This window comes from Rhodoferax koreense, from assembly GCF_001955695.1.
GTDB lineage: Bacteria > Pseudomonadota > Gammaproteobacteria > Burkholderiales > Burkholderiaceae_C > Rhodoferax_B > Rhodoferax_B koreensis.
In genome coordinates this window covers 5,312,364-5,366,890 of sequence record NZ_CP019236.1, presented here as the reverse complement: position 1 = coordinate 5,366,890, position 54,527 = coordinate 5,312,364, and the positions used below count along the sequence as shown (strand labels likewise).

Annotated in this window: 55 protein-coding genes (2 of these 55 cut by a window edge); 21 read left to right on the top strand and 34 right to left on the bottom strand. The window is 67.6% G+C overall.

The annotated features are described in order from the left end of the window. On the top strand, nucleotides 1-34 hold the end of the coding sequence (locus RD110_RS24850) for a YggS family pyridoxal phosphate-dependent enzyme (protein ID WP_076203178.1). The gene continues 686 nt to the left of window position 1, outside the view; the window shows 34 of its 720 coding nt (coding positions 687-720); the start codon falls outside the window, past its left edge; the stop codon is at nucleotides 32-34. A 1-nt stretch (nucleotide 35) separates the two neighbouring features. Here the strand turns inward: RD110_RS24850 and yfiB are convergent, their stop codons facing one another. The 8 genes from yfiB to RD110_RS24810 all read right to left on the bottom strand — a co-directional run bounded on the left by yfiB (nucleotide 36) and on the right by RD110_RS24810 (nucleotide 7,020). Beyond that, nucleotides 36-545, bottom strand: a complete 510-nt coding sequence (yfiB, locus tag RD110_RS24845; RefSeq protein ID WP_076203177.1) for an outer membrane lipoprotein YfiB — start codon at nucleotides 543-545, stop codon at nucleotides 36-38. Between the two features lie 56 nt (nucleotides 546-601). Further along, a complete protein-coding gene (gene dgcN / locus RD110_RS24840; protein WP_076203175.1) occupies nucleotides 602-1,891 on the bottom strand; it encodes a diguanylate cyclase DgcN/YfiN in 1,290 nt (429 codons plus the stop codon). Then, nucleotides 1,888-2,565, bottom strand: a complete 678-nt coding sequence (gene yfiR / locus RD110_RS28190) for a regulatory sequestration protein YfiR (protein WP_204250005.1) — start codon at nucleotides 2,563-2,565, stop codon at nucleotides 1,888-1,890. The genes dgcN and yfiR overlap by 4 nt, the downstream gene beginning before the upstream one ends. A 117-nt stretch (nucleotides 2,566-2,682) precedes the next feature. Beyond that, complete coding sequence (locus RD110_RS24830; RefSeq protein ID WP_076203172.1) at nucleotides 2,683-3,168, bottom strand: Lrp/AsnC ligand binding domain-containing protein; 486 nt, start codon at nucleotides 3,166-3,168, stop codon at nucleotides 2,683-2,685. A gap of 130 nt (nucleotides 3,169-3,298) precedes the next feature. Beyond that, nucleotides 3,299-4,195, bottom strand: a complete 897-nt coding sequence (locus tag RD110_RS24825) for an N-acetylneuraminate lyase (protein ID WP_076203171.1) — start codon at nucleotides 4,193-4,195, stop codon at nucleotides 3,299-3,301. 25 nt (nucleotides 4,196-4,220) lie between these two features. After that, nucleotides 4,221-5,507, bottom strand: coding sequence for a TRAP transporter large permease (locus RD110_RS24820; protein WP_076203169.1), 1,287 nt, complete (start codon nucleotides 5,505-5,507; stop codon nucleotides 4,221-4,223). Further along, the gene (locus RD110_RS24815; protein WP_157900320.1) at nucleotides 5,504-6,034 is read right to left on the bottom strand and encodes a TRAP transporter small permease; all 531 of its coding nucleotides are present in this window, start codon (nucleotides 6,032-6,034) and stop codon (nucleotides 5,504-5,506) included. Before RD110_RS24815 ends, RD110_RS24820 begins: the two co-directional genes overlap by 4 nt. After that, the gene (locus tag RD110_RS24810; protein ID WP_076203168.1) at nucleotides 6,031-7,020 is read right to left on the bottom strand and encodes a sialic acid TRAP transporter substrate-binding protein SiaP; all 990 of its coding nucleotides are present in this window, start codon (nucleotides 7,018-7,020) and stop codon (nucleotides 6,031-6,033) included. Before RD110_RS24810 ends, RD110_RS24815 begins: the two co-directional genes overlap by 4 nt. Nucleotides 7,021-7,271: 251 nt before the next feature. Between RD110_RS24810 and RD110_RS24805 the strand changes: the two genes are divergently transcribed. After that, a complete protein-coding gene (locus tag RD110_RS24805; protein ID WP_076205640.1) occupies nucleotides 7,272-7,832 on the top strand; it encodes a pseudouridine synthase in 561 nt (186 codons plus the stop codon). 27 nt (nucleotides 7,833-7,859) lie between these two features. Here the strand turns inward: RD110_RS24805 and RD110_RS24800 are convergent, their stop codons facing one another. The 8 genes from RD110_RS24800 to RD110_RS24765 form a co-directional block, all read right to left on the bottom strand. Further along, nucleotides 7,860-8,216 carry a RidA family protein gene (locus RD110_RS24800; RefSeq protein ID WP_076205637.1) on the bottom strand — a complete coding sequence of 119 codons (357 nt, stop codon included), beginning with the start codon at nucleotides 8,214-8,216 and terminating at the stop codon, nucleotides 7,860-7,862. A gap of 101 nt (nucleotides 8,217-8,317) precedes the next feature. After that, nucleotides 8,318-9,487 carry an HPP family protein gene (locus tag RD110_RS24795; protein WP_239467118.1) on the bottom strand — a complete coding sequence of 390 codons (1,170 nt, stop codon included), beginning with the start codon at nucleotides 9,485-9,487 and terminating at the stop codon, nucleotides 8,318-8,320. Then, nucleotides 9,484-10,491 (bottom strand): DMT family transporter, encoded by a 1,008-nt coding sequence (locus RD110_RS24790; RefSeq protein WP_076203166.1) that lies wholly within the window; start codon nucleotides 10,489-10,491, stop codon nucleotides 9,484-9,486. The genes RD110_RS24795 and RD110_RS24790 overlap by 4 nt, the downstream gene beginning before the upstream one ends. 106 nt (nucleotides 10,492-10,597) lie before the next feature. Then, complete coding sequence (locus RD110_RS28725) at nucleotides 10,598-11,218, bottom strand: hypothetical protein (RefSeq protein ID WP_239467117.1); 621 nt, start codon at nucleotides 11,216-11,218, stop codon at nucleotides 10,598-10,600. Between the two features lie 5 nt (nucleotides 11,219-11,223). After that, a complete protein-coding gene (locus RD110_RS24780) occupies nucleotides 11,224-11,739 on the bottom strand; it encodes a carboxymuconolactone decarboxylase family protein (protein ID WP_076203165.1) in 516 nt (171 codons plus the stop codon). 5 nt (nucleotides 11,740-11,744) lie between these two features. Continuing rightward, nucleotides 11,745-12,725, bottom strand: a complete 981-nt coding sequence (locus RD110_RS24775; protein WP_076203162.1) for a Bug family tripartite tricarboxylate transporter substrate binding protein — start codon at nucleotides 12,723-12,725, stop codon at nucleotides 11,745-11,747. Nucleotides 12,726-12,748: 23 nt separating this feature from the next. Continuing rightward, nucleotides 12,749-13,576 (bottom strand): SDR family NAD(P)-dependent oxidoreductase, encoded by an 828-nt coding sequence (locus tag RD110_RS24770; RefSeq protein WP_076203159.1) that lies wholly within the window; start codon nucleotides 13,574-13,576, stop codon nucleotides 12,749-12,751. Next, nucleotides 13,573-14,442, bottom strand: coding sequence for an amidohydrolase family protein (locus RD110_RS24765; protein WP_076203157.1), 870 nt, complete (start codon nucleotides 14,440-14,442; stop codon nucleotides 13,573-13,575). The genes RD110_RS24770 and RD110_RS24765 overlap by 4 nt, the downstream gene beginning before the upstream one ends. Before the next feature lie 114 nt (nucleotides 14,443-14,556). On the opposite strand from RD110_RS24765, the gene RD110_RS24760 reads away from it, so the two are divergent. Together RD110_RS24760 and RD110_RS24755 are read left to right on the top strand one after the other, a co-directional pair. Then, a complete protein-coding gene (locus RD110_RS24760) occupies nucleotides 14,557-15,471 on the top strand; it encodes a LysR family transcriptional regulator (protein WP_076203154.1) in 915 nt (304 codons plus the stop codon). Between the two features lie 77 nt (nucleotides 15,472-15,548). After that, nucleotides 15,549-16,637, top strand: coding sequence for a mandelate racemase/muconate lactonizing enzyme family protein (locus RD110_RS24755; protein ID WP_076203138.1), 1,089 nt, complete (start codon nucleotides 15,549-15,551; stop codon nucleotides 16,635-16,637). Nucleotides 16,638-16,678: 41 nt separating this feature from the next. On the opposite strand, the gene RD110_RS24750 is transcribed toward RD110_RS24755, so the two are convergent. The 4 genes from RD110_RS24750 to dbpA all read right to left on the bottom strand — a co-directional run bounded on the left by RD110_RS24750 (nucleotide 16,679) and on the right by dbpA (nucleotide 22,167). Next, nucleotides 16,679-17,725: a DUF3616 domain-containing protein gene (locus tag RD110_RS24750; RefSeq protein ID WP_157900319.1), complete on the bottom strand. Its 1,047-nt coding sequence runs from the start codon at nucleotides 17,723-17,725 to the stop codon at nucleotides 16,679-16,681. 3 nt (nucleotides 17,726-17,728) lie between these two features. Beyond that, entirely contained in the window at nucleotides 17,729-18,820 is a 1,092-nt protein-coding gene (locus RD110_RS24745) for an adenylate/guanylate cyclase domain-containing protein (protein WP_076203133.1), read from the bottom strand. Nucleotides 18,821-18,848: 28 nt separating this feature from the next. Next, nucleotides 18,849-20,666, bottom strand: coding sequence for a magnesium transporter CorA family protein (locus RD110_RS28720; RefSeq protein WP_239467116.1), 1,818 nt, complete (start codon nucleotides 20,664-20,666; stop codon nucleotides 18,849-18,851). Between the two features lie 94 nt (nucleotides 20,667-20,760). Further along, nucleotides 20,761-22,167 (bottom strand): ATP-dependent RNA helicase DbpA, encoded by a 1,407-nt coding sequence (gene dbpA / locus RD110_RS24730; protein WP_076203131.1) that lies wholly within the window; start codon nucleotides 22,165-22,167, stop codon nucleotides 20,761-20,763. A gap of 248 nt (nucleotides 22,168-22,415) precedes the next feature. Here dbpA and RD110_RS24725 point away from each other — a divergent pair, with 248 nt between their 5' ends. Further along, nucleotides 22,416-22,796, top strand: a complete 381-nt coding sequence (locus RD110_RS24725; RefSeq protein ID WP_076203129.1) for a hypothetical protein — start codon at nucleotides 22,416-22,418, stop codon at nucleotides 22,794-22,796. A gap of 79 nt (nucleotides 22,797-22,875) precedes the next feature. Here RD110_RS24725 and RD110_RS24720 read toward each other — a convergent pair whose 3' ends face one another. The 6 genes from RD110_RS24720 to RD110_RS24695 form a co-directional block, all read right to left on the bottom strand. Then, nucleotides 22,876-24,162: a phospholipase A gene (locus RD110_RS24720; RefSeq protein ID WP_083686559.1), complete on the bottom strand. Its 1,287-nt coding sequence runs from the start codon at nucleotides 24,160-24,162 to the stop codon at nucleotides 22,876-22,878. Beyond that, on the bottom strand, nucleotides 24,087-24,542 hold the full coding sequence (locus tag RD110_RS24715) for a hypothetical protein (protein WP_076203124.1): 456 nt from the start codon (nucleotides 24,540-24,542) through the stop codon (nucleotides 24,087-24,089). The genes RD110_RS24720 and RD110_RS24715 overlap by 76 nt, the downstream gene beginning before the upstream one ends. Next, nucleotides 24,539-26,620, bottom strand: a complete 2,082-nt coding sequence (locus RD110_RS24710; protein WP_076203121.1) for an ATP-dependent helicase — start codon at nucleotides 26,618-26,620, stop codon at nucleotides 24,539-24,541. Before RD110_RS24710 ends, RD110_RS24715 begins: the two co-directional genes overlap by 4 nt. Nucleotides 26,621-26,754: 134 nt before the next feature. Beyond that, the gene (locus RD110_RS24705) at nucleotides 26,755-27,246 is read right to left on the bottom strand and encodes a hypothetical protein (protein ID WP_076203105.1); all 492 of its coding nucleotides are present in this window, start codon (nucleotides 27,244-27,246) and stop codon (nucleotides 26,755-26,757) included. A gap of 8 nt (nucleotides 27,247-27,254) precedes the next feature. After that, entirely contained in the window at nucleotides 27,255-29,546 is a 2,292-nt protein-coding gene (locus tag RD110_RS24700) for an FUSC family protein (RefSeq protein WP_083686557.1), read from the bottom strand. A gap of 163 nt (nucleotides 29,547-29,709) precedes the next feature. Beyond that, a complete protein-coding gene (locus RD110_RS24695) occupies nucleotides 29,710-30,549 on the bottom strand; it encodes a hypothetical protein (protein ID WP_157900318.1) in 840 nt (279 codons plus the stop codon). Between the two features lie 48 nt (nucleotides 30,550-30,597). On the opposite strand from RD110_RS24695, the gene RD110_RS24690 reads away from it, so the two are divergent. From RD110_RS24690 to RD110_RS24680, 3 genes are all read left to right on the top strand, one after another. Then, on the top strand, nucleotides 30,598-31,302 hold the full coding sequence (locus RD110_RS24690; protein WP_076203100.1) for a glutathione binding-like protein: 705 nt from the start codon (nucleotides 30,598-30,600) through the stop codon (nucleotides 31,300-31,302). A gap of 48 nt (nucleotides 31,303-31,350) precedes the next feature. Continuing rightward, complete coding sequence (locus RD110_RS24685) at nucleotides 31,351-31,911, top strand: DUF1439 domain-containing protein (protein WP_076203097.1); 561 nt, start codon at nucleotides 31,351-31,353, stop codon at nucleotides 31,909-31,911. Between the two features lie 86 nt (nucleotides 31,912-31,997). Next, a complete protein-coding gene (locus RD110_RS24680) occupies nucleotides 31,998-32,984 on the top strand; it encodes a Bug family tripartite tricarboxylate transporter substrate binding protein (protein ID WP_083686556.1) in 987 nt (328 codons plus the stop codon). Between the two features lie 80 nt (nucleotides 32,985-33,064). Here the strand turns inward: RD110_RS24680 and RD110_RS24675 are convergent, their stop codons facing one another. After that, on the bottom strand, nucleotides 33,065-33,760 hold the full coding sequence (locus RD110_RS24675) for an aspartate/glutamate racemase family protein (protein WP_076203095.1): 696 nt from the start codon (nucleotides 33,758-33,760) through the stop codon (nucleotides 33,065-33,067). A 237-nt stretch (nucleotides 33,761-33,997) separates the two neighbouring features. Here RD110_RS24675 and RD110_RS24670 point away from each other — a divergent pair, with 237 nt between their 5' ends. Continuing rightward, nucleotides 33,998-35,155 (top strand): MFS transporter, encoded by a 1,158-nt coding sequence (locus RD110_RS24670; protein WP_239467115.1) that lies wholly within the window; start codon nucleotides 33,998-34,000, stop codon nucleotides 35,153-35,155. Between the two features lie 3 nt (nucleotides 35,156-35,158). Here the strand turns inward: RD110_RS24670 and RD110_RS24665 are convergent, their stop codons facing one another. Continuing rightward, complete coding sequence (locus tag RD110_RS24665) at nucleotides 35,159-36,043, bottom strand: aldo/keto reductase family oxidoreductase (protein WP_076203089.1); 885 nt, start codon at nucleotides 36,041-36,043, stop codon at nucleotides 35,159-35,161. 125 nt (nucleotides 36,044-36,168) lie between these two features. Between RD110_RS24665 and RD110_RS24660 the strand changes: the two genes are divergently transcribed. Beyond that, nucleotides 36,169-37,197 (top strand): LysR family transcriptional regulator, encoded by a 1,029-nt coding sequence (locus RD110_RS24660; RefSeq protein ID WP_083686554.1) that lies wholly within the window; start codon nucleotides 36,169-36,171, stop codon nucleotides 37,195-37,197. On the opposite strand, the gene RD110_RS24655 is transcribed toward RD110_RS24660, so the two are convergent. After that, nucleotides 37,098-38,069: a LysR family transcriptional regulator gene (locus RD110_RS24655; protein WP_076203087.1), complete on the bottom strand. Its 972-nt coding sequence runs from the start codon at nucleotides 38,067-38,069 to the stop codon at nucleotides 37,098-37,100. The two genes, RD110_RS24660 and RD110_RS24655, sit on opposite strands and share 100 nt — an antisense overlap. Nucleotides 38,070-38,164: 95 nt before the next feature. Between RD110_RS24655 and RD110_RS24650 the strand changes: the two genes are divergently transcribed. Then, nucleotides 38,165-39,364, top strand: a complete 1,200-nt coding sequence (locus tag RD110_RS24650) for an MFS transporter (RefSeq protein WP_076203084.1) — start codon at nucleotides 38,165-38,167, stop codon at nucleotides 39,362-39,364. Between the two features lie 17 nt (nucleotides 39,365-39,381). Here the strand turns inward: RD110_RS24650 and RD110_RS24645 are convergent, their stop codons facing one another. Continuing rightward, nucleotides 39,382-40,152, bottom strand: coding sequence for a 3-oxoacyl-ACP reductase family protein (locus tag RD110_RS24645; protein ID WP_076203081.1), 771 nt, complete (start codon nucleotides 40,150-40,152; stop codon nucleotides 39,382-39,384). Nucleotides 40,153-40,286: 134 nt separating this feature from the next. Here RD110_RS24645 and RD110_RS24640 point away from each other — a divergent pair, with 134 nt between their 5' ends. Continuing rightward, nucleotides 40,287-41,210 carry a LysR family transcriptional regulator gene (locus RD110_RS24640; protein ID WP_076203078.1) on the top strand — a complete coding sequence of 308 codons (924 nt, stop codon included), beginning with the start codon at nucleotides 40,287-40,289 and terminating at the stop codon, nucleotides 41,208-41,210. Between the two features lie 36 nt (nucleotides 41,211-41,246). On the opposite strand, the gene RD110_RS24635 is transcribed toward RD110_RS24640, so the two are convergent. From RD110_RS24635 to RD110_RS24620, 4 genes are all read right to left on the bottom strand, one after another. Then, nucleotides 41,247-43,148, bottom strand: a complete 1,902-nt coding sequence (locus RD110_RS24635; RefSeq protein WP_083686553.1) for a glycoside hydrolase family 15 protein — start codon at nucleotides 43,146-43,148, stop codon at nucleotides 41,247-41,249. Next, nucleotides 43,145-43,960, bottom strand: coding sequence for a Cof-type HAD-IIB family hydrolase (locus RD110_RS24630; protein WP_076203075.1), 816 nt, complete (start codon nucleotides 43,958-43,960; stop codon nucleotides 43,145-43,147). The genes RD110_RS24635 and RD110_RS24630 overlap by 4 nt, the downstream gene beginning before the upstream one ends. A 169-nt stretch (nucleotides 43,961-44,129) precedes the next feature. Continuing rightward, the gene (locus RD110_RS24625) at nucleotides 44,130-44,447 is read right to left on the bottom strand and encodes a plasmid stabilization protein (protein ID WP_076203072.1); all 318 of its coding nucleotides are present in this window, start codon (nucleotides 44,445-44,447) and stop codon (nucleotides 44,130-44,132) included. A gap of 118 nt (nucleotides 44,448-44,565) precedes the next feature. Continuing rightward, entirely contained in the window at nucleotides 44,566-45,873 is a 1,308-nt protein-coding gene (locus tag RD110_RS24620) for an MFS transporter (RefSeq protein ID WP_239467114.1), read from the bottom strand. A gap of 203 nt (nucleotides 45,874-46,076) precedes the next feature. Between RD110_RS24620 and cyoA the strand changes: the two genes are divergently transcribed. The 9 genes from cyoA to RD110_RS24575 form a co-directional block, all read left to right on the top strand. Continuing rightward, the gene (cyoA, locus tag RD110_RS24615) at nucleotides 46,077-47,129 is read left to right on the top strand and encodes a ubiquinol oxidase subunit II (RefSeq protein WP_076203067.1); all 1,053 of its coding nucleotides are present in this window, start codon (nucleotides 46,077-46,079) and stop codon (nucleotides 47,127-47,129) included. A 72-nt stretch (nucleotides 47,130-47,201) separates the two neighbouring features. Then, nucleotides 47,202-49,205 carry a cytochrome o ubiquinol oxidase subunit I gene (gene cyoB, locus RD110_RS24610; RefSeq protein WP_204250004.1) on the top strand — a complete coding sequence of 668 codons (2,004 nt, stop codon included), beginning with the start codon at nucleotides 47,202-47,204 and terminating at the stop codon, nucleotides 49,203-49,205. After that, complete coding sequence (cyoC, locus tag RD110_RS24605) at nucleotides 49,198-49,872, top strand: cytochrome o ubiquinol oxidase subunit III (RefSeq protein ID WP_076203061.1); 675 nt, start codon at nucleotides 49,198-49,200, stop codon at nucleotides 49,870-49,872. The genes cyoB and cyoC overlap by 8 nt, the downstream gene beginning before the upstream one ends. After that, nucleotides 49,869-50,270 (top strand): cytochrome o ubiquinol oxidase subunit IV, encoded by a 402-nt coding sequence (gene cyoD / locus RD110_RS24600; protein ID WP_076203059.1) that lies wholly within the window; start codon nucleotides 49,869-49,871, stop codon nucleotides 50,268-50,270. Before cyoC ends, cyoD begins: the two co-directional genes overlap by 4 nt. A gap of 2 nt (nucleotides 50,271-50,272) precedes the next feature. Beyond that, nucleotides 50,273-51,022, top strand: a complete 750-nt coding sequence (locus RD110_RS24595; protein WP_076203056.1) for an SURF1 family protein — start codon at nucleotides 50,273-50,275, stop codon at nucleotides 51,020-51,022. Nucleotides 51,023-51,118: 96 nt separating this feature from the next. Further along, nucleotides 51,119-52,495, top strand: coding sequence for an ATP-binding protein (locus RD110_RS24590; RefSeq protein WP_076205622.1), 1,377 nt, complete (start codon nucleotides 51,119-51,121; stop codon nucleotides 52,493-52,495). Next, nucleotides 52,473-53,027: a response regulator transcription factor gene (locus RD110_RS24585; protein WP_076203054.1), complete on the top strand. Its 555-nt coding sequence runs from the start codon at nucleotides 52,473-52,475 to the stop codon at nucleotides 53,025-53,027. The genes RD110_RS24590 and RD110_RS24585 overlap by 23 nt, the downstream gene beginning before the upstream one ends. A gap of 137 nt (nucleotides 53,028-53,164) precedes the next feature. Next, complete coding sequence (locus RD110_RS24580; RefSeq protein WP_076203052.1) at nucleotides 53,165-54,235, top strand: ROK family protein; 1,071 nt, start codon at nucleotides 53,165-53,167, stop codon at nucleotides 54,233-54,235. Between the two features lie 107 nt (nucleotides 54,236-54,342). Further along, on the top strand, nucleotides 54,343-54,527 hold the beginning of the coding sequence (locus tag RD110_RS24575) for a DUF4126 domain-containing protein (protein ID WP_076203049.1). It continues 283 nt past the right edge of the window; the window shows 185 of its 468 coding nt (coding positions 1-185); its start codon is at nucleotides 54,343-54,345; its stop codon lies beyond the right edge, outside the window.

Here is a 54,527-nt window from a genome sequence, read left to right as displayed (position 1 = left end):
CGGCGGGCGTCCGCCCGCGCGCCGGCCCGGGTGAATCACTGGTTCGGCACGATCACCGCCACGCGGCGGTTCTGCAGGCGGTTTTCGGGGGTGTTGTTGTCGACGATGGGCTTGTCCTTGCCCAGTCCACGCACTTCCATGAGGTTGAGCGGCAAGCCCTTGGCGGCGAGGGCCCTGGCCACGGCCTCGGCGCGTCGCAGCGACAAGGTCTGATTGAAGGCCGCGGAGCCGACATTGTCGGTATGGCCTTCGACGCGTAGATGGTCCACGCCGAGCTTCAGCAGCGCCTCGCCGATGCGGTCGGCTGCGGTCTGGCTGGCCGGATCGAGCGCATCGGATGCGGTGTCGAAAAGGATCTTGCCGGGAAACGAATATTCCCAGCCGTCGTCGGACTGCACGAAGCCGAGCCGCTTCAATTCGGCGACGCGGTGGGCTTTGGCATCGATGGGCACGGGCGCTGCAGCAGGGGGCGGTGTCTGACAGCCGGCCAGGCCCAGGACGGCAAGGCCCGCCAGCAAAGCGAACTGGCGTCGAGGAGCGGACATGGGTGAGTGGAGGGACATGCCGATGGGTTTCGCGGAGGTCGGTGGCGAGGAAGGCATCAATTATTTTCCTTCAGGAAATTGGCGTCATCGTCAAAACTGAAAATGTGCTTATGACCACGCTGTCCGGCCTTCACCTGGTACATCGCACGGTCCGCGGCGCGTAGCAATTGTTCGGAACTGCTGCCATGCAGCGGGTAGATGGCGATGCCGATGCTCACCGAAGGCACGATGCGTTCGTTGAAGCGGGTGGGCATGGGCGTGGCCATGCTGGCCAGGATCTTGTCGGCGATGCGCACCGCGTCGTCGGAGTTGTGCAGCGGCGCGAGCAGCACCGCGAATTCGTCGCCGCCGAGCCGGGCCACCACATCGCCTTCGCGCAACTGGGCGCGGATGCGCTGCGCCACCTCGATCAGCAGGGCGTCTCCGGTGGCGTGGCCATACTGGTCGTTGACGGATTTGAAATGGTCGTTGTCCAGGTACAACACGCCGATGCTGGAGCCCTGGGTCTGGGCGTCCTGCAGCACCCTGGAGAGCCGGCGGCGGAAATAGGCGCGGTTCGGCAGGCCCGTCAGGCTGTCGTGGTTGGCCAAGTGCGACAGCGATTTGTTCTCCTGGTGCAATTGGGCCTGCTGCGCTTCGATTTCGCCGAGCAGCGCGTTGAAATCTTCGCCCAACTTGTCGAATTCCGCGATGTGCGAACGCGGCGCGCGGCGCGAGGTGTTGGGTTCGGCCCGCGCGGCGTGCGTCATGGTGATCAATTCCTTGACGGGCTGCAGGATCTCGCGGTAGCTGCGGCGTGAAAGCTGCCACACGGCAACACTGCCCAGCGCCAGGCAACCGAGCAGGCCGAGCAATCCGGTGAAGATGAAGCGAACGAAGCCAGCACCATCGCCTTGCAACTGGACGTGGCCGATGGCGTGCCCCTGGTAGACAATGTCCGACGTGGTTGGCTGCGCAAGCAGGAGGTTGGCCAGGCGGTCGCCAAAACGGTCGAGGGTCGTGCTTCGAGGCCGCACGTACCGGCCGAGCACCGCGCCGGTGGCGTCGACGATGGCGGCGCTGGCCAGCGATTCCTGCCGGCCGATCAACTCGAGCGCTTCGGCAATCGCACCTTCGTCGCGAAACACCACGGCTGCCTCCGCCGTATAGGCAACGGAACGCGCCACCAGTTGCAGGTTGTGTTCGGCCGAGGTGCGCAGCGCCAGGAGTGCGGCAATCATCAGTGACGTGCCGACCGCAAAAAGCATGACGGCCGCCACGCGCACATGGGCCCGCCGCAGCGTCAGCAGCAGCGTTGTCGGCGGCCGGTCGACCAACGGAGGAAGAGGGTCTGCGCCGGTCTTCATGAGGAGTTCTTGACCGCGCGGCGGCCGAGACGCAGTACCTGCGGATTGACACGTACGCCGCTGCGGGCCACCGAATCCAGATTGACTTCGAAGGGCACGGTCGAGGCCGTGGTATTCACGTCCAGGCAGAACATGCCGCCGATCATGCAGATCGGCGACCGCTCACAGACGGTCAGTACGGGCTTGCCGGAGATATGGGCGAAAAGGTTGCGCCAGCTGCCCTCGTCGAGTTCACCGACGTAGAGGGCGTCGCACTGTGCGACGACGTCGGCATCCACCGGCACACGCAGCGTGGTCACGGCGCGTTGGTTCAGCGGCGCGATGCCCTGGGTCAGCAGGCTTTCGCCGTGCGCACCCTGGCCGGTGATGCACAGGCGCAAGACGTGCGATTCGTCCGGCCAGCGGGCATAACTCAGGATGCCGCGCACGGTGTCCGCCACGCTCAGCCTTTCCTGTCCCGAAAGTGCCATATCGACCGTGTCGCGATGGTCCCGGGCCGGCATGGACGCAGCGGCATCCGACGCTGACTGGGCGAGCGCGGGTGTGCACAAGCATGCGCACAGGATCAGGTGACCCGCGCAGCGTTGCGCGAGACGGCGGAAAAAGTCGAGAAAAATCAACGACATAGGAAGAAGCGCCAGGGATGGATGACGGTTTGCAAGGGTGCGCCGCATGGTATGGACCGCCGCTCGGAGCGCCAACCAAGTTTTTGGCAGATGTTCGGGACAATCCGGGTGCATTCTTCAACCGTTCCGCGCTTTCGGTGATAACGCACACCGCGCGGAATCATTTCAAAACAAGGACAAATGAGTGGAGTTCTTCACCTCCTCCATCACGGCATAGGTGCGGGTCTCGCGCACGCCGGGCAATTGCCACAGCACGGTGCCGGCGAAATGCCGGTAGGCCGGCATGTCGGCCATCCGGGTCTTGAGCAGGTAGTCGAAGCCGCCGGCCACCATGTGGCATTCCATGATTTCGGGATGCACCTGCACGGCGGCCTTGAAGGCTTCGAACACATTGGGGGTGGTGCGGTCCAGCAATACCTCCACGAAAACCATCATCGCCGCCCCGAGCTGCAGCGGATTGAGCCTTGCCTCGTAGCCGAGGATGTAGCCGTCGCGCGTGAGCCGCTGTACGCGCGCCAGCACAGCCGTGGGCGACAACGCCACGGCCTCGGCGAGCTTCAGGTTGGAAGTTCTGCCGTCCCGCTGCAACACATCGAGAATACGCCGGTCGAGCCGGTCAATCTCTGGTATGGGGGAGGGGCTGGCAATCATTGTCGTACACACGTTCTGTGGGTGAGACAAATTATGGCCAGAAATCGCCTGGGAATTGCTCAGTCAGACCCTTATTCCCGGTGAGTTACTTTTCCCCACACTTCATGCGGCCGGCCGCAGGCCGCCGGGTCTAACGCAGGTGCGTGGCCACCACGTGTTCCACTTTCGCCATCTGCGAGGCCGACAGCGTGGCGAATGGGCGCCGGCATGGGCCGCAGTCCTGGCCCAGCAGTTTCAGCATGGCCTTGGTGCCGGGGAAGACGCCAATGTCGATCAACACGTCGATCACCGCGTTGGCGCGCGTCTGCAGCCGCTGCGCGCGCGGCAGGTCCCCGCGGCGCAGGGCTTCGTACATCTCGACGAAGATGCGGCCCATCACGTTGAAGGTGGTGCCGATGCCGCCGTCCGCGCCCATGGCCATGCCGCCGGCGAACATTTCGTCGAAGCCGTTGTAGATCACCGCGTCCGGCGCGGCGGTCTTGAGCCGTTCGAGCTGGTACAGGTTCTGGGATGTGTGCTTGACGCCGATGATCTTCGGATGGGCGAGCAGGGTCAGCAGGTCCGCGGTGCTCAGCGGGCGGGCCGACTTGGCCGGAAAGTTGTAGACGACCAGTGGCAAGGGCGTGGCGTCGGCCAGCGCCTGGTAGTGCGCCAGCACTTCGGCCGCCGAGAAGTCGTAATAGAACGGCGGTATCGCGGAGATCGCGTCGTAGCCCGCATCGGCTGCGGCGTGGGCGAGATGGATCGCCTCGTCGGTGGCGATGGCGCCGACGTGGGCAATCAGCCTGGCACGACCTTGCACGGCACGCGCGAAGGCTTTCAGCACCGCCACGCGCTCGTCGGCGGTCTGCAGGAAGGCCTCGCCGGTGCTGCCGCCGACATAGAAACCATGCAGCCCCTGCGCGAGCTCGAATTCGGCCAACGGCGCGAGTTGGTCGAGGTTCAGCCGGCCGTCGGCGTGGAAAGGTGTGATCAGGGCGGAGTAAACGCCGCCCAGGGCGTGCGCGGGACGCTGGGTTTCAGACATGTCGGTGAGCGAGTAAAAGGTTGAATCACTGGCCGTGCATCAGGTGCGGCAGCCACATGGTCAGCGGCGACCAGAGCGAGATCGCGATCAGCACCACCAAGAGCGGGATCAGCCACGGCAGGATGGCGCGCGACATGGTCTCGAAACTGATGTTGGCGATGCGCGTGACGACGAACAGGACCACGCCGATGGGCGGATGGATGGTGCCCAGGATCAGGTTCAGCACCATGATCACGCCGAACTGCACCGGATCGATGCCGTATTGGATGGCCGCCGGGACGAGGATCGGAATCAGGATCAGCATGGCCGCCAGCGCCTCCATGAAGCAGCCGACCACCAGCATCAGCACGTTGGCCATCAGCAGGAAGGCGACGGGGCTCTGGATCGTGCCCACGATCAGCGGCGTGAGCGTCTGCGGCAGCCGCGAGATCGACACGCACCAGCCGAGCGCGCTGGCCGCCATCACCAGCACCAGCACAAGGCCGGTGGTCTCGGCGGTGTCGATCAGGATGGGGCCGAGTTGCTTCACTTCGAGCGTGCGGTACACCACGAAGCCCAGGAACAGCGCATACAGGCAGGCCACGGCGGCGGCCTCGGTGGGTGTGACCAGGCCGCTGAACATGCCGCCCAGGATCACCACCGGCGTCATCAGCGCGAAGAAGCCGTTGAGGAAGGCCCGGCCGATGGCGCGGAAGCCGGCGAACGGCTTCTTCGCCATGCCTTCGCGGCGCGCCACGAAGCCGACCATCACCATCAGCGACAGCCCCATCAGGATGCCCGGCACCACGCCGGCCATGAACAGCTTGCCAATCGACACGTCGGCGGTCACGCCGTAGATCACCATCGGCAGCGATGGCGGAATGATCGGGCCAATGGTGGCTGCGGCGGCGGTGATGGCGGCGGCCGTCTCGGGCTTGTAGCCCGCGTTCTTCATGGCGCGGATCTCGATCGCGCCTGAACCGGCCGCGTCCGCCACGGCCGAGCCCACCATGCCCGCGAAGATCATGCTGGTCAGGATGCTGGCATGGGCGTAACCGCCGCGCACCCAGCCGATCACCGTGCTGGCGAATTCGACGATACGGTCGGTCAGCCGGGCGGCGCCGAGGATGTTGCCCATCAGCACGAACAGCGGCGCGGCGATGATCGGGAACGAGTTCATCGAGCCGGCCATCTTCTGCGGCAGCACCGTGACCGGCATGCCGCCGAGCCAAAGGAAGGCCAGCGCGGCCAGGCCCATCGAGGCGAACAGCGGCAGGCCGCAGAGGATGGTGAACAGCCAGCCACTGGAAATCTTCAGCATCAGGCTGGTCATGGCGCGATCACCTTGCTTCTGGGAGCCGTGCCCTTGATCTGCCGTGCGAGGTCCATCAGTGCCTGCACCATCGTCATCAGGCCGGCCGGCACCATGGGTGCGTACATCCAGGCGTTGGACAGCGGCAGTGCGAGTGCTTCGATGTCGGCATTGGTGCGCACCAAGTGCACGCTGTACCAGGCAATCACGCCACCGAACACCGCCATGCCGATCTGGATCACGGCCTCGGTCCACCGCCACGGTTGCGCCGGCAGCTTGTCCTGGAAGAAACGGATGCGGATGTGGGCGTTGCGCCGGGTGGCGATCATCCAGCCCAGGCAGGCGAGCCAGATCATCAGGAAGCAGCTGCCCTCGTCGGTCCAGCTCAACGGATGGCCGGCTGCGCGCGAGACGATGCCGGCAGTCACGACACCCAGCAACACCACCACGAAACACCCGGCCAGCCACTGGAGCGCGCGGTCGAACGTCGTCGGCCTCACGGTCGGCGCATCCGCAGCGAGCGGGTTCGCGATCGGCACAGCGCTCATAGCGCCAGCAGCGATTCGAAGGTGCCCTTGCCCCATTTCTCGGCGAACATCGCGGGCACCTTGTCGAGCACCGGTTTGCGCCAGGCCGCGAGGTCGGGTTCGATGATGGTCATGCCGGCCGTCTTGAAGGTGCCGACCAGCGCCGCCTCCTGGCTCAGCAATTCCTTGTCCTGCCAGGCCGCGCCGGCGGCCAGCGCCGCCTGCAGGATGTCGCGGTCGACCGGTTTCAGGCCCTTCCAGAAGGCTTCGTTCACGATCACCATGCGTGGCGTGATGATGTGTTCAGTCAGCACCAGCACCTTCTGCACCTCGTAGAACTTGCCGCTCTGGATGGTGGGCAGCGGGTTCTCCTGGCCGTCCACCGCGCCCTGGCTCAAGGCCAGGTACAGCTCGCCGAAGGCGATCGGCGTGGCGCGCGCACCCCAGGCCTCGGCCATGGCACGGAAGGTGTCCACCGGCGGCACGCGCAGCTTGAAGCCGGCCATGTCGGCCGGCGTGCGCACGGGCTTGTTGGCGGTGAGGTGGCGCTTGCCGTAATAGGTGATGTTGAGCATGCGCATGTTGCGCTTGGCCGTCAGGTCGTCGTTGAGCTTGGCGAAGAGCGGGGTGCCCGCGGCCTTGGCCATGTGCGCCGCGTCGCGCCACAGGAAGGGCGCCTCCACCACGGAGAGTTGCGGCAGGAAGGCGCCAAGTGCACCCGCGCCGTCGGTGGTCATCTGCAGCGCGCCGGCCGACACGGCCTCGATCATGTCCTTGCCTGAGCCGAGTTGGCTGTTCGGGAACACCTGGATGTCGATGCGGCCGCCGGATTTCTCCTTGACCTCCTTGGCCACGCGCTCGGCCATCTGCACCTGCGGGTGGGAGGTGGCCAGCGACTCGCCCCAGCGGATGGTGACGGGTTGCGCGCGCAGCAGCGCGGGGCTGGCGAGTCCGGCGGCCATGGCGGCGGCGCTGGCCAGGAATTGGCGTTTGGAGGTGGTGTGCATTTGTCTCGGCCTTTCTGGGTTTTCTGTCGTGGCTCGCCGCCCCGGGTCGAGGGCCGCCTGCGCACGCGGATGAGCCAGCCCTTCACCTGTCAGGTGATCCATGGCTAACATGTCAGTAATCTAGCGAAAATTCCCCTGAAAACGCTAGGGAGAAACCCGCCTTCGCCTTGGTACTGTTCGCCGGCCAGTCCCACGGCGCGCCGGCGGCAAGCCTGGCGCAGGCTGCGCGGCGACAATGCGCTGAGGGCGCCATGTTGCCGCGCCCCAAGTCCATGGCCAAAGTCATCCTCTTCAACAAGCCCTTCGACGTGTTGACCCAGTTCCGTCCGGACGGCGACCGCTCGACGCTGGCGCAATTCATCCACGACCCCAGCCTGCGCGTGGCCGGCCGTCTCGACCGGGATTCGGAAGGTCTGCTGCTGTTGACCGACGATGGCGCGCTGAACGCACGCATCACCCAGCCGAGACGCAAGCAGTTCAAGACCTACCGCGTGCAGGTGGACGGCATCGCGGATGCGGCGGCGCTACAGGCGCTGCGCCAAGGGGTGATGCTCAAAGATGGGTTGACGCTGCCGGCCATGGCCGAAGCCATTGCACCGCCCGAGGTCTGGGCACGCACGCCGCCGGTGCGTTATCGATTGAGCCTGCCGACTTCGTGGCTGGAGATTCGCATCTACGAGGGCCGCAACCGCCAGGTGCGGCGCATGACCGCGGCGGTGGGCCTGCCGACCTTGCGGCTGATCCGGGTGCAGATCGGCGACTATGCGCTCGGCGGCCTGCAGCCCGGGGAGTGGCGCGAAATCCGCGTGTAGCGACGCGGATGTGGCGCTCCCGATTTCTTAAGGCTTGGCGGCGATCACGCCGATTTCGACCTTGAACTCGGGCGCGGCCAGGCGGGGGCTGAGCACGGTGGCGCGGGCGGGCGTATGGCCGGCCGATGCCCAGGCTTCCCAGGCCTTGTTCATGTCGCCGAAGGTGTCCATGTCGGTGAGCCAGATGGTGGCGCTGAGGATCTGCGACTTGTCGCTGCCGGCGGCGGCCAGCAGCTTGTCGATCTTGGCCAGCACGGTGGCGGTCTGGGCCGTCACGTCCGGGGCGGCACCGGCGTCAGCGCACTGGCCGGCCAGGTAGATGGTGTTGCCGTGGACGACGGCCTGGGACATGCGGGGGCCGGTTTCGATGCGTTGGATGGTCATGGTGTTGAAAGCTTGCAAGGTTGAAAGAACACGGGATGATACGCAGGTTGCGTGGCCCGCTTCCTGCGCGGCGCGCATCCCATGGCCGGAGCTTGCGGTGCTCAGGACTCGACCCGCACCGCGCGGTACAGCGTGCGCACCAGGTCCGACTGCGTGATCACACCGACCAGGCGCGTGTCCGCATCGATGATCGGAATGTGGTGATGGCCATCCTCGGAGAACAGCGGCACGAGTTCGGTGAGTGGCCGCTGTGCGCTGGCCACACGCACCTGGCGCGCCATGATCTGGCCCACCACCTCGGGTTTTTCGGTGGCCACCGCGCCGGTGCGGCGCACGAAGTCGCGCAGGCGCCGGCTCAGGTCCTGCGGCTGGTCCACGCCGGCATGGCGCAGGAAGTCGGCCTGGGTGACGATGCCGACGATGCGCCGCGCGCGGTCCACCACGGGCAGCGCCTTGATGCGGTGCTGGCGCAGGAGGTTCCAGGCCTCCCGCAGCCCGGTTCCGAATTCCACGGTGATCGGCGGACTCGACATCACGTCGGCGCATTGCAGCGCGCCGAGTTTGCGCCGGAAGGCCGCCATCTCGGCCTGGCGGAGCAGGGTCTCGAGGTCGGCGCGGCTGATGTCCAGGATCTCGTTGTGCAGCGCAAGTGCGGCATCGAGGTCGGCAGGATCGAAACGAGGCCCGGCGTCGGTGGCAGGTGGTGTGGCGCCGGTCTGCGCATGCGGATAACGGCGTCCGGTGGCGCGGTTGTAGGCCAGGCCCGCGGCCACCAGCAGCGTCGAATTCACCAGTGCCGCGAACAGGCTGAGTTCCAGTCCGACGGTGTGGCTCAACACCGCCGACAGGGCCATCGCGCCACCGGGTGGGTGCAGGCAGCGCAGCATCAGCATGGCGGCAATGGCCAGGCCCACGGCCAGGGGTGCGGCCAGCAACGGGTCGTCGACCCAGCGCGCGCAGGCCACGCCGATCAGCGCCGACACGGTATTGCCCGCCACTACCGACCACGGCTGGGCCAGTGGGCTGGACGGCACGCAGAACACCAGCACCGCACTGGCGCCCATGGGCGCCACCAGCCACAGGCCGTGTGCGGTCGACGCGGCGATCCAATGGCTCAGCCACGCGGTCACCAGGATGCCGATGGCCGCACCGGCGATGCCTCGCCAACGCTCACGGGCGTCGATGGCCAGCGGCGCCGGCCAGAAGATCCTGCAGGCCTGGGCCAGGCGCGTGCGCGTGTCCTGCGATGCGGAGGGGCGCCGCGCCATCATCGGGCCGACTTCTCGCCGCGGGGTACCGGCTGCACTGCCTCGCTGGGGCACAGCGGAGCCACACCGCCTGTGGCCGTGGCTTCGATGGCCTGGGGGATCGGTGGCGCGACCAGGTCCGCCTTGCGCACCCGTGCGGCTTCGCGCTGCAGCATGAACAGGCCCGAGCCGATCAGCAGCGCGATGCCGCACCAGGCCAGCGCGTTGGGCAGGTCGCCCCAGACGACGAAGCCGATCAACACCGCGAACAGCAGCGTGCTGTAGCGAAACGGTGTCACCAGCGAGATCTCGCCCTGGCGCATGGCATAGACCAGCAGGTAGTAGCCCAGCGACAGCAGCACCGAGGCCAGCGCCAGGCAAAGGGTTTCGCGCCAGCCGAAGGGGCTCCAGCCCTGCACCAGGGACACCGCGCCCGAGACCGCGGCCACCGCCACGGCCGTGGCCAGCGTGATCAGGATCACCGGCACGCCCGCCGGGATGCGCCGCGTGAGCAGGTCCCGCGTGGCGTGGAACGCCGTGGCCACCAGCGCCAACAGCGCATAACCGTTGAAGCCGCTGGCCTTGGGCTGGATCACCAGCAGCACGCCAAGGAAACCCAGGCCGATGGCCAGCCAGCGCGAGGCGCGCACCCGCTCACCCAGGAAACAGGCGGCGAAGACCGTGATGAACAGCGGCCCAGCGAGGTTGATCGCGGTGGCGTTGCCGATCGGCATGTGGAAGAGGGCGGTGAGGTAGAGCATGGTCGCCGCGGTGTCGGCCAAGGCCCGCGCCACCACCCAGCGCTGGCCAGTCATGCGGACCTGCGGCAGCACACCCATGGCCCGCGCCACCGCCAGCACCACCAGGCAGGCCATGACACCCCGCAGGAAGATCAACTGCGCCGCCGGCAGGGTCTGGCTGGTGTATTTCACCAGGGCATCGTTGGCGATGAAGCTGGCCATCGCGGCCAGCATGGCGAGGACGCCGCGGCGGTTGGCGGCATGGCGGGCAGCGGCGGCGCTGCTCATCGGAGACGGCGCGGGATGCGATAACAGGCGGATGACATGAAAGATGGCGGCGCGGTGAAGCCGCCATTCTGCCTGTGATCCCCAGTGGCTGCACCATCCCGGTGCATTATGACTGGTGTGCGATGCGAAACATGGTGCGCCGCGTGTTGGTGAAATGCGGCCGGGTGATGTCGCTCCAGGGCGTGGCGCGCACGGCCAGCCAGGGCGGCGAGCCGAGCGTGTCTTCCGTCACGAGGTCGTAGCAGGCGAGCGAGAGCGGGCCGTGGCCGTGGTTCAGGAACCGCGAGGCGCGGATGCAGCCTGGCACGGCGGCCAGCCCCGGCATGTGTTCGGTGTCGTACCAGCGGGCGATCTCGGGCATCCAGCCGTCGTCGGGGTCCATCTCCACCGCGTAGTGGAAGTCGGCGCGTTGGCCGGCCGAGGCGCCGGGCGTGTCGAAGACCTGCTCGAGCCGCGAGGCGCGGACTTCTCCGGCCCATCCGGTGTGCTGGGTGAACATCTCGACGAGTGCGGCAAGGCTCGACGCGCTGGCGTTGCCGGCAGGCTCGAGGTACGCATAACCGACGCCGCCCTTGGCCGACCAGGCAATGCGCCGCACGCCCGCCACCAACGGCGCGGCTTCGGCGCAAGACAGGCCGCTTCGGCACGCGGCGTCCAGGCGCGCCCAGTCGCCCGGATCGGCCAGAGCGCCGTCGACCGGCATCTGCAGCAGGATCAGATCATTCATCGTTCTCAATGTCCGATGTGCAGCGCCACGAGAAAACGCGACACCATGTTGTAGGCCGCGACGGTAGCGGTGAGGTCGACCAGCGCCTGGCCATCGAAACGGGCGCGCACACGGTCGAACAGCGCGTCAGGCACCTCGATGTCGCGTGTCATCGCGTCGGTGAGTTCGAGCACCAGCCGTTCGTCGGCGGAGAACAGACCGTCGGGCAAGACGGGCTGCCGGGTGGCATCGATGGCCGCCTGCGTCACGCCGCCGGCGAGCGCATGCGGCACGTGGGCGTCGAATTCGTAGGCTGCGCGGTTCAGCACCGCCACGCGCAGGATCACCAGTTCGCGCAGCCCGGCCGGCAGGCTGTTGCGGTTGCGGATGGCCGACAGCATCTGCTCCCAGCCTTGGGCCACGGGCGGGCTGTTGAGCAACACCTGGTACAGCGGCGAGATGCGGCCGCGTTCGGCCAGGATCTGCGCTTCCTGCGCGGCGAGTTCGGGGCGGGTTCCGGGGGGAATGGGTGGGATGCGCATGGGCTTCAGTCGGGCTTGATCTTCTTGCCGACCACGATGGCCGACCACTTGGCGGCGTCGGTCTTTTGCAGTGCGGCCAGTTCTGCGGGCGTGGACGGTGCCGGCTCCGCGCCCGAGGCCATCAACCGGCTTTTCACCGACTCGGTCTCCAGCGTGCGGCGCAGGGCCTGGTTCATGCGGTCCACCTCGGCTGCGGGCGTGCCCTTGGCGGCGTACATCGCGTACCAGTTGTCCGAGTCGACGCCGGGCACGCCCATCTCTGCGAACGTCTTCACTTCGGGCAGCAGCGGATGGCGCTTGGCGGCGGCAATGCCGATGGGCTTGAGCTTGCCGGCCTTGATGAAGCCGATGAGCCCGGGAATGTCGCCGAAGAAGCCGTTCACGTGGCCGGCCAGCACGTCGTTGATGGCCGGCGCGGCACCCTTGTAGGGCACATGCAGCAGCTTGGTCTTCGAGGCGTCGGCCAGCTGTTCCATGGCCAGGTGCGGCACGCTGCCGGTGCCGGAGGAAGCCAGCGTCAGCGGCTGCTGACTTTTCCCGGCCGCGGCCACGAATTCGGCACCGGTGTTGTACGGTGCGCTGGCGTTGACCACCAGCACCTCGACGTTGCGCACCACCAGCGTCACCGGCGTGAGGTCGCGCACCGGGTCGTAGGACAACTTTTCGTAGAGCGACGGGTTGATGGCCACCGCGCCCACGCTGGTGAGCCAAAGCGTGTGCGCATCCGGTGCGGAACGCGACACGTATTCGGCCGCGATCGCCCCATTGGCGCCGGCCTTGTTCTCGATGATGACCTGCTGGCCCAGCTCCTTGCCGAGTTGTTCGCCCAGGGTGCGCGCCACGAAGTCCACCGGCCCGCCGGGCGGGAAGGCCACGACGATGCGCGTGACCTTGTCCTGCGCGAAGGCGCCGGGTGCGCAGGCGAGCGCCAGTGCGGCGACGAGTGAGTGCAACGCGTGGCGCCGCAGGGGTTGGAAAGGCTTCATGGTGTTGTCTCCTGTTGATTGGTCTAGTCGCAGCGGACGGACATGCCGCCATCGACGATGATTTCCGTGCCCGTCACGAAGCGTGCTTCGTCCGACGCGAGGAACAGTGCCGCCGCCGCGGTGTCCCGGCCGTCCCCCATGAAGGGCAGCGGGATGCGCGACTGGCGTTGCGCCAGCAGTGCGGCCACGTCGCCGCCCGCGCGCTGCCCGGCGAGCCGGGTCTCCACCATCGGCGTGTGCAGCTGGCCCGGCACCACGCAGTTCACGCGGATGTGCTGGGCGGCGTATTGCACGGCCAGTACGCGCGAGAACTGGATCACGCCGGCCTTGGTGGCGGCATACGCGATCTGTGCCGCGCCGGTCCAGCGCAGGCCCGAGGTGGAAGACAGGTTGACGATGGCGCCGCTGCCCTGGGCCAGCATGTGGGGCAACACGTGTTTGCAGGTGAGGAACACGCTCTTCAGGTTGTGGTCCACCTGGGCGTCCCAGATGTCCTCCGCCATTTCCACCGGCCCGCCCTTGGCCGAGCCGCCCACGTTGTTGACCAGGATGTCGATGCGGCCGAATCGCGCGATGCAGGCTTCGACCATGGCCGCGATCGAGTCGCTCTGCGTCACGTCGCAGCTGCCGGTGGCAAAGGTGCCGTGTGCGGCCGCGATGCGCTCGGCGGTTTCCGCCATGCTGGCCGGCTGGCGGTCCACGCCGAACACCGACGCACCTTCCTCGGCGAAGCGTACCGCGATGGCGCGGCCATTGCCCCAGCCCGGGCCGGCCGAGCCGGCGCCGGTGATGAGCGCGACCTTGCCATCGAGCCGGCGCGCAGAGGGTTTGAAGATCGTTTCGCCTGTCATGCTGCGAACCGGTAGAAGTGCTGTGGATTCGTCACCAGCAGTTGCTGGCGGCTGGCCTCGTCGGGCGCGATCTGCGCCAGGCTGTCGACGAGCACGGCGTCGTCGGGCACGTGGTGGTGGTTCGGGTGCGGCCAGTCCGTGCCCCAGAGGCAGCGCTCGGGAAAGTCCTGCACCAGCCGCTTCGCCAGGGCGACGCCGGCGGTGTAGTCGCTGCCGCCGACCACGCGGTCGATGCCGCTGACCTTCACGCGAAACAGCGGGTTGTGCATGAGCCGGTGCAACGCCTGGAAGTCGGCATGGTCTCTGCCGAGCGTGGCGTCCACGCGCCCCATGTGGTCGATCACCACCGGCACGGCGCTGCGCGCCAACGGCTCGGCCAGGCTGTGGATCAGCGAACTTTCGAAATGCACCTGCAGATGCAGGCCCAGCGGCGCCAGCCGCCGTGTGAAGGCCACCACGCCTTCGATGCCGGCGGGGCTGGCCAGGTGGCTCATGAAGTTGAACCGCACGCCGCGAAAGCCCGCCGCAGCCAGGCGTGCGAGCTCGGCGTCGGGCACGTCCAGCGGCACCAGCGCCACGCCGAGGTAGCGGCCGCCACCGGCGGCGATGGCGTCTTCCACCACGCGGTTGTCGAACCCGTGGATCAGCGACTGCACGATCACGCAGCGCTCGATGCCCAGCAGGCGGTGCAGGGCGAACAGCGCTTCCTTGGGTGCGTCCACCGGCGTGAAGCCGCGCGCGGGATCGAACGGGAAGCGCGCCGCGGGTCCGAACACGTGGACGTGGCTGTCGCATGCGCCGGCGGGCAGCGCCAGCCGGGGCGCGGTCGGGCGGGGGTTGTAGGTCAGCACTGCTTCGTTGGCCATGGTCGGTTCTGTCTCCGTTGTTCGTGCCGGGATTGTGCGGTTCGCGGGTCCGTTCGTGTGCTGCTTTATGCCGATACCAGCTATTTGCAGAAAGCATGGGCCATACTTCGGCGCATGGACCTCACGCGCTTGCATTACTTCGTGGCCGTTGTCGAAGGCGGCAGCTTCAGCCGCGGCGCGGCGGCGTTGCACATGTCGCAGCCCGCGCTCAGCCGCCAGGTGCTGCTGCTGGAGCAGGAGGTCGGGCAGGCGTTGCTGGTGCGCACGGGCCGCGGTGCCGAACCCACCGAGGCCGGGCTGGCGTTGCTGGCCCACGCACGCGGCATTTTCGAACTGGCCGACAGGGCCCGGGCCGACATGTTCGAGCGCCAGGCCAGCCCGCGCGGGCGTGTCATCGTCGGCCTGCCGCCGCGGGTGGCGCATGTGCTCACGGCCGACCTGGTGGAGCGCTTCCGCGCCGAATATCCGGACGCGATCATCAGCATGGTCGAAGGCCTGAGCATCCGGCTGCGCGAATGGGTGGTGGCCGGCAAGCTCGACATGGCGATCCTGTTCGATCCGCCGCACTCGCCGCAGATCGAGGAGGAAACCCTGGCGCGCGAGCCGCTGGTGCTGATCGGGCCGGCCCCCCTGCCGCGCCGCGTACGGCTCGCCGACGTGGCCGCATTGCCGCTGGTGATGCCCAGCGGCCCGAACGCCTTGCGCCAGTTGCTCGAACGCGAAACCCGGCCGCGAGGGCTGCCGCTGCAGGTCGTGGCCGAGGTGGATTCCGTGCAGACCGTCCTGTCGCTGGTGGCGCGCGGGGTGTCGCACACCGTGTTGCCGCAGAGTGCGCTCAGGCTGTGGACCTACGACCAGCCATTGCACATGGCGCCGATCCAGTCGCCGGCCATCCGCAACCGCCTGGTACTGGCCGTGCCCAAGGCGCGCCCGGCCACCAAGCCGAGCCGGTTCGCGGTGCAATTGCTGCGCGCGCTGGCGCTCGAGCATTACGGCGGGAGCCCGGCGCAGGTGGCCAAAGCCCGTTGAATATCACGGAAAACACCGATGGCCGAGGACGGATCGACGTGAGATGCTATTTAAATCGTAGCTGACAAGGTTTTCCAATGCCCCGTATCGCCGACATCACTCCTGGCTTCTACCGCATCCCGCTGCCGGTGGTGCTTTCCGATTCCATGCACGGCCAGATGCTGGCCTTCGAACTCAACACCGTGCGCGTGCGCGATGCGGATGGCGCCGAGGGCACGGGCTACACCTTCACCGTGGGCCGCAACGGCGCGGCGGTGGATGCGGTGCTCGCGCGCGAGTTTCCGGAGATCATGGCCGGTGAAGAGACCGACCACATCGAGCGCCTCTGGCACAAGGCCTGGTGGGCGCTGCATTACGGTGGCCGTGGCGGGCCGACGGTGCTGGCGCTGTCGGCGTTCGACATGGCACTGTGGGACCTGAAGGCGCGGCGTGTCGGCCTGCCGCTGTGGAACCTGCTGGGCGGCTACGACCCGCGTGTGCCGTGTTATGCCGGCGGCATCGACCTCGAACTGCCCCTGCCCGACCTGCTGCGCCAGACCGACGGCAACCTCGCCAAGGGTTTTCGTGCGATCAAGATGAAGGTCGGCCGCGCGCGCCTGCATGAGGACGTGGAACGCGTGAAGGCCATGCGGGCCCACCTGGGCGAAGGTTTCCCGTTGATGGTCGATGCCAACATGAAATGGGGCGTGGACGAAGCCATCCGTGCCGCGCGGGCGCTGCAGCCGTTCGACCTGGGCTGGATCGAGGAGCCGACCATCCCCGACGATCCGGCCGGCCATGCGCGCATCCTGCGCGAGGGCGGCGTGCCGCTTGCGGCCGGCGAGAACCTGCGCAGCCTGTGGGAATTCAAGCAATACGTGGCGGCCGGCGCGCTGAGTTTCCCTGAGCCCGACGTGACCAACTGCGGCGGCGTCACCCCGTTCATGAAGATCGCGCGGCTGGCCGAGGCCTTCAACATGCCGGTGACTTCGCACGGGGCCCACGACGTGACCGTGCACCTGCTGGCCGCCTGCCCGAACCGCAGCTACCTGGAGGCCCATGGCTTCGGGCTGGAACGCTACATTGCCGAACCGTTGCGCATCGAAGACGGCGTGGCCATCGCGCCGGACCGGCCTGGGCACGGCATCACGTTCGACTGGGCGGGGCTGGAGAAGATCCGGGTTTGAGCGGATCAGGGTGGATGAGGGCAGGCGAGAACGCCGCCGGCTCAGTGCGGAATGTCGAAGGCCAGCGCGCCGCCGTCGCAGAGCCCGTCCGACAGCACCAGCAGCCGGTAGTGTCCGGGGCTGGCATCGAGCAGGGTGAACGCTTCGGGCTTGATCTCCTTGTCGCATTCGCGCTTGGCAACGCCGCGCAGGTCCAGCGTCGCCAGCGGCTTTGGGGGCCTGGGGGGCTTCGGCGCCGGCGTTTCGGCATCGTCCCAAAGCAGCACCGTCCAGGGCAGGTCGGCGTTGCGCTGGTCATCGTCGGGGCCGGCCAGCAGCAGGATGCCGTCGGGCACCGCAAGCAGGTCACGCAGGCCGCGGCCCGCACCCAGGTTGACCTGGTGGACCCTGGGCTTCGCATCGCCGCCTTCGAACAACGCACCGGCATCGACCGAGACGATGAAGGCCGCGTCCTGCGCCGTCGGTCCGCGCAGGCCGAAGAAAAGCCGGCCGGCGCGCACCGCCAGGCCTTCGATGTCGATGCCGCCACGGCCCAGGCACACGCCAGGGGCCGTCGCGGCCGCGAGTTCGGGCAAGGTGGCCAGCAACGCAGGCAGATGGGTGGCGTCCCTCAGGTCCGGGGGCTGCGCCGGCCATCCGGTGGCGGCATCGCGCCGGAAGCGCAACACGTGCCGGCTCGCCGGATTGGCGGCGCAGCTCTGGCGCTTCACGGCGTGGGAACCGGTGACGTAGAAGTACGCACCATCGGTGGCCGCGCCTTCGGCGTCCAGTTCGTCGCCGTCCCGGCCCAGGGCGATGCTGTGGCCGTCTGGCTGCAACCGTCCGTCGCCGACTTGGGCGAACGGCATCGACACGCCTTCGTCCACCGCCAGCAGGCAGACGTTGCGGCGCTGTGCGTTGGGGGCGCAGGCGATGCCGCTCACGGCCTGACGTGCCTTCTTCGGCTTGTCCTTGAACACGAAGCCGCCGCCCGCCGGCCAGATGCCGCCCAGGGGCGGGACGGCCGGCTGCGCCTGCGACGCCAGCGCAAGGGCCGACAGGGCGGCGGCGATGCCCAGGAAGCGGATCGGGCGCATGGATCGGTGCATGGCTCAGTGCTTGGTGAATTCGACGATGCTGTCGACGAATTCCTTGATGGCCTGCGCCGCCTTCGGCTCGATCGAGGTGAATTCCACCGGGCAGCGGTACTCGCCGTTCACCTCCGACACGCGAAGCACCTTGGCGTAGATCTGCGTGAGCTCGCGGCCCATCAGCGACAGGGCCAGGCCGATCTTGATGTCGTCCATCGGCTGCAGCGGCGTGCTGCTGACGACGAACATGCCGCCATAGCTGATGTCGGCGATGTGGGCGGCGTGTTCCTGCTTCAGCACCGACTTGCCGCGCAGCACCTGGAACACCAGCGGCATGTCCACCTCGACCCGCGGGCTGTTGCGCATCTCGCGTTTGGGGGCGACCAGCGGCGGCTGGTGGCGGGGCAGCCCCAGCAGTTCGTACATGCGCACCACGCCCTTCTTGCCCTTGACCGCGACCTCGTTGACGTCGCCGATCTCGATGAAGTCGCGGGCCTGCTGGTAGATGCTTTCGCTCAGCAGGATCTGCCCGCGCAGGCTGTGCGCCTCCACGCGCGATGTCAGGTTGACCTGGTCGCCGATCACCGTGTATTCGCGGTGCAGCGCGGAGCCCAGGTGGCCGGCCACCACCTCGCCGGTGTTCACGCCGATGCCCATGTACAGCGGCGCCATGCCGAGCCGCAGGTTTTCGGCGTTCACCTCCTCCATGGCCATCTGCATCTCGATGGCGCAGGCCAGCGCGGCCTCGATGTCGCCGGGCAACTCGTCGGGCGCACCGAACAGCGCCATGATGGCGTCGCCCATGAACTTGTCGATGCTGCCGCCGTGGCGCACGATGATCTCGGTCATGCGGGCCAGGTAGCGGTTCAGCGCGGCCACCATCTCCATGGCGGTGAAGCGTTCAGAGGTGCCGGTGAAGCCGCGCAGGTCCGACAGCAGGATGGTCACGCGCCGGTGCGCGGTGGGTGGATCGTCCGGCGCGGCCAGGTCCACCGCGCGCTCGACGGCGGCGCGCAGGTCGGCTTCGGGCCACGGCGCCATGGCCGGGCCGGTGTGGCCCTGGACCAGGTCGACGAGGTGCTGCACCAACTGCTGTCGGTCTACGTTTTTCATGGCTCCGACTCTAACCCGCGGCGCCGGCTCAGTCGGGTTTTTCGAACCACACGGCCGCCAGCGCCCGGGTCTTCTGCCAGGCCGTCATGCGTTCGTCGGACAGCACGTCGAGGAAGTCGGACAGGCGCTTGGACTTGACCATGGTGTAGACCGTGAGCGCGGTGGTGAGCACGAAGGTGATGGCGAAGATGGCGAGCTTGCGGTCCATCGGCGCGTCGGCCTCGGCCAGCAGGTTCATGCCGAGGAAGCCGGTGGTCACGGTGCCGATCAACCCGAAGATGGTGACCACGGTGAGCCGCACCACGGTATTGGCCTGGCGGCGCAGGCTGTCGGCTTCCAGGTAGGCGTTCATCTCGGCGATGCGCTCCTTCACCTCGGCGTAGAGCGGGTCCAGCCCCAGGTGGTTCGAGCACATCTGGAACAGCGCGCGGGTCTGCGCCTGTTCCGAAATTTCGTGGAACCAGTAGCGGTGGGTGAAGCGCAGGAAGCCCGCGAAGCTGTCGCGGATGGTGCGCTTGAAGCGGCGGATGCTGGCCGCCTCGGTGATGTCGAGGTTCTTCAGCGCCTCGGCCATGCGGTCGGAGAACATCAGCATCGCCGCTTTCTGGAAGTGCGCGATCAGGAACACCATGAAATGCTGGTGGCGGAACTGGGCCAGCACGCCACGGTCGCGGCAGCCGTAGAACTCGCTGCGCGCATCGCCCACCACCACCAGCGAATGGCCGCTGCACAGGTAGCGCGTGTTCGGCGCCGTGCCACCTTCGCTCCAGAAGCGGTCGTAGCAGAAGCGCCGCTCGAAGTCGGCGAGGTGGTCTTCGGCGTACGGTGACTGGTCGGGCACCGTATGCGAATACGGCGACTGGTCAGGCGCCGTCTGCGAATACGGCGAGGGGTCAGGCGCCGCCGCCCCGTAGGCCTGCGGCGCGGCCATGCCCGGCTGCGGGTCTGCGGCGGTGGCGAACGACGACGTGGAGCGGCCCGCCCCGGTCACCAGGCCGAGCCGGATGAAATCGTTGCGGCTGAGCTTGCGCGGATCGTCCACCGACAGATAGCCCATGAGCGGCATGCGGTAGTACTCGATCTGGCGGTAGCGCAGCGGGCCCTGCGCATCCGAATGGTCGCTCACCAGCGGCTCCAGCAGCCAGGCCCAGTGGGCGGCGATGCGCGGGGCACGGTGCGCGCTGACGTGCGACATGAAGGCCTCGCGGTGATGCGCGTCCGACTGCGCCAGCAGCGTGCCGCCCGCCCCCAGCAGTTCGGCGTTGGCCAGGCAGTGCAGGGCCTGGCCGTCGCCGTCCCAGCCTGCGGGGTAGCCGCGGCCGAAGCGGTAGAGCAACTCCTGGGCTTCCTCGAGCGACAGGTTGTCGGCGCTGACTTCCACGTTGAGCAGCACCAGGTCCACGTCGAGGAAGAAGTACAGGTCGATGTGGATCACGTCGAGCAGGATCGGCCGGTCGGCCGGGCGCGGCGTGGCGCGCACGGCCTTCACGTCGTGGCGGCGGAACACCCGCATGGGCGAGCGCGAGGCCGGGCCGAGGCCGGCGCCGCGGCTGCGGCCTTCGCCATAAAGAAAGCGCTGCACGTAGGGCAGGAAGGTCACGAACTCGTTGTAATGCCGCTCGTGGAAGGCCTCGGGGCTGCCGTTGTATTCGTCGACCACCTCGCGCCACGGGGAGCGCTCGCCCATGTCGGCCAGCAGTTGCCAGGGCTTGGCATGTTGGCCCTCGGAGCCGCGCACCGGCATGAGCCGCAAGGGCCAGAGCAGGGCCTGGCGGAAGTGGTGCACCTTGGGCGGCGCATCGTTGGGGGGGCTGAAGCTGGTGCCGGGGCGAGTTTCGGTAAGCATCGTGCGGGCCGGAATCTGTTGGTCTGGTTATGGCCGCAGTGTATGCCTGCGCGCCCGCGTTTGCCCAGGCCCTGGCGGCCGGCTGGCGGCCTGCTCAATCCTCCAGCAGCCGCACCCGCACCGTCTTGCCCTTGACCCGGCCGTTGGCCAATTTCTGCTCGGCCTCGCGCGCGATGCGGCGGTCCACGGCCACATAGGTGGACCATTCGTTCACGCTGATCTTGCCCACCTGCTCGCGGGTAAAGCCGGCCTCGCCGGTGAGCGCCCCCAGCACGTCACCGGCACGGATCTTCTCCTTGCGGCCACCGACGATCTGCAGCGTCGCCATCGGCGGCACCAGCGGCTCGCTGCTGGCGGGCGTGAGTTCGTCGAGCTTGTGCCAGTCGGATTCGCGGCCCTGCAATTGCTCGATGCGGCCGACGAAGCCCATCTCGTGCATGCTGGCCAGGTTCAACGCCCAGCCTTCCTGGTCGCCGCGGCCGGTGCGGCCGATGCGGTGGATGTGGACCTCGGCGTCCGGCGTCACGTCCACGTTGATCACCGCTTCGAGCTGCGCGATGTCGAGCCCGCGCGCGGCCACGTCGGTGGCCACCAGCACCGAGCAACTGCGGTTGGCGAAGCGCACCAGCACCTGGTCGCGCTCGCGTTGCTCCAGCTCGCCGAACAGCGCCAGCGCGCTGAAGCCCTGGGCCTGCAGCGCCTGCACCAGGTCGCGGCACTGCTGCTTGGTGTTGCAAAAGGCGATGGTGCTCTGCGGCCGGTAGTGGTTCAGCAGCAGGCCCACGGCGTGCAGGCGTTCGCTGTCGGCCACTTCGTACCAGCGCTGGCGGATCTTGTGTTCCTCGTGTTGCGCCTGGACCGTGATCTGCAGCGGCGTGCGCATGAACTGCTGGCTGATCCTGGCGATGCCTTCCGGGTAGGTGGCCGAGAACAGCAGCGTCTGCCGCTCTTTCGGGCACTGCTTGATGACGGTGGCCATGTCGTCGAAGAAGCCCATGTCGAGCATCCGGTCGGCCTCGTCGAGCACCAGGGTGTTGAGGGCCGACAGATCGAGGTGGCCGCGCTCCAGGTGGTCCATGATGCGGCCCGGCGTGCCGACCACGATGTGGGCGCCGTGCTCCAGGCTGGCGATCTGCCCGCGCATGGCGACGCCGCCGCAGAGCGTCACCACCTTGATGTTCTCGGCCGCGCGCGCCAGGCGGCGGATCTCGGTGGTCACCTGGTCGGCGAGTTCACGGGTCGGGCACAGGATCATGGCCTGGATCGCGAAGCGGCGCGGGTTCAGGTTGGCCAGCAAGGCGAGGCCGAACGCCGCGGTCTTGCCGCTGCCGGTCTTGGCCTGCGCGATCAGGTCCTTGCCGAGCAGGGCCGGCGGAAGGCTCTCGGCCTGGATCGGCGTCATCTGCAGGTAACCCAGCTGCGTCAGGTTGGCCAGGGTCTCGGGGCTCAGGGGCAGGCTGGCGAAGCTGGTCGCGGCGATGGGGGAGGGGGTTGCGTTCATCCCCCGATTATCCGGGCGGGGCTGCACAACGCGTGGAAGGCGCCGAATCGACGCCGGAACGCAAAAGGCTGAGCCAGCCAGGCAAGAATTTTGTGGGAATTTGTAAGTGCCGCGCGGGCCTCTGAGAGTGGAGGCAGGTACAGGCCTACGATTTGACGGGGTTTACACCGGTTTTCCAGGCTTTGCGGCTTCTTGCATCATCCACAATGCGACGCACTAGGACATGCCATTCAGGAAAGAACACCCTCATGGACCTGCAATACGAACTCAAGGCCGGCAGTTACTACCTGTACGACATGAAGACGCCTGCAAGCGAAGTGACGGGTGAGCGAAGGTACCGGCTGTGCACCGACCTCGTCGCCGTGGCCTTCGATGCCAGCACCGGGCACCTGCACCAGCACGGCAGCCCGACGCGCATCAAATCCTGGGCCATGGGCGCACGCCGCAAGCTGCGTGCGGCCGGTGCGGTGGACATCGCCAACGACATCGTTGTCGTCTCCGGCCCGCTGCCGGTGGACGAGCTCAACAAGTGCATCGGCATCGATGGCTACTGCGGTCGCATGTTCAAGCGGCTGGCGAGTCTGCCGCACGGCAAGCTGGCCGCGAGCCGGCCCGCGGCGCGGCAATAAGCAAAGGCCCTCGGCGGCGCGTGGCGTCCGAATGTGCTTCGACAGGCTCAGCACGAACGGATTTCCCAGGGGGTGCGTTCTAGAAATCCACTAGGCTCAGACCGAAGGACAGCACCGTGCGCTTGCGGTTGTAGTCGATCAGGCTGTCCCCATAACCCGTGAACAGCTGGGTGTGGAAGCGCAGCTGGCTGCGCTTGCTGTCGGCATTGCCGAGCGCCTGTAGCCACTCCAGCCGCAGGGAGCCGCGGTTGGGTGAACGCAACGTGCTGCGCAGCGTGGCGATGAAGGTGTTGTCCTTGTCGTAGTTCCAGGCACCCATGAATTCGCCCCGGCCGATGTAGTCGACCATGTCGGGGTTGTCGTCGTTGCCGTCGCTTTCCTTGATGCGCTGCCACAGCCTGGCCTGGAAACGGAACTTGTTGTCCTTCTCCATGCCGGCCATCACGTAATAGCGGTTCCAGCTGCGCGACAGCGGCAGGTTCTGGCCGTTGGACTGGTGCACCAGGCCCAGGCCCGAATACCGCAGGCGCCAGCCGCCCGGCAGTTGCGCGTCGGTCGGGTAGACGTAGATGACTTCGGGTTCGTGGTCGGTGGCGCGGAAAGGCCGCGACAGCGCGGGGCTGAAGAGCTGCCAGTACGACTGCTGCGTGTAGCCGAACCAGATCGAGTCCGACAATGTCGGATGCCCGCGCGTGAGCAGCCCCTGCGCGACCTTGGTGCGCACCGACAGCTGGATGCGCGCCTCCTGCTTGCGGTAGTCGATGGCTGTGGCCGCGGTATGGCCGGCCGCAGGCGAGCTCGGCTGGTCGTTCACGGTGTCGGAGGTCACGAAGGACAGGCTGATCGGCCGGTAGCCGCGAATGCCGAAGGTGCCGCAATCCGAGCCGCTCTCGAGTTCCCAGAAGCGCGACAGATCGGAGTATTGCGAATCGCGGCAGCCCTGTTCCTCGGCCACTTCGATCACGCGGGTGGCCGGCAGGTTGGCGTTGACCGGCGGCGGTTCGACGGGCTTGGCATCGGCGAGTGCGGCCGCCGACACCGCCGGCACCGTGCCGGCCGGTGCAGGGCTGGCGGCCACGGGGCTGGCGGCGGCCTTCTGCTGCTTGGCCCAGAGGTCGAAGCAGGCCAGGCGCGCTTCCTTGTCGCCAGCCATGCCGGTGCAGATCTCCCAGGTGCCGTTGGCGGCGGAAACGGAAGTCTGTGCCAGGGCGGTGCTGCCCACCGTGGCACCGGCCAGGCCGGCGCCGATCAGCGCCGAGGCCAGCAGGGCGCGCCGGGGCAGGGGGCGGCTCACTGCCAGCCGCCCTGTTTGCGCAGCGTGAAGCTGCGGGCCGCATTGGATGAGGTGTCGCTTGCTTTGGTCCATGTTCCCTTGATTTCCTTGCCGCACGAGGCGTCTGTCATTCGGCCGATCCAGGTGGCGCCGATGCGCTGCCCGTCGGATGATTCCTCGAGGGTGAAGTCCCCCTCGTCCACGTCGCCGGCCACCTGCGCGCGTTCCGCGCCCGCGGGGCCCTTGCGTTCGAGCGTGCCGCTCACACTGCCCGCGAGTTCGGGGTGCCGGCCCAGGCGGATGGTGACCGGCCCGGCCTCGCCGTCCACCTGCGCGAGCCAGGTGCCGTACAGGTGTTGCGGGACGATGTCGGCCGGCGCCGGGCAGGCGGCTGGCACGCCCTGCGCGGCCGCGCCGGCACCGAGGCAGGCGGCGAGCAGCGGGATGGCTAGGCGCAGGCGGATCTCGGTCATGTGAGCGCGTTGCTCGCCGCGGCCGCGGCGGCGTTGTCCTGCGACTTCTTTGCGAATTCGGCCCGCAGCGCGCGCAGCTTTTCGCGCGGGTCTTCCTTGGCCGTGGCCGCGTCCAGCGCCATCTCCTTGATGAAGCGGCTGGGCTGCGCGGTCACCATCTCGCGGCCCTTCTTCTTCTTGCGCGTCCAGCTCACGGCCAGGCTGCGCTGCGCGCGGGTGATGCCGACATACATCAGCCGCCGCTCTTCCTGCAGGCGCTGGGTGATGTCGTCGCTCACCACCTGCTGGCGGCCTTCGTCGTCGTCGAGCTTGAACGGCAGCATGCCTTCGGTCACGCCGGCCAGGATCACGTGCGGCCACTCCAGTCCCTTGGACGCGTGCAGCGTGGACAGCGTGACCACGTCGGCGTCCTTCTCCTTCTGGTTGATGCTGGACAGCAGGGCGATGGTCTGGGCCACTTCCAGCAGGCTCTTGGTTTCGCGGATGGTGGTCGTGCCCGAATCCTCGTCGGTCTGCCCACCGGCGCGTGCGGCCATCCAGTCGCAAAATTCCAGCACATTGGTCCAGCGCGCGGCAGCCACCTTCTCGCTGTCCTCGCCGTCGTACAGGTGTTTCTCGTAGTCGATGTCCTTCAGCCACTGCAGCATGAAGGCCAGCGAATCCTCGGCGCCAATGGTGCGGCGCGCCTGGTATTCGAGGTCGGTGACGTAGCGGCCGAACTCGTGCAGGCCGTCCATGGCCTTGGCCGGCAGCAGGCTGGCCAGCGATGCCGAAAACAGCGACTCGAACAGCGAGAGCTTGTACTGCGTGGCGAACTCGCCGAGCTTGCCCAGCGTGGTGTGGCCGATGCCTCGCTTGGGCGTGGTGATGCAGCGCAGGAAGGCCGGGTCGTCGTCGTTGTTGATCCACAGCCGGAACCAGGCACACAGGTCCTTGATCTCGGCGCGGTCAAAGAAGCCGGTGCCGCCCGACACCTTGTACGGGATCGCCGCCTTGCGCAGTGCCTTCTCGAAAGGCTTGGCCTGGTGGTTGGCGCGGTACAGGATGGCGAAGTGGCGGAACTCCTGGTGCTGCGAATTCACGCGCAGGCCCTGGATGCGCGCCACGGCGCGTTCGGCCTCGTGTTCCTCGTTGTCGGCATCGACCACGCGCACCGGCTCGCCTTCGCCGAGTTCGCTGAACAGCGTCTTCGGGTAGAGCTTCGGGTTCGGCCCGATCACGTTGTTGGCCGCGCGCAGGATGGCGCTGGTGGAGCGGTAGTTCTGCTCGAGCTTGATCACCTTGAGCTGCGGAAAGTCGATCGGCAGCTTCTTCAGGTTGTCGAGCGTGGCGCCGCGCCAGCCGTAGATGGACTGGTCGTCGTCGCCCACGGCGGTGAAGCGCGCGCGTTCGCCCACCAGGTGCTTCAGCACCTCGTACTGCGTGGCGTTGGTGTCCTGGTATTCGTCGACCAGCACGTGGCCGAGCACGTCCTGCCACTTGCTGCGCACTTCTTCATGGTCGCGCAGCAGGCGCAGCGGCAGGCTGATCAGGTCGTCGAAATCCACGCTCTGGTAGGCGGTGAGCCGTTCCTCGTAGCGCGACATGATCACGGCCGTGATGCGCTCGTTGTCGTCCGCCGCCTGGGCCAGCGCCTGCTCGGCGTTCAGGCCCATGTTCTTCCACTTGCTGATGGTCCACTGCCAGGTGCGTGCGGTGGCGATATCGCTGCTGCCGCCGGCATCCTTCAGGATGCCGGTCACGTCATCCGCGTCGAGGATGCTGAACTGCGGCTTCAGGCCCACGCGGTGGCCGTCTTCGCGCACCATGCGCACACCCAGCGCGTGGAAGGTGCAGATCACCACATCCTTGGCCTCGCGGCCGATCAGCGCCTTGGCCCGCTCGCGCATTTCCGTCGCGGCCTTGTTGGTGAAGGTGATGGCGGCGATCTTCTTCGGCGGCATGCCGGTCTGGATCAGCCGGCCGATCTTGTGCGTGATCACGCGCGTCTTGCCCGAACCCGCGCCCGCCAGCACCAGGCAGGGCCCGTGCAGGTAGTTCACAGCTTCCTGCTGCGCGACGTTCATTCCGGCGGACATGGTGTGGGGGGATGCTCTGGACAAAGCGTTGGATGATACAGATCAGCTTTGCCGCGACGTGAAATCGTGCCCGGCCCTGCGGTAAAAAAATGGCGCAGGAGCACGGCCAATATGCGGAGAGTGCTATGAAAAATCTAGCGTTCTCGCGGTTTGGCGAAGCCACCCTCGGCCCAGGCCACGGCGCTCGCGCGGTTGAGCTTGAACGACGGCGCCACGCGGACTTCGGCAAGGGTCTGGCCATCGTCGTCCTGCGCGCTCAGGGTGGCGGATGGGTTGTCGTCATCGGGCTCGATGTCCAGGTTGACGGTGATGCGGCGCGTGCCGGCCGTCACGGCGATGCTCTGGTGCAGCGCGGCATGCAACTGCTGCTCGTGCCGGCGCACGAATTCGTTGGCCGTCTTCACCAGGGTGCTGAAGGCCGGGCCATCGAGTGGCTTGGGGTTCTTCTTGTCGCGGCCCATGGTCCAGGGGCCGACGAGGGCCGGCTCGGGCTCGCCGTCCTTGACCATCGCCACGGCCCAGCCGTCGTCGTCTTCGTTCTTGATGACCTGCGCGGTCCAGCCGTCGCCGGTCCACAGGCGCGGTTCCTGGATTCTTTCGGGGGTGTTTTCGGGTTCGGTAGGCATCCTGGATTTTAAGGTCTCGCCCCTTGTTCCACCGGCTTCACCTGCGCCTGCGTTGCCGCCTGTTTCAATTCGCGCGCCATCGCCGTGGCCAGCGTGAGCCGGCGCAGCAGCCAGGGCGTGAGGTCGGCGGCCAGCAGCGGATCGGGCCGCGGCTGGAACGGCTGGCCGGCGATCGGCGGTGCGTCGGCGGGCTGGGCGGCAGCAGGTTTGGCCGCCTTCGCCGCGCTGGCCTCGGCCAGTTCGTCGCCGATCTGCTTCGAAGCCGCCTGCAGCGCGGGCAGCGCCACGTCCATGTTCAGCTGCGCACGCCGCAGCAGCAGCATCGACTTGACGGCCGTGAGTTGCGCCAGCAACTGGTAGCTGCGTGCCTGTACGGCTTCGAGCGGCGCCAGCGGTGGGCGCACCTGGCTCGGTTCGGCCAGGCTGCGCTGCGTGGCCAGCGTGAGGGCCGACAGGCTGTCGTAGGCTTCGCGCCGCGCCAGGCGCCAGGGCAGGTCGGACGTTTCGGTCGGTGAGCCCAGGGCCATGGCCAGTTTGGCGTGTTGGCTCTGCGCCTGCATGCTGCGTCGCACCAGGGCGGGCAGCTGGTTGCGCTCCCAGGCCGGCAGCACATAGCTGAACAGCCAGGCCAGCAGTGCGCCGAGCAGCGTGTCGGCCAGCCGTTCGCCGATGGCAAACGTGGGCGACACGCCCACCAGCAGCAGGTGCGCCTGCAGCAGCCCGCCGAGCGTGGCGAAGATGCTGGTCAGCAGGTAGCGCCGCAGCGCGAACGCATGCGCCAGGCCCATGCCGAGCGCCACGGTGAGGAACAGGGTGCGTGCGCTGGGGTGCGTGGCCAGCACGGCCATCACCAGCACACAGCCGAGCAGGGTGCCGGCCACGCGCTGGTTGCGCCGCTGCACCGTCTGCGCGAGGTTGCCGCGCATCACCACCACGATGGTGGTGAGGATCCAGTATTTGTGCCCCGCCCAGGGCAGGTGCAGCGACACGGCGTAGCCCACGGCCACCGCGAGCGTGGCGCGCAGGGCGTAGCGCAGCGTGGGCGCGCGCCAGCTCAACTGGCCCAGCAGCGGCGCGAAGGCCCAGCGCGTCGGGCTCACGAACAACTGCCACTGCGTGCGCACGGCCGCGAGCTCGGGCGTGGCCTCATTGCGCGCCAGCGCCGCCATGCGCACGGCTTCGTCGTTGATGTGGCCGATGCGGTCAGCCATGTTGTGCAGCAGCGCCACCGCATCGGGTGCGCCGGTGGCCAGCGGTTCGGGCTCGATGCGGGTTTCGGGCGCACGCGGCGGCAACACGCCGGCCAGCGTGCTGCGCAGATCGGCGAACGGCACAATCGTGTGCGGGCTGCGGCCGAGCAGCAGGTTCAGGCTCAGCCGCTCGAGCTGGGCGGCCGTCATGTTCAGCACCTTCTGCAACGCGGGCAGCGTGGCCGTGCTGCCGTCGTGTTCGAGCAGGGTGTCCAGGTCGAGGTCGCAGGCGAGCTGGTGGTCGCGCGCTTCCAGCAGGCTCAGCAGCATGGCCGCGAGCCGCGTGCGCGCCGGCGTGGTGGGCGACTCGAGCACCACGTCGCGCGTGTTCTGCAGGTGGTCGGCAAAGGTGGCCTGCTGGTCGAGCATGGTGGCCAACAGCGCCTGCGGGTCGGCATTCGGCGCGAACCGCCGCGCCTGGGTGCGCAGGATCTGCGCGAAGCTGTGGATGCACTCGGCCAGCAACTGCGCCCGGAAGCGCGCGTTCAGCACATGCGTGGTGGCCACGCCCCAGGCCAGGTACAGCGCCGCGCCGAGCGCGAACCAGCCGCCGTGCTCGGCAATGGCCTCGAGCGACGGCGGCGTGGGTGCGGCCATCGAGAACAGCATCGAGAAGATGACGGAGAACGTGAGCGGCCCGCCGCGCTTGCCCCAGGCCATCAGCATCACCGCCAGGAACGTGCCCGCCACCAGCACCACGCCGAGCAACAGCTCTTCTTCGCGGACCAGTTGCACCAGCATGAACATCGGCGTGCCGAACAGCGGCGCCGGCAGCATCTGCATGATCTTGCGCCTGCGCGGCGCGGGCACGTCGGGCAGGCTGGTGATCAGCACGCCCACGGCCGCGCTTGACGCGCCTGCGAGCCCGGCCGATTCGTAGACCAGCAGCATGATCAGCACCAGGCCGAGCGTCACGCTCAGGCCGTTGGTCACGTACTGGGAGAGGGCGACTCGGACGAAGCGGTCTCCGGCGGCGAGCGCGCGGTCGATCAGTGAGGCCGGTGCGACGGGAGCGAGGGGCTTGTCAATGGTGTTTTTTGTGGAGGGCATGCCATCAGGGCGCGGTGCCGTCTCCGACTCTGGGCTGGGGCGACACGGCATGGGGAACAGTCATGGCGGGCAATTTAGCAGAAGCCGGCCCGCGCCGACCCCTGGCGTCCATCCGCCGGGCGGCCGCAGCCTGGCATCGGGGCCCTGGCCTGGCCGGGCGGTTCTATTTTCGTGACTCGAGTGTGTGGGACAGGTCCATGCGATCGACGTCTTCAATGGACATGATGGGTGCATACATCAGGTCGGCCGGGTCGCTGGAGCGTCGCCAGCCCAGCCGCATCTCGCCCACGATGCGCATCAGCATTTTCGCGACACGGTTGGCGACCTCTTTCGCGGAAGCCTGGGAGCCATCCAGGTTGTATTGGAGACGCGCCACGGACAGCACCGAGGCGTTGGTCATCGGGCTGTGCATCGAGTACAGGAACCGGAGGTTGCGCGCCCGCGCATTGATGTCGCGGTTCGTCAGCACGATGGAGTAAGTGCGGGGCGAGGCCTCCCGCAGCATCTTGGCTGCCCTGGCACCCAGGGGGAGGTAGTCTTCCGCTGCATATTGATTCGTGCCTGGAAAAGGCGCCAGTTCGCCGGCGGGGGTCCACAGCGTGGCCTTGATCCAGAGGCCGGTCTGTTGCGTGAGTGCGCTGGCGATGGCGCCGGCTGCCTGTTCGGCGATGTCATCCGTGGGGATGACATAGAAGTGCACGGCATCGACGGGGCTGGCCAGCGGGAGGGGCTGATTCTGGGCGAAAGCGGCGCTCGGCAGGGCAAGGACGAGCAAGTGGCGGCGTTGCATTTTCTGGGAGGTTCCATCGGTGGGAAGGAGGCCGTTGGCGGCGAGTGAAAGTGACGTCTTCCGGATCGGCTTCACGGCCAAGCCAAGCGGATGCGCTGCTTTCACTATAGTGCGCCCCGTGGGGCATCCGATGTCAGGATGAGTTGATTTCCGGTGCATCTGCACGGCTGCGGTGTGCAGGCCGCACAGCAAGCACGGTTTCGCGCTTGCCATCAGAATGTGCCTCCTGCCGGACCATCGGAACTCAACTTTCAATCCACCATGACCAAGCTCTCCGACTTCCCCATCACCACCAAGTGGCCCGCCGCCCATCCCGAGCAGATCCAGCTCTACTCCCTGCCCACGCCCAACGGCGTGAAGGTGTCGATCATGCTGGAGGAGTGCGGCCTGCCCTATGAGCCGCACCTGGTCAGCTTCGAGAAGAACGACCAGATGTCGCCCGAGTTCATCTCGCTGAGCGCGAACAACAAGATCCCCGCAATCCTCGATCCGAACGGGCCGGGCAGCGAGCCGCTGGCGCTGTTCGAGTCCGGCGCGATCCTGATCTACCTGGCCGAGAAGGCCGGCAAGTTCATGCCGGTGGACGCGGCCGGGCGCTACGAGACCATCCAGTGGGTGATGTTCCAGATGGGCGGCATCGGGCCGATGTTCGGCCAGCTCGGTTTCTTTCACCGCTTCGCCGGCAAGGACATCGAGGACAAGCGCCCGCGCGACCGTTACGTGGCTGAAACCAAGCGCCTGCTCGGCGTGCTCGACCGGCGCCTCCAGGGCCGCAGTTGGGTGATGGGCGAGGCCTACACCATTGCCGACATCGCGATCTTCCCGTGGGTGCGCAACCTGGTCGGCTTCTACGAGGCGCGCGATCTGGTCGGCTTCGACGACTTCCCCGAAGTGGCGCGTGCGCTCGACGCCTTCGTGGCGCGGCCCGCGGTGGTGCGCGGGCTCTCCATTCCGAAGCGGGATTGAGCGGCTGATGGCCAAGGGACGCCATACCGGCGCCGCCCCAGGAAACGCATGCACCGCAGACATTGCCTGAGACTGGCCGGTCGCGCCGCGCTGCTGGCTGGCGGCTGGGTTTGCGCGATCGGCGCCCAGGCCCAGCCACGCTACACGGTTTCCCCGGCGCAGCTGCAAGCCGCCGTGGCCGAAAAGTTTCCACTGCGCTACCCCGTGGCCGGCCTGTTCGACCTGGCGCTGCAGGCCCCACGGCTGAAGCTGCTGCCGGCCGTGAACCGCATCAATGCCGACATGCCCGTCGAGGCGGCGGGCGAGGCGCTGCGGCGCCGCTACAGCGGCAACTTCGACCTCGATTTCGCGCTGCGTTACGAGGCCAGCGACAAGACCTTGCGCGCCTACCAGATCCAGGTGAATGCGCTGCGGTTCCCGGGCCTGCGGCCCGAAGTATCCGAAATGCTCAACGCCTACGCGCCAGTGCTCGCCGCCCAGGCGCTGCGCGAAGTCGTGCTGCACCAGTTCACGGCCAAGGACCTGGCCATGGCCGACACGATGGGGCTGGAGCCGGCCGAGATCACCGTGACCGCGCAAGGCCTGGTGATCGGGTTCAGGAACAAGTAGTCCCAACAACGACGCCCCGTCTGCACGGCACAATCGGCGGCCACCGATCCCGGTGGGATGCATCCATCACCACAAGGAGACACGCAATGACCTCGCCCCGCCGCGCCTTCCTCGCCGCGACTGCGGCCGCCGCCCTGATGCTCGGTCTGGCCGCGCCCGCGCATGCCACCTGGCCCGACAAGCCGATCAAGCTCGTCGTGCCGTTTCCGCCGGGCCAGGCCACCGACATCTTCGCGCGCGCCCTCGCCGAGCAACTCACGCACCGGCTCGGCCAGAGCGTGATCGTGGACAACAAGGCCGGCGCGGGCAGCAACATCGGCAGCGAGTTCGTGGTCCGCGCCGCGCCCGACGGCTACACCCTGCTGGTGGCCGGCAGCGCCATGGCGGTGAACCAGACGCTGTACAAGAAGGTCGGCTTCGACCCGACCAGGGACCTGGTCGGCATCTCGCTGATCGCCAAGGTGCCGCTGATCTTCCTGGCCACGCCGGCTTCCGGCATCACCTCGATCAAGGACCTGGTGGCCAAAGCGCGCGCCGCGCCTGGTGCGCTGAACTATGCGAGTGCCGGCATCGGCGGCACGCAGCATCTTTCGGGTGAAATGCTCAAGGCCCGCGCGCATGTGTTCATCACCCACATTCCCTACCGCGGCAGCGGCCCGGCGCAGGCCGACTTTCTCGGCGGCCAGGTGCCGCTGATGGTGGATTCGGTGACGGCCGCCCTGCCGCACATCCAGGCCAAGCGCGCCGTGCCGCTGGCCGTGACCTCGGCCACGCGGTCCTCGCAGTTGCCCGACGTACCGACGGTGCGCGAGAGTGGCCTGCCCGAGTTCAAGGACTTCGAGGCCGTGGGCTGGCTCGGCCTGATGGCGCCCAAGGGCACGCCGCCCGACATCCTGCAGCGGCTGAACAAGGAGGTCGTGGAGTTGCTGAGCACCGATCCGCTGGCCAAGTTCATCCGTGACCGCGGCTCCGAGCCGTCGCCGGGCACCGGGCCCGAGTTCGATCGGTTCATCGCCAGCGAGATCCAGCAGTGGGGCGCGGCGGTGAAGGCTTCGGGGGCTTCGGCGGAGTAAGCAGATTTCGCCCGGGTAAACTGGTCCTTCGACAGGCTCAGGGCGAACGGGGCGCTTGAAGTCAACGTGAGGGGGATTGCTCAGCCCTCTACGGCCCGCCGCAGGGCGGCCCTGGCCAGCAGGCGTGTCGAATCGAGCGTCGGCAGCGGCGAATTGGCGTCGCTCAGGATCAGCGGGATCTCCGTGCAGCCCAGCACCACGGCATCGCAGCCCTCGGCTTCGCGCATGCGCGCGATGACCTGCTGGAAGTAGGCCACACCCTCGGGCCGGGTCACGCCCAGCACGAGTTCGTCCATGATGATGCGGCTGATCTCGTCGCGCTCCGCGGGCGCAGGCCGCACGCAGTCGATCCCGCGCGCCGCCAGTTTCTCGGGATAGACCTCGCTGTCGACGAGCCAGCGCGTGCCCGTCAGCGCCAGCCGGCGCAGGCCGCGCCGCTCGGCCTCGCCGGCCACCACCTCGGCGATGTGCAGCCAGGGCAGCGGCGAACGCGGCAGCACGTAGTCCATCGCCTGGTGGATGGTGTTGTCGGGGCAGATCACGAAGTCGGCGCCCACCTGCGCCAGCTTGAACACGCTGGACAACATCAGTTCGCCCACGCCTTCGATGTCGCCGCGTTCCAGGCAGGCCACATAGTCGGCCAGCGAATGGGTATGCATCGCCACCTCGGGATGGGCATGCGGGCCGAGCCACTGGGCGCCTTCGGTGCAGATGGTGCGGTAGCAGAGCGCTGCGCCTTCGGCGGAGCAGCCGACGATGCCGATGTGTTGGGCCATGGCTGAGCAGATTCGTGGTGGGATGCGAATTATCGGCAAGGCCGCGGTTTCTCGCTGGCGACGGCCGGCCGCGCCAGGCGCGCAGCTCGGTCTTCGCCAATGGGCAAGGCTTCGAATGCCCCTGCGTGGGCGGCCCCGGCCTGACCAAGGGTACCCTCAGGGCCTATGGACAGCGCCGCTTCAACGCCAAAGCATGACGGGTCCGCCGCCGCGCGCGACGACAGAGACGTCCTGCGGATGGCCTCGGCCCTGTTCCTGGCCGGTTTCGCGACCTTCTCGCTGATCTACTGCGTCCAGCCCCTGCTGCCGGAGTTCGCCACCGAGTTCGGCGTCTCGCCGGCCACCAGTTCGCTGGCCTTGTCGCTGACGACCGCCTGCCTGGCCTTCTCCATCGTGTGTGCCGGCATGGTGTCGCAGGCCTGGGGCCGGCGCGGCCTGATGTTCGTGTCGATGGGCGGCGCCGCGCTGCTGAACCTGGCCGCTTCGTTCGCGCCCCACTGGCCCGTGCTGCTGGTGGCACGGGCGCTCGAAGGCCTGGTGCTGGGTGGCGTGCCCGCGGTGGCGATGGCCTATCTGGCCGAAGAGGTGCCGCATGGCAAGCTGGGCAAGGTCATGGGCCTGTACATCGGCGGCACGGCCTTCGGCGGCATGATCGGCCGGGTGGCCATCGGCGGCCTGACCGAATTCCTGTCCTGGCGCGCGGCGATGGGCACCCTGTCGGTGGTGGCCGGCCTGTCGGCCCTGGCGTTCATCCTGCTGCTGCCGCCATCGCGAAACTTCCAGCGCCAGCCCGGATTCAACCTGCGCTTCCACCTCGAGGCCTGGAAGGCGCATCTGCGCGACGCCGGGCTGCGGCGCTTCTTCCTGGTCGGATTCCTCAGCATGGGGGCCTTCGTGACCGTCTACAACTACGCGGGCTTCCGGCTGGTGGCCGAGCCGTTCAGGCTGGGCCAGACGCAGATCGGGCTGATCTTCCTGGCCTATGTGTTCGGCATCTTCGCCTCGTCGGCCGCGGGCGCCATGGTGGACAGGCTGGGCCGCTCGAGGGTCATCACCTGCGGCGCGCTGGCCACGATGGCCGGGCTCGTGCTCACGCTGTCGTCCACGCTGCCGGCCATCATCGCCGGCATCTGCGTGCTGACCACCGGCTTTTTCATCGTGCATTCGGTGGCCAGCGGCGCCGTCGGCCGGCTGGCCAACGGCAACAAGGGTCACGCGTCTTCGCTGTACCTGCTGTCGTATTACGCGGGGGCGAGCCTGATGGGCTCGGTGGGTGGCGCGGTGTGGCATGTGGGGCAGTGGGCTGCCGTCGTGGCGTATGCGGGCATGCTGACGCTGGGTGTGCTGTGCATCGCCTGCAGTCGCCCGATGTCCCTGCGGGTCGAGAAGCCGTAGCGTTCAGCGTGCCGCGCCGCCCGCGATGCCGTCCAGCACGGCCATCAGTGCCTGCGGCAGCACCAGTTCGGCCGCCGCCAGGTTTTCCCGCAGGTGGGCCACCGAAGACGTGCCGGGGATCAGCAGGATGTTGGGCGCGCGCTGCAGCAGCCAGGCCAGGGCCACCTGCATCGGCGTTGCACCCAGCGCCTTGGCCACGTCGGACAGCGCGGTCGACTGCAGCGGCGTGAAGCCGCCGAGCGGGAAGAACGGCACGTAGGCAATGCCGGCCGCGTCGAGCTCGTCGATCAGCCGGTCGTCGCCGCGGTGCGCGAGGTTGTACTGGTTCTGTACGCAGACGATCTCCACCATGCTGCGCCCCTGGGCGATCTGCTTGGGCGTGACATTGCTCAGGCCGATGTGGCGCACCAGGCCCCGGCGCTGCAGCTCGGCAAGCGCCGTGAGCGGCGCCTCGATCGAACCCTCGGCCGGCCCGTGCACGTCGAACATGATGCGCAGGTTCACCACGTCGAGCACGTCCAGCCCGAGGTTGCGCAAGTTGTCGTGCACGGCGGCTTGCAAATCTTCGGCCGAGAACGCAGGCTGCCATGAGGCGTCCGCGCCACGCCGTGCGCCGATCTTGGTGACGATGGTCAGGTCGTCGCGGTACGGGTGCAGCGCCTCGCGGATCAACTGGTTGGTGATGTGCGGGCCGTAGAAGTCGCTGGTGTCGATGTGGTTCACGCCGCTGGCCACGGCCTCGCGCAGCACGGCCAACGCGGCTTGTGTGTCCTTCGGTGGGCCGAACACGCCCGGACCGGCGAGTTGCATGGCACCGTAGCCGAGGCGATTCACGCGACGGCCGGCGAAGGTGAAGCTTGCAGCGTGCGTCGTTTTCGAATGCGTCATGGAAGTCCTTTATGGGGTGGATGAAAGGACTGTATTGACTTCGAATAGACGAATAAACTAGCGATATTGGAAATAACTGTTCTCGATTAAAGGAATAGTGGCCGGGGAAATAAGGGGGAACCGAGATGAGCATCGACCGTTTCAGGGCCATGGAGGTGTTCAGCCGCGTGGTCGAGCTCGGCAGTTTCTCGGGCGCGGCGGCAGCGCTGCACCTGCCCAAGGGCCGGGTGACGACCATCGTGCAGGAACTCGAAGCCCACCTCGGCGTGCGGCTGCTGCACCGCACGACGCGTCGCATCGGCCTCACCGACGACGGCGCGGTCTACCACCAGCGAGCCATGGCCATGGTGCAGGAGGTGCTGGAGGTGGAAGGCAGCCTGCGCCGCGCCGTGGCCGCGCCCGTGGGCCGGCTGCGCGTCGACGTGCCGGCCTATGTGGGGCGGCACATCATCGCACCGGCGCTGCCGCAGTTCTTCGCGCGCTATCCCGACATGCAACTCGAGCTCGGCAGCACCGACCGCCCCGTGGACCTGATCGCCGAAGGGGTGGACTGCGTGGTGCGTGGGGGCCCGGTGCATGACGAAACCCTGGTTGCGCGGCCCTTGCTGCATTGGCCGCAGGCCACCTGCGCCGCTCCGTCGTACCTCGCGCGTCACGGCACGCCGCGGACGCTGGAAGACCTGGCGCAGCATCGCTTCGTGAACTTCCATTCGGCCAAGACCGGGCGCATCTTCGCGTTCGAGTTTTCGAAGGATGGCGAGCGGCACGAGATCCATCGCCCGCACTGGGTGTCGTGCAACGACGCCGACAGCGCCATCGAGGCCGTGCTGGCCGGCATGGGCCTGGCGCAGCTGCCGCGCACACGCTGGCTCAGCGAATGCCTGGCTGATGGACGGCTCGTGCCCGTGTTGCAAGGTTGGTCGGCGGGCCACCTCCCATTGATGGTGCTGTACCCGCGCAACCGCCATCTCACGGCCAAGGTGCGGGTGTTCGCCGACTGGGTGGCGGAAGTGTTCGAGGCCGAGGTCGCCGCGACATTGCCGGCCCCGGTCGTTCAGACGCCTGCCACCGGCACCAGCCCGGTGGACCACAGTGCCGGGCTCTCGAGCGCGCCGCGCATCAGTTCGACGAAGCGGCGCAGCTTGGCCGGATAGAACTGCGCATACGGGTAGATCACATAGACCGGCAGCGGTTCGCCATGCCACGCCGGCGCCAGGCGCACCAACCGGCCCTGGGCCACGTCGTCGGCCACGGCCCAACTCGACGCCAGACACGCGCCCAGTCCGAGCAGTGCGGCGCTGCGCAGCGCGAACAGGCTGTCGGTACTGAGCCGAGGCTGCAGGCTCAGGCTGTGCTCGCGGCCGTCGTCGTGCGCCAGCCGCACCTCGTTGCGGTAGAAGGTACGCAAGGCCAGCCAGGGCAGGCCGGCCAGTTCGGCGGGATGCTGGGGGACGGCAGCCATGGCCGCGCCTTCCAGCACCGACGGCGCGGCCACCACGGTGCGCGGCACCTCGGCGATCTTCACGGCCACCACCGATGGGTCTTCCACGCTGCCGACGTGGATCGCGCAGTCGATGCCGCTGGCAATGAAGTTCGGCGTGCCGTCGTGCAGCAGCCATTCCACGGCCACGCGCGGATGCCGGCGCAGGTAGTCGGCCAGCGGCGCCACCAGCTGCTGCTGGCCGAAGGCGTGCGGCACGACCACGCGCAGCAGGCCCTCGGGCACGTCGCTGGCGCCGCGCAGGTCGGCTTCGAAAGCATCCCAGTCGGCGATCAGCAGCTTGGCGCGCTCGAAACAGCGGGCGCCGTCTTCCGTCAGGTTCATGCCGTGCGTCGAGCGCTGCAGCAGGCGCAAGCCCAGCATGCGCTCCAGCGCCTGCAGCCGCCGGCTCACGGTGGGTTGGGTGGCGCCCATCTGCGCCGCAGCGGCCGACAGGCTGCCGGCCTCCACGATGCGCACGAAGGTCTGCATCAACTCGATGCGGTCGGGGGCGGTGTTTTTGGCGCTGTTTTTTGCTGTGGTCATGCGTCAAGCGTATAGCAATTGTGCTTATCGACCGTCTTCACGCGCACCGTGCAGAGGCAGACACTCGCAGCATCCGTCAATCAAGGGTTTTCACCATGACCTCCGCCACCATCACGCATCACCAACCGGCGCATCGCCCGATGCCGCCAGCGCTCGTTTTCCTGCTCGCCACCGGCGCCGGCCTGGCCGTCGCCTCGCTGTATTACAGCCAGCCCATGCTGGGCGTGCTGGCCGGCCAGTTCGAAGCCACGCCCGGCCAGATCGGCCTCGTGCCCACCCTGACGCAACTCGGCTACGCGCTGGGCATCCTGTTGCTGGCGCCGCTGGGCGACCGTTACGACCGGCGCCGCATCATCCTCGGCAAGGCCGCCGTGCTCTTCGTGGCGCTGCTGGTGGCGGCCGGCTCGCCCAGCCTGGGCGTGCTGCTCGCGGCCAGCCTGGCCATCGGCCTGTCGGCGACGCTGGCGCAGGACATCGTGCCCGCCGCGGCCACGCTGGCGCCGGAGTCCCACCGTGGCAAGACCGTGGGCACGGTGATGACCGGGCTGCTGCTGGGCATCCTGCTGTCGCGCGTGGTGTCGGGCTTCGTGGCCGAACATGCCGGCTGGCGCTCGATGTTCATGGCCGCGGCACTGAGCATCGCGCTGCTCGGTGCGGCGCTGTGGCGCGGCCTGCCGAAATTCGTGCCGACCACGCATCTCTCGTACGGCGCGCTGATGGCCTCGCTGGCCGACCTGTGGAAGCGCCACCCCGGCCTGCGCCGGGCCACGCTGGCCCAGGGCCTGCTGAGCATCGGCTTCAGCGGTTTTTGGTCCACGCTGGCGGTGATGCTGCACGCGGCACCGTTCCACCTGGGCAGCGCCGCCGCCGGTGCCTTCGGCCTGGCCGGTGCGGCCGGTGCGCTGGCCGCACCCATCGCCGGCCGGCTGGCCGACCGCAAGGGCCCCGAGATCGTGACCCGGCTCGGCGCGGCCCTGGTGACGGGGGCCTTCGTCGCCATGGCCATCGGCCCCGGCCAGCTGTGGCTCGTCGCCGTCGGTGCCGTGGTGTTCGACCTGGGTGTGCAGGCCACGCTGATCGCGCACCAGACCATCATCTACAGCCTGGAGCCCGCCGCCCGCAGCCGCCTGAATGCCGTGCTGTTCGTCGGCATGTTCATCGGCATGGCGCTCGGCTCCTGGCTGGGCAGCCTGGTGCTGGCGCAGTTCGGCTGGCAGGGCGTGTGTGTGATGGCCAGCCTCGCCGGCCTGGCCGGGCTCGGCGTTCGGATGTTGCCGCACCGGCGCAACGCCTGAGCCGGTGCACGCGCGCCTCAAGCGCCGAAACCGCCGTCGATGGTCAGGCTCGCGCCGGTCACCATCGCGGCTTCCGCGCTGGCCAGGTAGGCCACCATGCCGGCGATCTCGCTGCCGTGCGCGTGGCGCGGAATCGCCATCAGGCCGTGCAGACCGGCGGCCTGCTCCCCGCTGGCAGGGTTCATGTCGGTGTCCACCGGGCCGGGCTGCACGTTGTTGATGGTGATGCCGCGCGGGCCGAGGTCGCGTGCCAGGCCTTTGACCAGGCCGACCAGGGCCGACTTGCTCATGGCGTAGACACCGCCACCGGCGGCCGGCACGCGGTCGGCGTTGGTGCTGCCGATGTTGATGACCCGGCCGCCGTCCTGGCCCATGTGGCGCGTGGCGGCCTGGGTGGCGACGAACACCGAGCGCACGTTCACGGCCAGCGTGCGGTCGAAGTCTTCCAGCGTGAAGGTTTCGAACGGCGACCAGGCCAGCACGCCGGCGTTGTTGACCAGGATGTCGAGCCGTCCGAAATGGGCGGCGGCCTGGTCGATGGCGGAGATCACGGCCTTGGCGTCGGCCGCGTCGGCGCGCAGCGCCAGGGCCTTGCCGCCGTCCGCCGCGATGCTGGCCGCCAGGTCGTTCGCGGCGCCTTCTGCGCTCGAATAGGTGAAGGCCACGGCCGCGCCATCGCGCGCCAGGCGCCGCACGATGGCCGCGCCGATGCCGCGCGAGCCGCCGGTGACGAAGGCCACCTTGCCGGCAAGATGGGAAGAAGTGTTGCTGCTCAGGGATGCGCTCATGGTTTTCTCCAGAAGTGGTGTGGGCGATTCGCCCGGTTGGGTGAGGGAACGGAAGGCAGTGTCCTGCTTTCATTCGATCGGCGGTAGCCTTTAATCGGCTTCATCAATTTCAACCTTTGGTTGAAAATGGCGCCATGCAGCCCCTGAGCCATCTCGATTCCTTCGTACGTACGGCCGACGCCGGCAGCTTCTCCGCCGCCGCGCGCCAACTCGGCATCACACCGGCCGCGGTGAGCAAGAACGTGGCGCGGCTCGAAGCCGGACTCGGTGTGCGGCTGTTCCAGCGCAGCACGCGCCGGCTGACGCTCACCGAAGGCGGCGAGCGGCTGCTGCACGAGGTGCGCGGTGCGCTGACCACGCTGACCGACGCCGTCAACGGCATCGCCGAACAGGACCGCCAGCCCGCCGGTACGCTCAAGGTCAGCATGGGCCTGGCCTTCGGCCGGACCTACGTGGTGCCGCTGCTGGGTGAGTTCCTGCGGCGTTACCCCGCGGTGTTGCCCGACTGGCATTTCGACAACCGCCAGATCGACCTGATCGGCGAGGGCTTCGACGCGGCCATCGGTGGCGGCATCGAGCTCACGCCGGGCGTGGTGGCGCGTGAACTCGCCCGCATCCACATCGTGGCCGTGGCGGCCCCGGATTACCTGGCGGGCCGCGCCGTGCCCAGGCATCCCTCGGCACTGGCCGCGTTCGACGGCATCGTGCGCCGCTCGTCACCCACCGGCCGCGTGCGTGCCTGGGTGATGCGCAATGCCCGAGGCGAAGAGGCCGCGGCCGACATGCGCCCGCGCGTGATCTTCAGCGACCCCGAGGCCATGTGCCAGGCCGCCCTGATGGGGCTGGGCATCGCGCTGCTGCCGATGCCTTTCGCGCTGCCCTGGCTGCACAGCGGCGGCCTGGTGCGGGTGCTGCCGGGCTGGTGGGCCGACGGTGGCCCGTTGTCGCTGTACTACCCGAGCAAGAAGCAGTTGCCCGCACGCACGCGGGTCTTCGTGGACCATGTGGTGGCCGAATTTCGTGCGCAGGACTTCGCGCGCCGCGTGCTGGGCGCGTGAATCGTTCGCCCGAGGTGGAGCGGGCCGACGCCCAGGTCAGCCGCGCCGTCTGGCGCGTGGCCGGGCGCGGGCCTTGCCGTTGCGGTCGGCCATCTCCCAGGCGCCGCCCGCGGCCGCCTCGATCGCATGGGCGCTGTTGATCAGGCCGATGTGCGAGAAAGCCTGCGGAAAGTTGCCCAGCTGGCGGCGTCCGACGGGATCGTATTCCTCGGCAAACAGGCCGAGGTCGTTGCCCAGGCCCAGCAAACGTTTGAACAGCGCCCTGGCCTTGCGCAGCCGACCCATGGCCACGTAGACATTGACCAGCCAGAAGCTGCAGGCGAGGAAGGCGCCTTCGCCGCCGCGCAGGCCGTCCACGTCCGCGCCCACGTCGGTGCGGTAGCGGTACACCAGGCCGTCGAAGATCAGTTCCTTCTCGATGCGGGCGATGGTGCGCTGCACGCGCGGGTCGTGCACCGGCAGAAAGCCGACCAGCGGCATCCACAGCAGCGCCGCATCCACCGTGTCGGCACCGTAGTACTGGACGAAGCCGCCGCTGGCGGCGTCGAAGCCGTTGGCGCAGACGTCGGCATGGATGGCGTCGCGCGCGGCACGCCAGGTGTCGATCGGCCCGTCGAGGCCGTACTCTTGCGCACTCGCAATCATGCGGTCGAAGGCGAGCCAGCACATCACCTTGGAGTGCACGAAGTGGCGCGGCTCGCCACGCACTTCCCAGATGCTGCAGTCCGGCTCTTTCCAGAGCGTCAGCAGTTGTTTGGCGATGGCCCGCTCGAGCGGCCAGACCTTGTCCATGTCTTGCAGCCCGGCCTTGCGCGCGGCGTGGAAGGCGGCGATCACGGCGCCGTACACGTCCAGCTGCCGCTGGGCATGGGCACCGTTGCCCACGCGTACGGGCCGGCTGTCGGCATAACCCGGCAGCCAGTCGAGTTCGATTTCGGTCAACACGCGCTCGCCGTGCAGGCCATACATGATCTGCACCTCCTGCGGCGCGCCGCCGACGGCGCGCATCAGCCACCAGCGCCAGTCGCTGGCCTCGTCGACGTAACCCGAGGCGATGAGCGCATACAGCGTCAATGCCGCGTCGCGCAACCAGCAGAAGCGGTAATCCCAGTTGCGTTCGCCGCCGGGTTGCTCGGGCAGCGAGGTGGTGGGCGCGGCAACGATGCCGCCGGTGGGGGCATAGGTCAGCGCCTTCAGCGTCAGCAGCGAGCGATGCACCTGGTCGTGGTAGGGGCCGTCCAGCGTGCAGCGCGAGCTCCAGGCCTGCCATTGCGCAATGCTGTCGGCCAGTAGCGCGGCGGGGTCGCGCGGGATCGGCGGCACCTGGTGCGAGGGGTACCACTCCAGGCAGAAGGCGACGGCCTGGCCTTCTGTGACGCGGAAGTCGGCCGAGGTGGCGAAATCGTGGTTTTCCAAAGGCACGCCAGCGGTGATGCGTACCGCGTCCGGCCCGGCCACGGCATGGATGGTCGCGCCGCGGCGGTCCACCCAGGGCAGCCATTGTCCGTAGTTGAAACGGATGCGCATCTCGGTGTGCAGCGCCACGCTGCCGCGCACGCCCCGAACGATGCGCACCAGTTCGTGCGTGCCATCGTGCGCTGGCCGGGGCATGCAGTCGGTCACGGTGGCCACGCCGGTGGCCGTACGGATGGTGGTCTCCAGCACCACGGTGCCGGGCAGGTAGCGGCGTGACACCCTGGCCTTGGCGTCCTGCGCATGCAGCTTCCAGCTGCCGTTGCGTTCGTCGCCGAGCAGGCTCGCGAACATCGCGCCCGAGTCGAAGCGCGGCAGGCACAACCAGTCGATGTCGCCGCCCTTGTGGACCAGCGCGGCGCTGCTGGTCGATCCGATCAGCGCGTAATCCTCGATGGGGCGCACGGCGGCCGGTTCGGCGACGCGCACGGCCGGTGCGGCGGTTCTGGTGCGCCCGCGGGTCATGTTCCGTTGGCGAGGATGCGGTCGATGGCCCAGGCGACGCCGTCTTCCTCGTTGCTGCGCGTGGTCCACTGTGCGGCGTCGCGCACGGCCTGCGGTGCCTGGCCCATGGCCACGGCCAAGCCGGCGCGCGCGAACATTGGCAGGTCGTTCGGCATGTCGCCAATCACCGCCACCTCGGACAGGGGCACACCCATGGCCGACGCCAGCGCCGCCACGCCGTCGCCCTTGTTGGCGAGCAGCGCCGTCGCGTCGAGGAAGTAGGGCTGCGACAGCGCCACCGTGGCTTCGCCCTGCGCGGCGCGCAGGACCTCGGCCTGCACGCGTTGCAGCAGCGCCGCGTCGTCGCTGACGCCCACGATCTTGTCGGCAGCCGTGCACACCGCGGCCAGGTCATCGCGCAAGGTGGGCGACAGCCCGGCGGACAACTTTTCTCGCGGCACATGCGCATTGGTGTCGTTGCGCGCATACCAGAGGCCATCGGCGAACACCCACACGTCCACGCCAGCGTCGTCCAGCAGGCGCAGGATGCGCAGGCCCAGATGTGCGCCGAGGCGTTGCGGCGTGCCGATCACACCATGGCGGTCGAACAGGCTGCCGCCGTTGAACGCGCCGCAAGGGCCGTCGATGCCGAGCGCCTCGGCGATCCAGGCCATGCCGCTCCTCGGTCGGGCGCTGATCAGCGCCATGGGAATGCCGGCCTCGGCAAGCCGGCAGGCGGCGGCGATGTTGGCGTCCGGCAGGCTCTTGTCGTGTCGAACCAGGGTGCCGTCGATGTCGCTGACCACGAGCCGGATTTCATTCATGGGGGGCATCGGGCGGTATCTCCTGCGACGTTGGATGATGGATCTCGTCCATTGTGCCGCCGTTGGGAGCGTACGACCCGGCCCAAGTTCTCCCTGGGCGACGCTGGATGGCAAGCTTCGGCCGTGCCTGACACCGCCGCGCGGCGGCGTCCGACAAAACCCCTGGATGCTGGAACGGCTACGCCGACCGGGACTTCGCGGCGTTGCGTTTGCGTGTGGCCGCGCCTTTTCTGGCCGACGCCGAGCGCTCGGCGGCCGTGCGGGATGCGGCGGCCGCGCCACCGAGCCGGCCGCCCTTCCTGGACGGCGAGGTATCCACCGCCTGGCCGCGGCCCGAGCCGCTCTTCTTGCCGCCGCCGGTTTCCTTGTTCACCGTGGCCCAGGCGCGGCGTTCAGCCTCGGCCTTGGGCGTGCCTCGTTTTTCGTAGCCTTGCTCGATGTGCTCGGCCTGGCGTTTTTGCTTGTCGGTATAAGCGGATTTGTCTCCTTGGGGCATGGTCGACTCCTTGGCTGCTGAAAGCCCGTACTCTGATCCGCAAAGAAAAACAGCCTTGTCGGACGCTGCGGACAAGGCTGTAGGTGGGCCGCGCGATGCAGCGCGGCAGGGCTTCGGCTCAGCCCCGCAGGCGCGCCTTGTCTGCCGCGAGATCGCGGTTGATGCGCAGCGCCACCAGGGTGCAGACCACGCCCGACAGCAGATAGGCGCTGAGGTAAGCCAGCCCGAAGTTGGCCGACAGGCCCAGCGCCACCAGTGGTGCGAAAGCCGCGCCGATGAGCCAGGCGAAATCGGCCGTGAGTGCCGCGCCGGTATAACGGTACTTGGCGACGAAGTTGGAGCTGACCGCGCCCGCGGCCTGGCCGTAGGACAGGCCGAGCAGGGCGAAGCCGATGAGGATGAACGCGTCCTGGCCGCGCGGGCCGCTGCTCAGCAGCCAAGGCGCGAACAGGCTGAAGATGCCGATCAGCACGGCCGCCGTGCCGAGCGTGCTGCGCCGCCCGATGCGGTCGGCCACCAGGCCCGAGGCGATGGTGCCGAAGATCAGGATGGCGCCGCCGACGACCTGCACACCCAGCACTTCGTCCACCGAACGCGTGGAATTCAGGAGGATCCACGACAGCGGGAACACGGTAACCAGGTGGAACAGCGCGTAGCTCGCCAGGGACGCGAAGGCGCCGATGAACACGTTGGCGCTCTGCGAGGCCAGCAGTTCGGTCACAGGCACGGGTTCGAGTTCACGTTCTTCCAGCAGCTTGGTGTACTCGTTCGTCACCACCAGGCGCAGCCGCGCGAACAGCGCCACCACGTTGACCGCGAACGCCACGTAGAACGGATAGCGCCAGCCCCAGTCGAGGAAATCCCTGGCGTCCAGGCTCTTGTCGAGGTACAGGAACAGTCCGCTGGCCAGGATGAAGCCGATCGGCGCGCCCATCTGCCCGAGCATGGCATACCAGCCGCGGCGCTCTTCCGGGGCGTTCAGCGCCAGGAGCGAGGGCAGGCCATCCCAGGAGCCGCCGAGCGCGATGCCCTGCAGGAAGCGGAAGATCGCCAGCAGCACGATCGACGTGAAGCCGAGTGATGCGTAACCCGGCAGGAAAGCCATGCCGGCGGTGGAGATGCCGAGCAGGAACAAGGCGCCGGTGAGTTTCACGCTGCGGCCGAAGTGACGCTGGATGGCCATGAACAGCGCGTTGCCGAAGGGCCGCGCGATGAAGGCAAAGGAGAAGATCACGAACGACCACAGCGCACCTTCGAGCCGGGTCTCCTGCGGGAAGAACACCGCCGGAAATACCATCACCGAGGCGATGCCGTAGACGAAGAAGTCGAAATATTCGGATGCCCGGCCGATCACCACGCCGATCGCGATTTCGCCCGGCGCGACGCCGGAATGGTCGGTGGTGAGGTTTCGGACGTCATTTTCCATCTTGGTGGACGTGGGTTCGGTTGAAATGGCGCTGGACATCATGCTTGCTCGTAATTCAGGTGTTGTGCCATATTAACGCCGCAGGTTCGCATTTGTGGGTAAAAGCCGCCATAGGACAAAACGTCCAATGCCAGGAAAACCCCGATAGGCGTAGATTCCGTGGTCTCCCCTATTTATCAACAGAGCTCAATTCCTCGTACGGCATGTCCATTCTCAAGAATTTACGCGCTCTGCCGCTGCTCGCCGCCACGGTCCTGCTGGCCGGTTGCAATAGCATGGTACTGATGTCGCCGTCCGGTGATGTCGCCAGCCAACAACGCGACCTGATCATCTACTCGACGGTGCTGATGCTGTTGATCATCGTGCCGGTGATCGCGCTGACCTTTTTGTTCGCCTGGCGCTATCGCCACACCAACAAGGAGGCCGACTACGCGCCGGATTGGGATCACTCCACCCAGCTCGAGCTCATCATCTGGGCCGCGCCGCTGTTGATCATCATCGCGCTGGGTGCGCTCACCTGGATCAGCACCCACACGCTCGATCCGTACCGCCCGCTGGAGCGCATCGGCGAGAAACGGCCGATTCCGGCCGGTACCCAGCCGCTGGTGGTCGAAGTGGTCGCGCTCGACTGGAAATGGCTGTTCGTCTATCCCGAGCTCGGCATCGCCACGGTCAACGAGCTGGCCGCCCCGGTGGACCGGCCCATCACGTTCAAGATCACGGCTTCCTCGGTGATGAATTCCTTCTTCATCCCGGCGCTGGCCGGCCAGATCTACGCCATGCCGGGCATGGAAACCAAGCTGCACGCCGTGATCAACAAGCCCGGCGAGTACGAAGGCTTCTCGGCCAACTACAGCGGTGCGGGTTTCTCCGGCATGCGCTTCAAGTTCCACGGCCTGGCCACGGCGGAATTCGACAAGTGGGTGCAGCAGGCCAAGGCCGGCGGCGGCGAACTCACCCGCGCCGGCTACCTGCAACTCGAGCGCCCGAGCGAGAACGCACCGGTGAGCCGCTATGCGACCGTCGCGCCGGACCTGTACGACGCCATCCTCAACCGCTGCGTCGAGACCAACCGCATGTGCATGAAGGACATGATGGCCATCGATGCCAGCGGCGGCCTCGGCAAGGTCGGCGCCTACAACGTGGCCTCGCTGGACGCGGCCACGCAGAGCCGGATCGGCGTGGCCGGCCTGCCCGCCAAATCCTATGTCGGTGCGATGTGCACCGCGGCCAATCCCGAAGGCCAGACCCTGTAAAACCCGGCAGGGATCTGCCTTTGGCGAAGACCTGCGCTGTCCTTCTGTTGTTGATCTAAAAAATGTTTGAAGATGTCTGAAAACCTCGACCTCACGAAGCTCATCTTCGGCCGCCTCACCTGGGAGGCCATCCCGTTCCACGAACCGATCCTGCTGTTCACCTTCATCGCGGTGGCGCTGGGCGGTATCGCGCTCGTGGGTGCGCTCACCTACTTCAAGGTGTGGGGCTATCTGTGGCGCGAGTGGTTCACCAGCATCGACCACAAGAAGATCGGCATCATGTACATGATCCTGGGCATCATCATGCTGCTGCGCGGCTTCTCCGATGCAATCATGATGCGCGCCCAGCAGGCCATGTCCTTTGGCGACAACATGGGCTTCCTGCCTCCGCACCACTACGACCAGATCTTCACGGCCCACGGCGTGATCATGATCTTCTTCGTGGCCATGCCCTTCGTCACCGGCCTGATGAACTTCGCCGTGCCGCTGCAGATCGGCGCGCGCGACGTGGCCTTCCCCTTCCTCAACAACTTCAGCTTCTGGATGACCACCGCCGGCGCGGTGCTGGTCATGGCTTCGCTGTTCGTGGGCGAATTCGCGCGCACCGGCTGGCTCGCCTATCCGCCGCTGTCGAACCTGGCCTACAGCCCCGACGTGGGGGTCGATTACTACATCTGGTCGCTGCAGATCGCAGGGGTGGGCACGCTGCTGTCGGGCATCAACCTGATCGCCACCATCGTGAAGATGCGCGCGCCGGGCATGGGCTTGATGCAGATGCCTGTGTTCGTGTGGACCTCGCTGTGCACCAACGTGCTGATCGTCGCCGCCTTCCCCGTGCTCACCGGCGTGCTCGGCCTGCTGTCGCTCGACCGCTACGTCGGCACCAACTTCTTCACCAACGACTTCGGCGGCAACGCCATGATGTACGTGAACCTGATCTGGATCTGGGGCCACCCCGAGGTCTACATCCTGGTGCTGCCGGTGTTCGGCATCTTCTCCGAGATCGTCTCCACCTTCTCGGCCAAGCGCCTGTTCGGCTACGCCTCCATGGTCTATGCCACCGTGGTGATCACCATCCTGTCGTACCTGGTGTGGCTGCACCACTTCTTCACCATGGGCTCCGGTGCCAGCGTGAACTCCTTCTTCGGCATCACCACCATGATCATCTCGATCCCGACCGGGGCCAAGATCTTCAACTGGCTGTTCACCATGTACCGTGGTCGCATCCGCTTCGAAGTGCCGATGCTGTGGACCATCGGCTTCATGTTCACCTTCGTGATCGGTGGCATGACCGGGGTGCTGCTGGCCGTGCCGCCGGCCGACTTCGTGCTGCACAACAGCCTGTTCCTCATCGCCCACTTTCACAACGTGATCATTGGCGGCGTGGTGTTCGGTGTCTTCGCCGGCATCAATTACTGGTTCCCCAAGGCCACCGGCGTGAAGCTCGATCCATTCTGGGGCAAGGTGTCGTTCTGGTGCTGGCTGGTCGGCTTCTGGTTCGCCTTCGCGCCGCTGTACGTGCTGGGCCTGATGGGCGTGACCCGCCGCATGAGCCACTTCGAGGACACCTCGCTGCAGATCTGGTTCCAGATCGCGGCGTTCGGCGCGGTGCTGATCGCGCTCGGCATCGCGGCGATGCTGATCCAGTTCTTCGTCACCTGGAAGAACCGCGAAGCCCTGCGCGACCACACCGGCGATCCGTGGAACGGCCGCACGCTCGAATGGTCCACCTCTTCGCCGCCACCGTCCTACAACTTCGCCTTCACGCCGGTGGTGCACGACAACGACGCCTACTACGACATGAAGAAGCGCGGCTACCAGCGTCCGCTGAGCGGCTTCATCCCGATCCACATGCCCAAGAACACCGGCGCCGGCATCATCCTGGCCGGACTGAGCACGGCCTTCGGCTTCACCATGATCTGGCACATGTGGCTGCCGGCGGCGCTGTCCTTCCTGGCCCTCATCGTGGCTTCCATCGTGCATACCTTCAACTACAAGCGTGATTTCCATATCGGCGCGGACGAAGTCCTCCGCACCGAAGGCGAGCGCACCCAACTGCTGGCCAGCCATGTCTGATACCACCACGATGCCCCGGCCCACGGGCAAGATGAACCCGGCACACGCCCATGTGAGCGCCGACACCGTCGCGCACTTGCCGGACTTCTACCTCAAGAAAGAGCACCACGTCGAGAACGGCACGCTGCTCGGGTTCTGGCTCTACCTGATGAGCGATTGCCTGATCTTCGCCGTGTTGTTCGCGGTGTACGCCGTGCTGGGCCGCAGCTATGCGGCCGGCCCGTCGGGCGCCGACCTGTTCGACCTGAAGCTGGTGGCGATCAACACCTCGATGCTGCTGTTCTCCTCCATCACCTATGGCTTCGCCATGCTGGAGATGCAGCGCAAACGCGTCAAGGCCACCCTGGTCTGGCTCGGCATCACCGGCCTGTTCGGCCTGGCCTTCATCAGCCTCGAGCTGTATGAGTTCGCCCACCTGATCCACGAAGGCGCGGTGCCGCAGCGCAGCGCCTTCCTGTCGGCCTTCTTCACGCTGGTCGGCACGCACGGCCTGCACGTCACCTTCGGCATCATCTGGCTGGTCACGCTGATGGTGCAGGTCAGCCGCCTGGGCCTCACCACCGAAAACCGCCGCCGGCTGATGTGCCTGTCGATGTTCTGGCACTTCCTGGACGTTGTCTGGATCGGTGTCTTCACCTTCGTTTACCTGATGGGATCCATGGCATGAGCGCACCCCACGACAACCACGGCCATGACGACCATGGCCACGATCACGGACACGACCACGACGAAGGCCCGCACAGCACCTTCAAGGGCTACATGACCGGCTTCGTGCTGGCGGTGATCCTCACGGTGATTCCGTTCTGGCTGGTGATGGGCAAGGTCTTCGACAAGCCAAGCACCACCGCTTTGGTGATCCTGGCGCTCGCCGCCGTGCAGATCGTGGTGCACATGATCTACTTCCTGCACATGAACGCCAAGGTGGAAGGTGGCTGGTCGATGCTGGCGCTGATCTTCACCATCGTGCTGGTGGTGATCACGCTCAGCGGCTCGATCTGGGTCATGTACCACCTGAACACCAACATGATGCCGATGTCCCCGCACGAGATGAAGAACATGCCCTGAGCATGGCATCGACTTCCGTTTCTTCCCGCAGGCCGCGATCCAAAGCCGCGGCCTTTTTCATCGCGCTGGCGGGTGCGATGCTGTTCGCCAGCTTCGTCTCGCTGGGCACCTGGCAGGTCGAGCGGCGCGCCTGGAAACACGAACTGGTCGCGCGCGTCGAGCAACGCGTGCATGCGCCGGCCGTGCCTGCGCCGGGCCGCGACGCCTGGTCCAGGATCAATGCCGCCGACGACGAGTACCGCCACGTGGCGCTGGCCGGCAGGTTCGCGCATGACAAGGAAACCCTGGTGCAGGCCGTCACCGCACGTGGCAGCGGCTTCTGGGTGCTCACGCCGCTACAGATGGCCGATGGCGGCAGCGTGCTCGTCAATCGCGGCTTCGTGCCGCCGGAGCTGGCCGATCGCGCCACGCGCCGCAGCGGCGAGCCGGCGGGCGACGTCAGCCTGACCGGACTGCTGCGCATCACCGAGCCCGGCGGCGGCTTCCTGCGCGACAACGACCCGGCCGGCAACCGCTGGTTCTCGCGCGACGTGGCCGCCATCGCCAAGGCGCGTGGCCTGAACGACGTCGCACCCTACTTCGTCGATGCCGCCGCCGTGCCGCAGGCCGCGCCCACCGAGCCCGTCGGCGGCCTGACCGTGGTGGCTTTCCCCGACCACCACCTGGTCTACGCCCTCACCTGGTATGCGCTTGCGCTGATGATCGTCGGCGGCGCCTGGCGTTTCATCCGGGCCGATCGCCGGCCGGGCTGAACCCGCGCGAAAATACCGGGGATGCCACCCCTGATCGACGCCGCCCAGCCCAGCGCAGCCAAGGCCCCGCCGCCGCCTTCGCCGAATACCTTGCCGATGCCGGGCGCACCGCCAGTGCGTCACGTGGCCGCCGCGTTCAACGACGCCACCGGCCTGAAGAACATGCAGCAGCTGATCCAGCTGCGCTGGATGGCCACCTACGGCCAGCTCGTCACCATCGCGGTGGTGCATTTCGGCTTCGGCATCCGCTTGCCGATCGAAAACATGCTGACGCTGCTGGCGCTGCTGCTGGCCTTCAACCTGGCGAGCCAGTGGCGCTGGCGGCGCGACCGCCAGGTGCGCAATGCCGAGCTCTTCGTCGCGCTGCTGGTCGATGTGGGCATGCTCACGGCGCAGCTCTACCTCAGCGGCGGGGCCACCAATCCCTTCGTGTTCCTGTACCTGCTGCAGGTCACGCTGGCGGCTGTGCTGCTCAAGCCCTGGTCGACCTGGACCATGGTGGGCATCACCGCCCTGTGTTTCGCCGGCCTGGCGGTGTTCGGCCGGCCACTGGCGCTGCCACCCGACCATGACCGTGGCCTGGCCAGTCCCTACATCCAGGGCATGCTGATCTGTTTCGCGCTGAATGCGGCATTGCTGGTGATCTTCATCACGCGCATCGGCAAGAACCTGCGCGAGCGCGATGCCCATCTGGCCGACCTGCGCCAGCGCGCGGCCGAGGAGGAGCACATCGTGCGCATGGGCCTGTTGGCCTCGGGTGCGGCGCATGAGCTCGGCACGCCATTGGCCACGCTGGCGGTGATCCTGGGCGACTGGTGTCGCATGCCCTTTTTCACCAGCGACCCGGAGCTGCACCAGGAGGTGAGCGAAATGCAGGCGCAGGTGCAGCGTTGCAAGACCATCGTCAGCGGCATCCTGCTGTCGGCTGGCGAGGCGCGCGGTGAATCCTCCGTGGAAACCACGCTGTGCACCTTCATGGACGAACTCGCGCGCGAATGGCGCGCCACGCGGCCCGTGGTGCGCTTCAGCTACGAGAACCACGTCGGGGACGACCTGCCCATGGTCGCGGATCCGGCGCTCAAGCAAATGGTCGGCAACCTGCTCGACAACGCGCTCGAAGCCTCGCCGCGCTGGACCGGCCTGGCCATCACGCGCGACGCGGACGCACTGATGTTGCGCGTCACCGACGAAGGCCCCGGCTTCGCCCCCGCCATGCTTGCGCAGATCGGCAAGCCCTACCAGTCGAGCAAGGGCCGGCCGGGCAGCGGCCTGGGTCTGTTCCTGGTCGTCAACGTGGCGCGCACGCTCGGCGGCACCGTTACGGCGCACAATCGGCCCGAAGGCGGTGCCGTCGTCACGGTGCGCCTGCCACTCGAGGCCATCACGCTGGAACCCGTCGATGCCGCCGACACCCTGGACGAAGCCGAAGACACCGCAAGCAAGGAGCCCCATGCGCGCCGAACCGCAGACTGAAGAACAGCGCCTGCTGCTGATCGTCGAGGACGACGCCGCGTTCGCGCGCACGCTCGGCCGTTCCTTCGAGCGCCGCGGCTACACCGTGCTGCATGCTGCCAGCTTCGACGAAGTGGCCACGCTTCTGAATGACCATACGCCCGGCTATGCGGTGGTCGACCTCAAGCTCAACGGCGATGCCTCGGGCCTGGCCTGCGTGCAGACGCTCTATGCGCGCAACGATGCCATGCTCATCGTGGTGCTGACCGGCTTCGCCAGCATCGCCACGGCGGTGGAGGCCATCAAGCTCGGCGCCTGCCACTACCTGGCCAAGCCGTCGAACACCGACGACATCGAAGCCGCTTTCAAGCACGTGGCCGGCGCGGCCGAGGTCGAGCTCACCAACCGCGCCACCTCGCTGAAGACCCTGGAGTGGGAACGCATCCACGAAACCCTCGCCGAGACCGGTTTCAACATCTCCGAGACCGCCCGCCGCCTGGGCATGCATCGGCGTACGCTGGCGCGCAAGCTCGACAAGCAGCGCGTGAAATAGGCGTCGACCCGGCTTGAACAGGGTCGGCCGGGTCTGCCATGGATGAGGTGTTGGCTGACGGCGGGTCGCGGGTTTCGCCGCTTGGGCATCGATGCGCGGGCGCTGAACATGGACGCAATTCCACGAAGCTCCAAGCCATGCCCGCCCAGCCCCCCGCACCGGCCTTTCACGCCGACATCCACGGCAGCCCGGCCCTGCCGGCCGTGACCATCGACAGCTACAGCCTCGAGGTGCGCGAGTCGGACGGCCAGCACTTCGTCGGCGACCGCGCGAGCCGCACCGCCTTCTGCGGCCTGCTCGACGGATGGCGCCGGCAGTTCAAGTCTATGCATGGCGGCGACGATCCACTGGGCGACCTGCCCAGCGGCGAACTCGGCAAGAAGCGGCTGGACGCGTTGCTCGATGAAAAGGGCGACGCGGCCGAGATCATCCGGGTGGCCATCGAGGACTTCGCACACCAGTTGGCCCATGTCGCTGGGGTCTTCCTGAAGCAGAAGAAGTGGCAGGGCGTGCAGCGCATCATCGTCGGTGGGGGTTTCCAGCAGAGCCAGCTTGGCGAGCTGGCCGTGGCGCGCGCGGCCGAGTTGCTCAGGCAGGAAAAGATCCGCATCGACATCCGGCGGCTGCACCACCATGCCGACGAAGGCGGGCTCATCGGCTGGGTGCACATCGTGCCGGCCAATGTGCTGCGCGGCTTCGACGCGCTGCTGGCCGTGGACATCGGCGGCACCAACGCGCGTTGCGGCATCGTGCGGCCCAACCGCGACAAGGCGGCCGACCTGAGCCAGGCGGATGTGGTGGAACGCGTCAAGTGGAGCCATGCACGGGATGAAGACGCGACGCACCGCGTGCATGTGATCGACGGCATCGCCGAGATGCTCGAGAAACTGGCGACCTATGCCAAACGCAAGGAGATCCGCTTGGCGCCGTTTGTCGGCGTGTCCTGTCCCGGCGTGGTGCAGAAGGACGGCGCCATCGCCGCGGGCACGCAGAACCTGCCCGGCGACTGGGAGAGTCCGCACTTCCACCTGCCCACCGCGCTGCGCGACAAGTTCCCCACCATCCACGGCGAGGAAACCCGCGTGCTGCTGCACAACGACGCGGTGGTGCAGGGCCTGTCGGAGTTGCCTTTTACCGCAGACGTGAAACGCTGGGGCGTGTTGACGGTGGGCACCGGGCTGGGCAACGCCAGCTACACCAACCGCTGAATGCCGCGGGCAGCCTCGCACGCCGCTTTGGGGCTTCCTGCCCCCTGAAGCACTGGCGTTTGCCATACCCAACCGATACACTGCCCCGGCAACTTTCGGGGGAATCCATGACGCTTTATGTTCTGGCCTTGCTGATCGGCGTGATCGCCGGCCTTCGGGCGATGACCGCGCCCGCCGCCGTCAGTTGGGCCGCCCACCTGGGCTGGCTGCCACTGGCCGGCACGCCGATGGCCTTCATGGGTTTCGCGTACACGCCGTTCATCTTCAGCGTGCTGGCGCTCGGTGAGTTCGT

Excerpts from the sequence above, each read along its gene's own strand:
- yfiB (WP_076203177.1), bottom strand. The coding sequence starts at position 545 with ATGTCCGCTCCTCGACGCCAGTTCGCTTTGCTGGCGGGCCTTGCCGTC.
- dgcN (WP_076203175.1), bottom strand. The coding sequence starts at position 1,891 with ATGAAGACCGGCGCAGACCCTCTTCCTCCGTTGGTCGACCGGCCGCCG.
- yfiR (WP_204250005.1), bottom strand. The coding sequence starts at position 2,565 with ATGCGGCGCACCCTTGCAAACCGTCATCCATCCCTGGCGCTTCTTCCT.
- RD110_RS24830 (WP_076203172.1), bottom strand. The coding sequence starts at position 3,168 with ATGATTGCCAGCCCCTCCCCCATACCAGAGATTGACCGGCTCGACCGG.
- RD110_RS24825 (WP_076203171.1), bottom strand. The coding sequence starts at position 4,195 with ATGTCTGAAACCCAGCGTCCCGCGCACGCCCTGGGCGGCGTTTACTCC.
- RD110_RS24820 (WP_076203169.1), bottom strand. The coding sequence starts at position 5,507 with ATGACCAGCCTGATGCTGAAGATTTCCAGTGGCTGGCTGTTCACCATC.
- RD110_RS24815 (WP_157900320.1), bottom strand. The coding sequence starts at position 6,034 with ATGAGCGCTGTGCCGATCGCGAACCCGCTCGCTGCGGATGCGCCGACC.
- RD110_RS24810 (WP_076203168.1), bottom strand. The coding sequence starts at position 7,020 with ATGCACACCACCTCCAAACGCCAATTCCTGGCCAGCGCCGCCGCCATG.
- RD110_RS24805 (WP_076205640.1), top strand. The coding sequence starts at position 7,272 with ATGTTGCCGCGCCCCAAGTCCATGGCCAAAGTCATCCTCTTCAACAAG.
- RD110_RS24800 (WP_076205637.1), bottom strand. The coding sequence starts at position 8,216 with ATGACCATCCAACGCATCGAAACCGGCCCCCGCATGTCCCAGGCCGTC.
- RD110_RS24795 (WP_239467118.1), bottom strand. The coding sequence starts at position 9,487 with ATGATGGCGCGGCGCCCCTCCGCATCGCAGGACACGCGCACGCGCCTG.
- RD110_RS24790 (WP_076203166.1), bottom strand. The coding sequence starts at position 10,491 with ATGAGCAGCGCCGCCGCTGCCCGCCATGCCGCCAACCGCCGCGGCGTC.
- RD110_RS28725 (WP_239467117.1), bottom strand. The coding sequence starts at position 11,218 with ATGAATGATCTGATCCTGCTGCAGATGCCGGTCGACGGCGCTCTGGCC.
- RD110_RS24780 (WP_076203165.1), bottom strand. The coding sequence starts at position 11,739 with ATGCGCATCCCACCCATTCCCCCCGGAACCCGCCCCGAACTCGCCGCG.
- RD110_RS24775 (WP_076203162.1), bottom strand. The coding sequence starts at position 12,725 with ATGAAGCCTTTCCAACCCCTGCGGCGCCACGCGTTGCACTCACTCGTC.
- RD110_RS24770 (WP_076203159.1), bottom strand. The coding sequence starts at position 13,576 with ATGACAGGCGAAACGATCTTCAAACCCTCTGCGCGCCGGCTCGATGGC.
- RD110_RS24765 (WP_076203157.1), bottom strand. The coding sequence starts at position 14,442 with ATGGCCAACGAAGCAGTGCTGACCTACAACCCCCGCCCGACCGCGCCC.
- RD110_RS24760 (WP_076203154.1), top strand. The coding sequence starts at position 14,557 with ATGGACCTCACGCGCTTGCATTACTTCGTGGCCGTTGTCGAAGGCGGC.
- RD110_RS24755 (WP_076203138.1), top strand. The coding sequence starts at position 15,549 with ATGCCCCGTATCGCCGACATCACTCCTGGCTTCTACCGCATCCCGCTG.
- RD110_RS24750 (WP_157900319.1), bottom strand. The coding sequence starts at position 17,725 with ATGCACCGATCCATGCGCCCGATCCGCTTCCTGGGCATCGCCGCCGCC.
- RD110_RS24745 (WP_076203133.1), bottom strand. The coding sequence starts at position 18,820 with ATGAAAAACGTAGACCGACAGCAGTTGGTGCAGCACCTCGTCGACCTG.
- RD110_RS28720 (WP_239467116.1), bottom strand. The coding sequence starts at position 20,666 with ATGCTTACCGAAACTCGCCCCGGCACCAGCTTCAGCCCCCCCAACGAT.
- dbpA (WP_076203131.1), bottom strand. The coding sequence starts at position 22,167 with ATGAACGCAACCCCCTCCCCCATCGCCGCGACCAGCTTCGCCAGCCTG.
- RD110_RS24725 (WP_076203129.1), top strand. The coding sequence starts at position 22,416 with ATGGACCTGCAATACGAACTCAAGGCCGGCAGTTACTACCTGTACGAC.
- RD110_RS24720 (WP_083686559.1), bottom strand. The coding sequence starts at position 24,162 with ATGGACCAAAGCAAGCGACACCTCATCCAATGCGGCCCGCAGCTTCAC.
- RD110_RS24715 (WP_076203124.1), bottom strand. The coding sequence starts at position 24,542 with ATGACCGAGATCCGCCTGCGCCTAGCCATCCCGCTGCTCGCCGCCTGC.
- RD110_RS24710 (WP_076203121.1), bottom strand. The coding sequence starts at position 26,620 with ATGTCCGCCGGAATGAACGTCGCGCAGCAGGAAGCTGTGAACTACCTG.
- RD110_RS24705 (WP_076203105.1), bottom strand. The coding sequence starts at position 27,246 with ATGCCTACCGAACCCGAAAACACCCCCGAAAGAATCCAGGAACCGCGC.
- RD110_RS24700 (WP_083686557.1), bottom strand. The coding sequence starts at position 29,546 with ATGCCCTCCACAAAAAACACCATTGACAAGCCCCTCGCTCCCGTCGCA.
- RD110_RS24695 (WP_157900318.1), bottom strand. The coding sequence starts at position 30,549 with ATGGCAAGCGCGAAACCGTGCTTGCTGTGCGGCCTGCACACCGCAGCC.
- RD110_RS24690 (WP_076203100.1), top strand. The coding sequence starts at position 30,598 with ATGACCAAGCTCTCCGACTTCCCCATCACCACCAAGTGGCCCGCCGCC.
- RD110_RS24685 (WP_076203097.1), top strand. The coding sequence starts at position 31,351 with ATGCACCGCAGACATTGCCTGAGACTGGCCGGTCGCGCCGCGCTGCTG.
- RD110_RS24680 (WP_083686556.1), top strand. The coding sequence starts at position 31,998 with ATGACCTCGCCCCGCCGCGCCTTCCTCGCCGCGACTGCGGCCGCCGCC.
- RD110_RS24675 (WP_076203095.1), bottom strand. The coding sequence starts at position 33,760 with ATGGCCCAACACATCGGCATCGTCGGCTGCTCCGCCGAAGGCGCAGCG.
- RD110_RS24670 (WP_239467115.1), top strand. The coding sequence starts at position 33,998 with ATGGCCTCGGCCCTGTTCCTGGCCGGTTTCGCGACCTTCTCGCTGATC.
- RD110_RS24665 (WP_076203089.1), bottom strand. The coding sequence starts at position 36,043 with ATGACGCATTCGAAAACGACGCACGCTGCAAGCTTCACCTTCGCCGGC.
- RD110_RS24660 (WP_083686554.1), top strand. The coding sequence starts at position 36,169 with ATGAGCATCGACCGTTTCAGGGCCATGGAGGTGTTCAGCCGCGTGGTC.
- RD110_RS24655 (WP_076203087.1), bottom strand. The coding sequence starts at position 38,069 with ATGACCACAGCAAAAAACAGCGCCAAAAACACCGCCCCCGACCGCATC.
- RD110_RS24650 (WP_076203084.1), top strand. The coding sequence starts at position 38,165 with ATGACCTCCGCCACCATCACGCATCACCAACCGGCGCATCGCCCGATG.
- RD110_RS24645 (WP_076203081.1), bottom strand. The coding sequence starts at position 40,152 with ATGAGCGCATCCCTGAGCAGCAACACTTCTTCCCATCTTGCCGGCAAG.
- RD110_RS24640 (WP_076203078.1), top strand. The coding sequence starts at position 40,287 with ATGCAGCCCCTGAGCCATCTCGATTCCTTCGTACGTACGGCCGACGCC.
- RD110_RS24635 (WP_083686553.1), bottom strand. The coding sequence starts at position 43,148 with ATGACCCGCGGGCGCACCAGAACCGCCGCACCGGCCGTGCGCGTCGCC.
- RD110_RS24630 (WP_076203075.1), bottom strand. The coding sequence starts at position 43,960 with ATGCCCCCCATGAATGAAATCCGGCTCGTGGTCAGCGACATCGACGGC.
- RD110_RS24625 (WP_076203072.1), bottom strand. The coding sequence starts at position 44,447 with ATGCCCCAAGGAGACAAATCCGCTTATACCGACAAGCAAAAACGCCAG.
- RD110_RS24620 (WP_239467114.1), bottom strand. The coding sequence starts at position 45,873 with ATGGAAAATGACGTCCGAAACCTCACCACCGACCATTCCGGCGTCGCG.
- cyoA (WP_076203067.1), top strand. The coding sequence starts at position 46,077 with ATGTCCATTCTCAAGAATTTACGCGCTCTGCCGCTGCTCGCCGCCACG.
- cyoB (WP_204250004.1), top strand. The coding sequence starts at position 47,202 with ATGTCTGAAAACCTCGACCTCACGAAGCTCATCTTCGGCCGCCTCACC.
- cyoC (WP_076203061.1), top strand. The coding sequence starts at position 49,198 with ATGTCTGATACCACCACGATGCCCCGGCCCACGGGCAAGATGAACCCG.
- cyoD (WP_076203059.1), top strand. The coding sequence starts at position 49,869 with ATGAGCGCACCCCACGACAACCACGGCCATGACGACCATGGCCACGAT.
- RD110_RS24595 (WP_076203056.1), top strand. The coding sequence starts at position 50,273 with ATGGCATCGACTTCCGTTTCTTCCCGCAGGCCGCGATCCAAAGCCGCG.
- RD110_RS24590 (WP_076205622.1), top strand. The coding sequence starts at position 51,119 with ATGCCGGGCGCACCGCCAGTGCGTCACGTGGCCGCCGCGTTCAACGAC.
- RD110_RS24585 (WP_076203054.1), top strand. The coding sequence starts at position 52,473 with ATGCGCGCCGAACCGCAGACTGAAGAACAGCGCCTGCTGCTGATCGTC.
- RD110_RS24580 (WP_076203052.1), top strand. The coding sequence starts at position 53,165 with ATGCCCGCCCAGCCCCCCGCACCGGCCTTTCACGCCGACATCCACGGC.